The organism is Streptomyces sp. CBMA123, assembly GCF_014596465.1.
In the GTDB taxonomy this organism is placed as follows: domain Bacteria; phylum Actinomycetota; class Actinomycetes; order Streptomycetales; family Streptomycetaceae; genus Kitasatospora.
In genome coordinates this window covers 1-55,281 of the sequence record NZ_MECK01000224.1, presented here as the reverse complement: position 1 = coordinate 55,281, position 55,281 = coordinate 1, and the positions used below count along the sequence as shown (strand labels likewise).

Sequence of the window (55,281 nt, the reverse complement as noted above, 5' to 3'; positions counted from 1 at the left end):
GCGTGCCGCAGGGCCCGGGCGGGCGCGACGCGGGGCCGCCGCCCGCCGCCGCCGGGCGGCCGCGCAGCAGGGCCCGGGTGGGCAGGCCGGTCGCGGCGAGGCAGAGCAGCACGGCGCCGGCGGCGAGCGGGAGCGCCAGGCCCGGCGGGACGTACGGCGAGGTGCCCGCGACGGCCCGGGTGACCGGCACGAGGGTGAGCCAGGAGATGACCGCGCCGATCGCCAGGCCGGTGGCGGCGACCAGCAGGGCCTCCCAGCGCATCATCGAGCGCACCTGGCGCCGGGTGGTGCCGGCCAGGCGCAGCAGCGCGACCTCGCGGCGCCGGTCGAGTGCGGTCATGACCAGGGTGTTGGCGGCGGTGATCGCGGCGAAGCCGCCGAGGACGGCGGCCATCACGGTGTTGGCCCAGGCGTTGAGTTCGGTCATCAGGTCCGCGTGGGCGATGAAGGCGGCCCGGTCGGTGACGGTGGCGCCGTCGGCCAGCGCGCGCAGCTGGGCGGCCACGGCGGCGCGGTCCGCGTCCGGGCGGTCGGTGACCAGGACCTGGCTGTCGTAGCCGGCGCTGACGTGGGCGGCCACGGCGGCCCGCGGCAGCAGGGCCCGGCCGAAGCCGAGCCCGCGCTCGTAGGTGGCGACCACGGTGGGGTGCGCGGTGGTGCCGTCGCCGAGCCAGATCGGCACCCGGTCGCCGACCTGGGCGTCCATCGCGTCGGCCAGGCCGGTGTCCAGCGCGACGGTGTCGGCGGTGCGGCCGAGGTCGGCGAGCGAGCCCTGCCGCACCCCGAGGTCGAGCACCTTGGACAGTGCCGCCGGGTCGCCGTCGACGCCCAGCGCGGTGGCGGTGCCGATGGCCTTGCTGCTGGTGTAGAGCACCGAGGTGCGCAGGACGCCCACCGCGGCGTCCACGCCCGCTACGCCGGCCGCCCGTCGGGCGGTGCCGGGGGGCAGGCCGGGGCTGTGGTCGGCGGGGGCGAGGACGTGCTCGGCGGTGATGCCGCTGCGCACGTTCTCGCCGCTGACGTGGCTGATCGTGCTCTGGATGAAGAGCAGGGTGCCGCAGAACGCGGTGACCAGGACGATCGGGGTGATCGCGGAGGCCAGGCGGCGGGCGTTGGCCCGAGTGTGGTCGGCGGCCAGGGAGCCGGGTGCGCCGCCGGTGCGCAGGGCCGGGCCCAGGGCGGCGGAGGCCAGGCGGGCCACCCAGGGGCCGAGCAGGGCGACGGCGATCATGAAGCAGATGACGGTGCCCTGGGCGCTGGCGGCGGCCTTCGAGCCGTCCAGGGCGGAGCTGAGGACGGCGGTGGTCACGCCGCCGGCGGCCAGGAGCAGGCCGAACGCGGTGCGCACCACGCCGGGCAGGCCGGGTTCGACGGCGGCCTGGCCCAGTGCCTGGCCCGGGCGCAGCCTGGAGGGGCGGCGGGCGGCCAGGAAGCCGGCGGTCAGTGCGGACAGGGTGCAGGTGAGGACGGCGGCGAGCATCGGCAGCGGGCCGATGTCGAGGTGGATGCCGGCCGGGATCGCGCCGCGTGAGACCAGTGCGTCGAACCACCAGCGGGCGAAGGCGAGTCCGGGCAGGATGCCGAGGGCGGCGGCGAGGGGGGCGACGAGCACGGCCTCGGTGGCGATGGTGCGGCGGATCTGTCGCGGGGTGGCGCCGATGGCGCGCAGCAGGGCGAACTCGCGGGCGCGCTGGCCGGTGGCGAGTGCGACGGTGCTCAGGACGACGAAGATCGCGGTCATGGCGGCGTAGGCGCCGAAGCTGCCGCCGACGGCGTAGAGGAGTTCGCGGGCCAGGCCGAGGGAGGGCTGTTCGGCGGCGGCGCGGTCGTCGCCGGTGAGGACGTCGGCGCCGGTTCCGACGGCCTGGCGGACCTGGGCGGCGAGGTCGGTGGTGCTGGTGCCGGGGCGCGGCTGTACGGCGATCGCGTCGATCAGGCCGGGGTGGCCGCCGAGGCGGTCGGCGGTGGGGGCGGCGAACCAGGCGGTGGGGCCGGTGGGTTGGGCGGCGGCCAGGCCGGCGAGGCGGTAGGTCGCGGTGGCGCCGGGGGCGGTGAGGGTGAGGCCGGCGCCGGGTGCGAGGTGGGCGGCGTGCGCGGTGTCGGTGTCCAGGACCACTTCGTCGGGGCCGGGCGGGTGGCCTTCGAGGAGGCGGTCGGCGGGGCCGGCGATGCCGAGGGCGGCGAAGTCGCGGCCGGTGAGGGCGGGGTGGCCGTCGGCGGCGGGGAGGGGGAAGGCGCTGTCCGGGCGGGCTGCGGCGACGCCGGGCAGGGCGGCGATCGCGGCGACGGTCGTGGCGTCCAGGCGGGCGCGTTCGGACAGCGGGGTGCTCTGGGCCTCGGAGGTCTCCCCGCCGGCCGTGAACGTGGTGCGGACGGTGGTGTCGCCGGCGACGAGGACGGGTGTGTTCGCGTACCGGGCGGGTGGGAGCTTGGCGGTCAGGCCGGTCTGCAGGAGCAGGCCGCAGGCGGTGATGACGGCGGAGCCGAGGAGCAGGGCGATCAGGGTGCCGGCGAAGGACGCGGGTCGGAACCGGATCGAGGCGCGGGCCAGGCCGTTGGTCATGCCGTGGCTCCCAGCGGGGCGGCCTGGCGGGCGGTCAGGGCCGTCGGGGCGGGCTGGGCGGTGCGGGCGGTCAGTGCGGCCAGGTGGTCGGCGACGGCCTGCGGGGTGGGGCGCTCCAGCCGGTCGGCGAGCGTGCCGTCGAGGAGGAAGAGGGTCTGGTCGGCGGCCGAGGCCGCCACCGGGTCGTGGGTCACCATGACGACGGTGGCGCCCAGGGCGTCCACCGCGTGCCGCAGCAGGCCGAGCACCTCGTGGGCGGTGCGGGTGTCCAGCGCGCCGGTGGGCTCGTCGGCGAAGACCACGTCGGGGCGGGTGATCAGCGCCCGGGCGATGGCCACGCGCTGCTGCTGGCCGCCGGAGAGCTGGCCGGGGCGCCGGGCGTGGTGCTCGCCCAGGCCGACCTGGGCGAGCAGTTCCCGGGCCTGCCGGGTGTCCTGGCGCCGGCCGGCCAGGCGCAGCGGCAGCAGCACGTTCTGCTCGACGGTGAGCGAGGGGAGCAGGTTGAAGGACTGGAAGACGAAGCCGATCCGGGTGCGGCGCAGCCTGGTGAGCTGGTTCTCGTTGAGGCCGGTGATGTCCTGGCCGCCGAGGCGGATCTCGCCGGAGTCCGGGCGCTCCAGGCCCGCGGCGCACTGGAGGAAGGTGGACTTGCCGGACCCGGAGGGGCCCATCACGGCGGTGAAGGTGCCGTGCGCGAGGGCGAGGTCGATGCCGCGCAGGGCGTGGACCGCGGTGCGTCCGCTGCGGTAGGTGCGGTGGACGCCGCGCAGGTGGATGGCGGGGGCCGCGGTCGGGTCGTTCGGGATCGTGCGGGGCTCGGGCGAGCGGCGTGCCATCGTGGGGCCTTCCTGCATGGAGTCGTCGGTGTGATCCACGCTAGGAGGTCGGGTGCAGGCGAACCATGGTGGCCGCTGGTGGGGTGGGGGTGGGGGTATCCCCACCGGTCGGAGCCCGGCGGTCGGGGTGTCGACGGGGACGGCGGTGTGCGTGAAGGCTTCGGCACCTGAGCGGACTTGACGGTGTACCGGCTCGCGGCCGGCGGGTGGAACGAGCGCGGTTCGGCCCCCGGGGCGGGGCGCGGCGGCGGTCGGCACCGCCGACGCCCGATCGACTTCGTTGCCGGAAAGCGGACTTGGCCCGGACCCCGCCGTCGAGGTCCTGGATGACGTGGTTGCCGTCCACGTTCTCGATGGTGGTTGGTGACGCTGTGCGGGGTCGGCCCCCGTCCGGCCATCGGGTGCACGAACCAGCTGCGCCACCGGAGGACGCCGTGGCGGTGAGGTGGCTCCGGGGGCGCGGCGCCCTGGTCGGCAGGAGGTGGCGGGCGGTGCGCGCGGGTCATCCACCCGGGCGGATCCACCTGCGGGCGAGTTCGGCGACCCAGGTGGCGGCCTCGCCGGGAGCCGCCGGGGGCGCGGCGACGACGACGAGTTCGGTGACGCCCGCCGCGGCGAGCCCGGGCAGGTCTTCCGGGGTGGCGTCGCTCGGCGCGACGGCGACCGTGAGGTCCCCGAGGACGCGGCCGCGGCGGGCGCACGCGTCGGCCAGGACGGCGACGCGTGCCGCGATGTCGGCCACGGGCACGTTGAAGCCGTACCAGCCGTCGGCGAGGGCCGCCGCACGGCGCAGCGCGGCGTCGCCGTTCCCGCCGACCAGGACCGGCAGCCGCGCGCCGCGCAGCGGCTTGGGGTTGACCCGGATCGCGTCGAAGCGGGTGAACTCCCCCGCGAAGGAGGCCGGGTCGTCGGCCCAGAGGGTGCGGATCGCGGCGAGGTACTCGTCGGTGCGGCGGCCGCGTGCGGCGAAGGGGACGCCGAGCGCGGCGAACTCCTCGGCCGACCAGCCGACTCCGACGCCGAGGCCGAAGCGGCCGGCGGACAGGACGTCGAGGGTGGCGGCCTGCTTGGCGACCACGACGGGGTTGTGCTCGGGCAGCAGGAGCACGCCGGTGGCGAGTTCGATCCGGCTGGTGACGGCCGCGGCGAAGCCCAGGGCGAGCAGCGGGTCCAGCCAGTCCGCGTCCGCGGGGACGGCGATCCGGCCGTCCGCGGAGTAGGGGTAGCGGGAGTCGGGCTCGTCGACGAGGACCACGTGCTCGCCGCACCACAGCCGCGCGAAGCCGTGTGCCTCGGCCGCCACCGCCACGGCCCGGATCACCTCCGGCCGGGCGCCGTCACCGATGCCGAGCGCGTGCAGGCCCACCCGCATGCTCCACCTCCTGGCGTCGACCCTAGGCGGCGGGGTGCGGGCGCGGGCGCCGCGGCGCGCCCGGGACCGGGGCGTCGACGCGGGGTGTCGAACCGGGTGTCGACGCGGGGTGACGAACCTGGGCGCCGGGCCCCTGCGGCCGTGGGAGCGCGGCGGGGGTCCTCACCCGGTCGTGGCGGGGTGGTGTCGGCGGGCGGTGCGCCAGGCGTCGGTGACGGCGCGGTGGGCGCTCTCCGTCGCCGTGGGGATGTCGCCGTCCAGGTGGAGCGGGGCGCCGAGGTGGACGTGCAGGGCGGGGCGGCGCAGCGGTGCGGTGGCCAGGCCCGCGAGTTGTTTGGCGGCGCTGCCCGAGCTGAGGCGGCGGGCGCCGTACTGGCCGAGGGGGACGACGGGGGCGCCGGTGGCGGCGGCCAGGCGGGCCAGACCGGTGCGGAAGGGGCGGGGTTCCCCGTCGTGGGGGCCGCGGTGCCGGGGCAGGCCGCCTTCGCCGTAGATGAGGACGACGCGGCCGTCGGCGAGGGCGGTGGCGGCCGCGTCGAGGGCGGTGGCGGCGTGCGCGCTCCCGCGGTGGACGGGGACGTGCCCGCCGCGGCGCAAAGCGGTGCCGAGCAGGGGGATGCGCCACAGGCCGGCGGTGGCCAGCACCACGGGCCGGGTGCCCAGGCGGTGCAGGGCGGCGAGGACGACGGCGGGGTCGGCGAGCGAGGTGTGGTTGGCGGCGACGATGCTGCCGGGGGCGACGGGGCCGGGTGTTTCGGAGGTGACGGTCAGGCGGCCCAGGAGGGGGACCAGGGCGTGGGCGGTGGAGCTGAGCATGGCGTTCCTCGGTGCCTGGGGCAGGTGGTGGCGCCATCTTCGGGGACCGGCGGGGGCGGGCGCCTGAGTAGGGGTACTCAGGCCGGCCCGGGAATCGGGGCGTCGCCGCGTCGAAGCCGTACGGGAACGTGCTCACACCCGTCTCCTACGAGGGTGATACGGGACACCGCTGTCTGCTGTTCGGGCTGGATCGGGCTGAGTTAACAGAGCGTGGAGTGGCGACGGCGGAGGAAGTCGGCCAGCTTGGCCAGACTCCAGGTCGAGCACGGCAGGCCGTGCTCAGCCGGCTTGGACTTGGCGATCTTCCTGATCTCGCGGCGCTCGGGCAGCGTGGACATGCTCGGCCGTCCGCCCTTGTATGTCGGGTAGAGCGAGTCGAAGCCGTCGGCGTTGAAGTTGTGCTCGCGGACCCGGTCCACGCTGGTGAACGTCACCTCGGCGATCTTCGCCACGGGCATGCGCGGGGCGAACAGCAGCACCATCTGGGCCCGCCGCCAGGTCACCACCGACCCAGTGCCACAGCGGACGATCCGCAGCAGCCGTCTTCCCTCGTCGTCATCGACCTCACGAACCTGCACGCGTTCAGTCACGTGATCACTCTGACGGTCCGCTACCGCCCGGCACAGCAACCGGGCGATACGTCACGACGGGGCAAACCTTGCCTGATGCGGCACTAGCCGGGGCGAGCGGGCCCGGCGCGGGCAAACTCACCAACGCCCCGGGGCGAAACTCACCGCCCCTTCCCCGAAACTCCCCGGCACAGGTCGCGAGGGTAGCCGAACTCTCCCGCGCGAATCAGAGGATTGCGCCAGGGGTGAAAGTCGGTTCAGGCCTGGCGCCAGCTCACGAGCTGTAGAAGTCGGCTCCTCCGCCCTCCGTCAGCTCAGCTCGTCTGATGAGTAGATCTCCTGCGCCTAGCGTCGCGTCCGGCGGCCAGGGCCCGTGTCTGCCGGATGAGCGCATCCGGTCAAGAGGCAGCTGGTTCCCTCACGACGTGGGAACACTGCGCGAGGACTACACACACATGTGGAAAGGCGCAGCATGAGCCAGCCAGGCGGAACATCACACAACGATCAGCACCTCGCTCGAGCGGCACAGGCCATCGGCAGTATGGGACTCGTATCGCCCCTGCCGGCGCCGCCCGTAGCCGCCGCGCCTGGGCCCGACGAGACCTGGGACCTCGACGGAGGTTGGGCGTGGGTCTACTACGGGGCGGGAAACGGTGGCCTGGTTCGGCCTCTGGTCCTTTCCGACGGGTTCGACAGCGGCCCCAGCCTGTTGGACCACATCTGGGACGGGTGGAACGGCCAGGGTTTCCCATTCTTCAGCGAGCTGCTGGCCCGCGGCAGGAGCCTGGTCATCATCGGCTACGCCGAGCGAAGTGCATCGATCCTGGACAATGCCGAGGTCGCGATCGAGGCGATCTTGAAGACCATCCGCAACCAGCCGGACAGGAATGGGGGTCTGGTGGTCGGGGGCTACAGCATGGGCGGCCTCATCACCCGGTACGCCCTGGCCAAGATGGAGTTCGAGGGCGAGGACCACCAGACGGCCACCTACTTCAGCTATGACACGCCTCACGGCGGTGCCTGGATTCCCATCTCGGTTCAGGCGTTCGCGCACTACAGCAAGGAATTGAACTCGGCGTTCTCCGACCAGGTCAACAGCCCTGCCGCACGCCAGATGCTGTGGCGCCATATCGAGACGGTCGAGGGCAAACCCGCCGAGGACCCGTTGCGCACCGAGTTCCTCGCCGAGCTGAGAAGAGTCGGGTCGTGGCCGAGCCGGCCGCGCAAGATCGGCGTGGCCAACGGAGCGGGCAACGGAACCGGCAACCAGGACGTCCCGGGCGACGCGGCGCTGCGCTGCACCGACGTCTTGTTCGACAACACGGCCCTCTACATCCAGGCAAGCAGCGCGCATCAGTTGGTGGCCGAGCTGAGGTCGATCCTGCTGGTCTCGAAGGACGTCTACACCGACGGGTTCCCCGAGGGCGACGGCGCGCCCGGAGGACAGTTGTCCACCTTCAAACTCATCGCTGACGCGCTGAACCAGGCGGTCAACGGCAACACCGAGCTCTTCTACCCCGACACCTGCTTCATTCCGACGGTCAGTGCCGTGGCGATCCGCGACATCGGCACCAACGACGGCCTGTACACCAACGTCGACAACCTGCCGCCGAGCGAGAGCGAGCTCGACGAGTTCCAGTGCGCCAGTACCAACGAGGGACACATCCACATGACCCCCGAACACGGCAAGTGGCTCCTGGAGCGGCTGTCTGCCTAGAAGACTCGTGAAGGCCTTGGATTCTGGCCCTGCGGCGTGCTTGGGTTCTAGGGATCGTTGCAACACCCCAGTTCCAGGGGTGCAATGTTCGAGATCCGGGTGCCTGTGTGCCGCTGCCTGCGACTCACCACCGCACTTGCCTTTCGGGGCCCCTGCCTGCCGGGTCGCCCGTTTGCTGCGTCGGTGAGTTCGTCGTTGGTGGTGGCGGTGGCACAGAAGACAACAGGTGGCAGGCGGGGGTTGGAGTCGAACGCCGAACCGAACTGCGGACCGACCCCCGCCCGGCAGCCTGCCGAAGCACGAACCGGACCCCGGCCGGGGCGCGGCGACTGCCACGCCCAGCGGTAGGCTGCCGCGGCCCTGGGAAAGCACGTGAGGCCGCCATCCCTGCGGGGGTGGCGGCCTCTTGGTATTGGCAGGCGGGGCGGCGGGTTAGTCGGGCGGCGTGATCAGGTGCCGGTCGGCGCCGGCCTCCCCGGCCCGTTCGAACCTCAGGGGCCGACCCGATCGAAGCGCAGCGACGTGTGGCCGGCGTTGTCGTCGTAGATCTGGGCGACGAGCGCTGTTCCGACCGCGTCGGTTCGGGTTCCTTGCAGCCGGATCGTGGTCGGCTTGTTCACCCGGATCAGCTCGCTGATCGGTGCGGTCGCGTTACCGCCGGCCTGCGCGTTGCCGGGGTTCAGGTCGATGACCTGGTAGACGAGCCGCTCGCTCTCCGCAACGGCGGTACCCGAGGTGACATCCCACAGCCGGGCGGTGATGAAGGTGTTGACCGGGGGAACGCCCGCCAGGCGACCGCGGACGTTCGCGTCGAGTTCGTGGGTCCCGGCCCGGGGAAGGGTGACCTCCAGCGGGGTGTCGGTCCACACACCGGGCGGCAGGTCGACCACCGTGTTGAGGTGGGCGATTCCCCGGGCCGGCGCAGGCGCCGCCTCAGCCGCGGTGACGCTGGTCTGGACCGCCACGGTCGTAGCGCCCATGAGCACGGCCGCGGTGAGAGCGGCAAAGCCGGTACGCAGAGCTGGCATGATGCCTCCACAAATGCCAGTGGGATGTGCCACCGCCAAGGCAGAGCCCCTACGCGCAACGGATATATACCTGAACGGGTGACGCCCGCGCGCGAACCGACCCACGTGAGCTGGCGTGCGCCGGGAACACCCCAACCCACCCACACGGCCACCGCCAGACGGGCCCAGGAAAGTAAGCGGAGGTGGCGAGTTCGGCCGTGTGATGCTCTGACCACTCCACCAGCCGCCGCGTTGTCGTGATCCACAGGCTGCCGGCAGCCGTATTCGCGACCGGCGTGCAGACAACGGCCCGCTGTCCGGCGCGCACCGGTGGCAGTGGACTCGGCGGGACGCCGGGCGGTGACGGGCCACGGCCCGGCTCGTTGAACCGGGTGCCTGTGAGGCGCAGGACGGTGGTGCCCGGGCCGAATCCCCCCAAGCGCGGGCACCACCGGCGGCGGTGTGCTCCGGAGCGAGGGCGCCGGCACGGCCATGGTCCGCGGCTGACGCCGCGCGTCGTTGAGACGCCGTCAGCTGGGTGGCGCGATGATGAGGGGATCGCCGGTCCCTGTCCGGCGCGGACGGGGAAGGGGCCGGTGCTCGTGTCAGTCCAGGACGGTCTCGGGGAAATCCTCGCCGACATGCTGGCCGCCTGTCACCGCCTTGCCCCCCGTGAGATCCCCGAGCTGGTGGAGGACGCCGGGCGCCGCCTGGGACTGTCCCAGGCACAGATCTACGTCGCGGACGTGCAGCAGCACCACCTGGTCGCCCTGCCCACCCCCGCTCAGGCACTGGAAATCGCCGCCGGCGTGCCGGTGGAGCTGGAGAAGCTGTCCGTTGACACCTCGCTCGCCGGGCGTGCATACCGCACGCAGGCGGTGCAGCTCGCCGCGGCCCGCGCCCGTGCCGACCGGGTGGGGTGGCTTCCCCTGGTGGACGGTGTCGGCCGCGTCGGTGTTCTGCGGGTGGCCGCGCCTGTCCTCGACGAGCCGCTGCTGAAGCGGTGCACCGCTCTCGCCTCACTGGCCGCCATGATCGTGGCGACCAAGCAGCCCTACAGCGACGTCCTGGCCCAGACGATGCGCACCCGGCCGATGACGCTGCAGGCGGAACTGCTGTGGGCGTTCGTACCACCTCGCACGATCGGGACCTCTGTGGTGACCTCCACCGCCTTGCTGGAGCCGGCCTACGAGGTCGCCGGTGACGCCTTCGACCACAGCCTGGCCGGCACCCGCCTGCACCTGACCCTGCTCGACGCCATGGGCCACGACCTGGCCTCCGGCGGCTGCAGCGCCGTGGCGCTGGCGGCATGCCGCTCCACCCGCCGCGCGGGCGCCAGCCTGACCGACATCGCCGACCAGATCGACCAGACCCTGGAGCGCTGGATCCCCGAACGCCTGCTGACCTGCGTCATCGCCGACCTCGACACCGCTACCGGCCGCCTCCACTGGATCAACTGCGGCCACCCGGCGCCGCTGCTGATCCGCGACCACCACGTCGTGCCCGGCGCGCTCCACCGCACCCCGCACCTGCCACTGGGCCTGGGCGGCTCCCACCCCCCACCGCAGATCCACACCCTGCAGCTCCAACCCCGAGACCGCGTGCTGCTGTTCACCGACGGAGTCACCGAGGCCCGCTCCGCCGGCGGCGAACTGTTCGGCGAAGAACGCCTGGCCCACACCATCGTGCGCGCCATGGCCGACGGCCTCCCCGCACCCGAGGCCCTACGCCGCCTGATCCAGCAGATCATCCAGCACCAGAACCAGCACCTACGCGACGACGCCGCCGTCCTCCTCACCGAATGGCACCCCAACCGCTGACCCCACCCGAACGGGCGCCGGCCACAAACCAGACCTCGGTCCGAGAGCGGCCGGGTGACGAAGAAGTGGGTGGACACCAACATCGACACGGCTTCATACCGCCTCACCGTCCTGCGGGAGAACACGCCAGCCCGCACCTACAAGGTCGATAGGTCGTTCTACGAGGCGGTGGACGTCGGCTCGACCGTGGAACTGCGTTCCTGGCGAGGGCGGGTAGCCGAAATCATCCAGCAGAAGCACCGGAGTGACCCGCCGTCCACCCCGTGGGCCGCGACGTTCCGGATCAGCCTGCTGGTCACAGCGGGCACGGCGCTGCTGGCCAGCGGCCTGGCCGGGGTGTTCCTGGAACTGTGGAGGATCCAGGCGGTGATCCTGACCCCGCTGTTCCTCCTCACCTGGGGCCTCGGTGCGCACCTACTGCTCTGGCACTGGCCGCAAGCCCTCACCGCGACAGCTGACCCGTCTCGGCGGAGTTTGACGGGTGCGAAACTAGACGAGTAGATCCGAAGTTCTGGCCCGCCAAAGGGCAGAGGGTGTCCAAGATCAGTTTGTGACGACCGACCTGAACACCCTCTTGACCGCACTTTACGTGAAGATCGACGACGAGATCGGAGGAACCCGTTGGATGGGACGACCGCCCCTGCTCAGCGACTCCGAACTCGTCTGTCTCGCGGTCGCCCAGGCCCTGCTCGGCTACCACTCCGAGGCCCGCTGGCTGCGCTATGCCCGCAAGAACCTGTCCGACATGTTCCCCTACCTGCCCCAACGAGCGGGCTACAGCAAGCGGTTGAAGTCAGCGTTGCCGCTGCTCAAGCGCATGATCCGCGAACTCGCCATGGACACCGACTTCTGGACCGACACCGTATGGATCGCCGACTCGACCCCGGTGCCCTGCGGAATGTCCCGCCCGACCGTCCAGCGGTCGAGCATGGCCGGCTGGGCCGGCTACGGCTACTGCGCCTCCCACTCCCGCTTCTTCTGGGGCCTGCGCCTGGGCCGACGAGCTGTTCACGGTGAAGGACTCGCTGTTCCGGCTGACCGAGGACATCGGTCTGACCTACTCGTCGCTGAAAAGCGCGCGGTGGACCTCGTCGAAGTGGCCGAAGGAGCGTCGGCAGGCCGGGGTGTCCCACACCGTCCAGGCTGGTCCAACACTCCGAGTCACTGATCACCTGGGCCGCGATCACCCTCATGACCAGGCGTATCACCCGCCGCCAGTCCCGCAGGGCCGGCCAGCCCGCGTCCCGCGAAGCCCAGCGAGACTGATCATTCTGGCGGTCACCATGGTGCCAGCCCCAGAAGCGGCCTCCGGGCCTGTGGGCGAGACCCGAAGCAGCTCACCACCGGCTGACCGCTCCCGCTACTGGTCGTCCCGGTCCTCAAGGGTCGAGACGACCCGTGCCCCCCAGCCACGGCACACGCCGCTGCGGCGCCCGACACCGGCCCGGCCAACCGGCGGTCATCAATCCTTGTTGTCGAACATGAAACAGATGGCTCCGCCGTCGTCCCAGATTCTGATGCACGCTTTGAGGCCTTGCGGATGCTCCATCCAGATCTGCGAGGTGCCGGCCCTGGTCTCCCGGATCTTCTGCAGCTGCTGGATCGTCTCATCCAAGGTCAGGATGCCCATCAGGTCGTTCGGCTTGTCGGCCATCACTGCACCGTCTCTCTGCTCGGGTGCTCGCGCAAGGCTGCTCGCCTTCCTTTCCCTGCGACTGTCTGTTACGTCTCATCTTCATCGCAGTTGACGCCGCTGCGAGGTGGGACCAACCGTTCGAGGGAGTGTGTGCGGGGGACGCCATAGCCGCAGTCGCGTTCGCCTCCGGAGGGCTGTCCGCCACGGTGGGGGTGAGCTACTGCTCTCCGTGGCTCCGCGCGCGGCTCGGCGCCGGGCATCCGCCGCTTCCGCGCGGGCCTGCTTGGCTGCCCGCTCGGCCAGGCGCACGGGGCAGAACTCCTCCTGCGTCCGGTTCACCGCCTGACGCAGCTTGCGGCCGGCGGGCCAGCGGGAGCCGCGGGCGTGGCGGTGTACGGCTCTGGGCGGCACGTTCAGGAGGGCCGCAGCAGGCGGATCGCCCTTGATTTCCCCGTGGCCGATCGCCCTGGCCTCCGCCCCCATCACCAGGCGTCGCTGACGCACATTCAGGTGTGGGAGGAGCGCACCGAACTTCACCGCCAACGACCCCTCAGGCCCCTCCGTCGCACTCCTAGCACAATGATGGCCTCAAGAATGGGAAGCGATGGATTACTTCTCTGCAAGCCCTAAGTTGCGGTCTCCAATAAAGGGGCCCCTACCGTCGAAGTCAGGAAGCCAAAACACCCCGGTGCTTCAACCGAAGGGGCCGCTGCCGCCCCTCGCACAGAGCCTTCTCGGGCCTGCCAGGCAACCACCACCCGGCCGCAGACACCTGTGCTGAGCCCTGCCTACGCCTGAGGGAAGGAGCCAGCGTGAAAGCCAAGATCCGCGCCGTGCTCGCAGCCACAATCCTCGCTGCCAGTCTCACCGCCACGCCCGCCGCCCAGGCCACCCCGAAGTCCGAGAAGACGGCGCCGAGCAACTGCCCCGTCCTCATGTTGTGCTTTTACTCAGGCCCGAACTACACCGGTAAGGTCACCACCTATTACGACCAGGCCATACAGGGCCTGTACCAAGATGCGCAATCGGTGTATAACAACATGTTCCTATGCGGGCGGCCGTCCCGGCCTGCTGGGCCGGGACGGCTGGGTCTTGCGGGGCGGGTCAGCCGGTGACGGTCTCGGCGTGCCGGGTGAGCGCGTCCAGAAGCGCGGCCTGGTAGTCGGTCAGCTTGCCGTCGGTGCGGGCCTTTTCCTGCTTGCGCAGCCAGGTGCCGGGGCGGAAGGTGGGGTCAGCCTCGCCGCCGGTGCGGTTGGCTGCGTCGGTCAGGGTGCCGCCGGCGGTGAGGTAGGCGAGCAGACGGCGGTAGGAGCGGTTCCAGTCCGGCTCCAGGCGCCGGAGCTCGTCCAGCGCGTCCAGCTTGGCGACCTGGTCCGCGGTGAGGCCTGCGGCCTTGCGCTGGCGGCGCATCCACGCCCCCACCGCGTAGTCGTCGAGCTTCGCGGTGGCTGGGATCGCGAGGTGGCCGTGCTGGTGGTGGAAGGCGGCGGCGTAGGCGTGGCCGCGTTCCCAGGCGTTGGCGTGCTTGGACCAGATCATGCCGAGCGCGTCCAGCTCGGAGATCCGCGCGGGGTCGAGCAGGTGTTGGCCGTGGAGGTGGCGCTGGCGGGTGAGCCAGGAGATCAGCTCGGCGTGCTTGGTCTTGTCGGTGGGGTCGAGGTGGCCGTGTTGGAGGTGGAAGACCGCCGCGACGGCGTGCATGCGCTGCCACTCGACCGCGCGCAGGTTGAACGCGCGGAGCTTGACGGTCTGGAGGATCCGGGCGGCGTGCTGCTTCGCGTTGATCCGCAGCCACTCGATCGGCGACTCGACCGGGGCCGGCTGCTGCTCGCCCTCACCGGCCTCGGCGGCCTCACCCCATCCGCCGCCGATGCCTCTCCCGAGGCGGCCTCCGCCCTCACCCACCAACGCGGCCGGGACCAGCCGGACACAGAGAAAAAGGCACAGTGCAGCGACCGGACACACCGACCAACGCCCCGCCCACCCCCACCACAACCACCACCAGGCAGGGACCCAGGAAGGTAAGCCGGCCTGGTGAGACGCTGTCTCGGCGCGCCCCACCAGCGCAAACAGCCGAGCAAGCGGGACCGGAGCCGGGCGCCGAACCGAACCCCGAACCGAACCCCCGACCGAACAGCCTGGGCCCCTGTACGCGGGCAACCACTCGGTCGGGCAGGCGGCATCACGCCCGGCGGCGGCGACATCGCTCGTGAACGTGCCGCAGGCCGGACACGCTCCCGGCGCCGCCGACACCCCCAGCCCGGCCAGCAGGCGGAACATCAGCAACGTCCGCGCGCACTCCTCGCAGCCGAGCAAACCGGCACCCAGCTTCGGGCACACCTCCACCCCGGCCGAACCCGAACTCATCCATGCCCGGGTCCAACGACGCACCACCCAGCCAAACCCGGGGCCGGGCCGTCACCCGCCCACCCAGCCGGGGCCACAAAGGCCGCCAGCTAGCACATGCATGCGCAAACACCTGTCACGACCAAGATCACTGTTTGGTGGGAGCTCCGTGGAACGGCGTTGGATCCAGCTCAGAGCCGGGTAGAGCCGTACTCGCGCTCAGGCCGAGCGGATCACTACATGCCGTGACTGAGGCTGACTTTTTTTCGGATCAACGGAGCGGGGCTATCAGGTGCCTCTATACGATCACGGAACTGCCCTCTGCTACGTGATCTCGGAGAAATCTCATGCGCATACGTAAGACCCTGGCCGCAGGCCTCGTGACCGTCGCGAGCGCCGCCGCGATGACCGTCGCGCCCGCGGCGCACGCCGGATACCCATTCCCGTACCAGTGCCAGTACACCAACTACAACGACGACTGGACCTTCAACGGGGGCTTCGGAACCGCCCCCGGCGAGACCATCTGCGTCACCAACTACGAGCTTGCCATGCAGAACGACGGCAACCTCGTCATCTACAACAACACCGCCACCCCGATCTGGTCCTCGGGCACCTGGAACCACTCCGGCGCGACCGCCAAGTTCCAGCCCGACGGCAACCTCGTCATCTACGGGTACGGCGGCAGCCCGGCGCTGTGGGCCTCGGGCACCTACGGCAACTCGGGCGCGACCCTCAAGTTCCAGCAGGACGGCAACCTCGTCATCTACGGCGCCGGCCACCAGCCCCTGTGGAACACCGGCACCTGAGACGGGCCTCAGGGCTCCGCGCCGCCGCTCAGCGACAGCGCGGAGCGCTGAACTCGCGGCTCGGCTCGGCGATTTTCGTAAAGAAGCCAATACCACCACCCCCCCGGGTCGGTAGTCGGGGTCGCCAGCCGCAGATGCCGGCCAGCACCGCCACGACCCACTGCGGTCCAAGCGAATCCTGTAGGTATGGGGCAGACCCCGTGCGATGTACCGGACGTCCACCAGCCCGGCCCGCCGCCCATCACGCCTACACCGCCGGCACCGGAGACCAGCAGACCGCGGCGCAGCTGGCGGCCTGCGCCCGGGTCTGCGAGCAGACGGGCGAGGACGGCTCGGCTCGGGCGTGGGGGCGGCGATGGAGGGCGTTCCCGCGCCTGCTGGCGGTCCTGGTCGGCACAGCGCGGAGTGCGCTCGGCGGTGACGGACCTACGGCTGGCCGCCGAGGAGAACCCCGCCGTCGCCGAGATGCTCGCCGCCATCCCCGCCGGCGCCACCCGCATCGAGGACCTCGTCCAGCGCGGCCATCAGCTCCCGCTTGGTCGGGGCGGGCAGCACCAGCGGACCCAGGTTCTTCTCGGTGTGGGTCTGCTCGCACTGCGGGCACTCCAGCCGGTTCGGGTCAGCCTGCTCGGTCAGCTCCAGCACCGAACCCTCCCGGCCACCATCCGAAGATGGTATGCCCTGGCCGGGATGCTCGACGCGGGCTGGGACCCGTGGCGGGCCGAGGGCATGGTCGAGCTCTATGGCCTTTACGCGGCCGGCCACGCCTTCGCTGTCAGCCCCGACGTGGAGAAGCTGAGCGGCTGGCGGTTCGGCGGGGCGCATCGCTGCACCGCGCTGCACGGGTAGCAGCGTGCAGCGCTGCACGGGTAGCAGCCGGTTGCAGCGCCACCATCGTGCAGCGCTGCAACCGGCCGGCCGTTCTGCAGGACGGCCGGACAGGACGGGCTCGCAGGGTGCGACGGGGATCGCACAGGCTCTGACCTGTGACGGGGAGTATCGGCGAGGCGAAACTCACCAGCCGTGCGGGGCGGAACTCACCGGCAGCCAGCGGGCCACAACCCCTACAACCCGCACAGGCATGACCCAGGCCGGCAGGACCCGTCGGCGAAAGGTTTGGCGGGGCGAAAGCGGTACCTTGAGGGGGCGAAACTCACCGAGCGTACGTGACCTTGATGGTGCTGGCGAGTTCACCGGGCATGACGAACGTGACCGTCCTGCCGGTGGTGGGCGAGCCAGTGGCCGAGGACCAGGAGCAGCGGGAGCGGGAGTACGCGGTGAACGTGTTGCTCGCTGAGGCGGGCGAGGTGGGCCGTGTGGCGGCGGGGTGGGTGCGCGAGCTGGCGGCCCGGCAGGCGCAGGAGCGGCACCGCATGGTGCTGGAGCGGGCCGCCGCCGTCGAGCAGGCCGCCGGCCGGGACAAGACCTTCACCGGCCCCGCTCTGCGCGGCCATCGCCGACCGGCTGACCTTCCGCTTCACCCTGATCGAGACCGGCACCGAGTCCTTCCGCCTCCAGGCCACCGAGGCCGAGCACAATGCCGCCCGCTGACCAGCGCGCCCGGGCCGGGGCCCGCATGCTCGACGCTGTCGAGACGGCCGCCGCCCGCCTCGACAGCGTGCCGGGCCCACTGTTCGCCGAGGAACGGACCGCGCTGGCGGCCTACGAATGGGTCGCCGGCCACTGCTCCCACAGCCCCATCACCGGCGTCGCCGCCCTGGCGCGACCGGACGACATCCTCATCAGGGCCGAGGAACGCGCCGCGCGCACGATGGCCATCCACGAGAAGCGCCACGGCGGCGTCCGCCGCTTCGCCACCGGTGGCGCCCACGCTCTCGCCTGGGTCCTCGGTGAAAGCGACGACCAGCCCTGAGGACTCGCCAGGGGTGTAGTCGATCTGGAGGACGGCCAGGTGCTCGTCGGCCAGGAGGCGGGCGGCGGTCTCGGCGACGTCCTGGGCCGCGGCGCGGATCTCGGCCTGACGGATGCGCAGGCGGGTGATGTGGGCGCAGGTGCCGCACAGGGCCCGGCCGTCGGCGCCCGGGGTGGTGGGGGTTTCGGGGTGGGCGCCGCAGTCCTCGCAGGTCCGGGTGTTTGTGGTACGGCGCGCGCCGGCCGCGAGGAGCTGCGCGGCGGTGGCCGCGGTCGGGACGGACTCGCGCACGTCGTACAGGTCGAATTCGCCCTTCCGTCCGGTGCCGGGGTTGCGGGTCTCGATGGTGGCGCGGACCGGGCCGGCCGCCTGGCGCGGCAGGTCCAGCGCGGCGAGCTGGGTCCTGGTTCGCAGATGGTCGGGTACCTCGCCCCACCGGGCGTAGGACGGGACCGGCCTCACGGATTCCGGCATGTTGGTGCCTCCCCTTTTCTCGGCTGTGCGGTTCAACGGCGGCCGCCACCGGATGGTGGCGGCCTGGCCAGGCCACGCTGAGGTGCGGTGAAGAACGGGTGCCGATCGCTGCGGGCGGCAGTCGGATTTCGAGGTCGGAACCGTGGACAGTGCTTTCGCCGTCTCGGAGCCTGCGGCGACGAGAGCGGGGGATTGATGTCTTTGGACCATGCTGGTGAGGCGAAGACTGGGCTGGTTGAGGGCATCGGGCTCGGTTGCCTGCCCGTTGTCGTGGGGCTGGCCGCTGGACTGGCCGCCCTGTACACGGTCCACATCCAGATCCCGGACACCCTGTGCCCCCCGCCCGGACCCGGAGAGTACGATCCCGGACCCGATCCGGACTTCATCACCCCGCTGTTCACCGGCCTCTTCTACCTGGTGGTCTACAGCGGCGTGTTCGTGGGCGGCTTCTGGCTGCCGCGGTTCTTCCTCCGGCAGCGCTGCTGGGCCCCGATCGTTGCCGGAAGCCTGCTCGCCTCGGTCCTCCTCCTGGGAGCCTCCACCGCAGACCTGCTGTTCAGTGTCGCCCCAGCGCACGGGCTGCGGTTCCACGTCGCACTGACGGACGGCATCCGGTTCTCAGGGCCTTGCCCGCCCAGCCCTCACTGGTAGGGCTCAACTCACCTTAGAGGCCGTTGTCTTTCCGAGAGTCATGGGTGCGTTTTCGCTGGTCAGGCATAGTGCCGGTGCCTCGGCGGGCAGAGACGGGGTGTTGTGTCGTCTCTTCGGTGGAGGTGCTGGATGCCGTCGGTGATGGGGCTGCTGGAGGAGCGCGAGCGTGTCGCTCGGCAGCGGGTGGAGGCTCTGAAGGCCGAGCTGCGGGAGGCGGAAGCCGCGTGGGAGCGGTTCGTGATCGCCCGGGAGACGGTGGCCGAAGTCCTGGCGGAACCCCGCGCAGGTGAGGAGGCGCCGCCGGTCGTGGTTGCGGGTGAACGGCTGGCGCGCGTCGCCGCAGCGGTGCCCGGATCGGTCGTGCCCGCGTGGAGGGAAGGCCTCGCTCTCGATTCGCTGGCGCCGGACTACCAGCGACTCGTGGAGGTCCTGGCCGGCGGCCGGGAGGTGATGGACTGCCGGCAACTCGCAGCGACACTCGGGCTGGAGGTCGTTGCGGCGAAGGTCGGGGGTGTGCGGTCGAAGGTGAAGCGCCTGGCCGCGCGGGGCTGGCTGGCCGAGGAACGTCCGGGGATGTTCAGCGTGCTTGCCGGGCGAGTCGGCGGCTCATGACCATGCTCATCGACCAGCGGATCATCGCTTCCGAGGTGTCGGTTCGGCCTTCGTAGTCGCGGGCGAGGCGGCGTGAGTGCATCAGCCACGCGAACGTCCGTTCCACCAGCCACCTCTTGGGCAGCACCACGAAGCCGGTGGTGTCGTCGGTGCGTTTGACCACCGCCAGTGCGATCCGCAGGATGTCGCGGGCGATGTCGACCAGGCGTCCGGTGTAGCCGCCGCCGGCCCACACCAGCGTGATGCGCCAGTACCGTTCGCGCAGCCGTTCCAGCAGCGTCCGGCCGGCCTCGCGGTCGGTGACTGATGCGGCGGTGACCATCACGACCAGCAGCAGGCCCAGGGTGTCCACCACGATGTGCCTCTTGCGGCCGTTCACCTTCTTGCAGCCGTCGAATCCCCGGCTCGCGGCCGGCACCGACGCGGCCCCTTTCACCGACTGGGAGTCGATGATCCCGGCGGTCGGCTCCGGATCACGGCCGGCGGCCTCGCGGACCCGGTCCCGCAGCCGGTCGTGGAACTCGGCGACCAGGCCCCTGTCGCGCCAGCGCCGGAAGAAGGCGTAGACCCGGTCCCACGCGGGGAAGTCCGCGGGCACAGCCCTCCAGGCGATACCGCCCGCGACCAGGTAGCGCACAGCATCGACCAGCTGCCGGCGGCAGTAGCCCTCCGGCCTCCCGCCCCTTCCCTCCAACCAGGCGGGCACCGGCATCGCGTCACGCACGACGGCCCACTCCGCGTCGCTCATGTCGGAGGGGTACCTCGGACACCTGTGCGGCCGGTCCCCGGCGTTCCCGAACCGATGAGCGAGGCAATCACACGACGGAGCAGAGGAGTTGGACGACAACGACGCGGGCACGGAAGACTGCAGCACCAGGGGCCTCCTGTTGCTCGATTGGATTCGACACCCACGAGCTGTGCGGGAGGCCCCACTTTCATGCCCAGCCAACCAGAAGATCACCCAACCGAGTCGACAGCCTCGAACTCACGCCCACCAAGATCGATAGAGCAACGGCCGCTCAGGCCTGGGTACCGTGCCGGTTCGGCGCACTGGCGGCACTGCCCGGTGTTGTGCTGGCCTCCTGGACTGCACCGGTCAGCCCGCCCGGCGCACCGCTACAGCGGACGTCCTCACGGTTTCACCGATCTGCGACAGCACTCTTCGGCGCGAAGGCGCCACCACTCTTCAGCGAGACCAAGCCCTGACCAGCACGAAACCGGAACCAATCACTGAAAACACGTGACGCCCGGACACTGCAACCCAAACGTCGTTCATCATCCGCCTTGTGGTTGCTGGGATGTTGGCCCATCCGACGCCCTTGGAGAGGGGCCTGCGGCCCTCGGGAGGCGCCTCGGGGCCACCTGCCCGGCTCGGGGCTCCCCGGCCCCGGTGGCGGGCCCTCGCGAACGGCCCGCACGGCGGTCCCTGACGGGCCCTCAACCGAGAAACAAAACCGGCTATCCGGAGCTATTCCGGCAGTTCTTCCAGGGCGTTTTCGGAGTTACGTACAGCTCTATGCCACCGGTCCGCAAACGAGCGCCGGACAGGGACAAACAACCTCGCGGCAACCGTCCGCCCCGGCCCTATCCGGCGACACTCACGGCGGGAATACGAGTTCCCTTCCCCTGTCTTTCAGGCCGCAATCTACAATCACCGCTCGGCGCGGCGGGCAGAAAGCCCATTCAGATAAGCCGGAAATGGGCCTACGGCCCTCACCACCGACACCACGACCGCCAATCCAGGGCGCCCGCAAAATCCCGCACGACGTCAACAAACGCGATTCCCGCGGCAGCACCAACAAACCGAACACCAAGCCAGGGACGACGGGGCCTGGACGGCGGCCCGGATAGACCAGGACGGGGCGCAGCCCCGCGGGAGGCGGGCAGGACGCACCCCGGAGACGGCCGGACAGCCCAAGGGACCGGGACAGCCAGGACGGCGGCCGGGACGACGGCCAGGACCGGCCCCCAGGGCCTCCAAGGGCACGGGCCTGGACGGCGGCCCACCGGGCCTACCGGACGCAGCGGGACGGCCTGGCGGCCGACCAGGGCGCAGCAACGCGGTGCGGCGGGGCGCGGCACAGGGCGGCGCGGGCGAGCAGCGGGACCCGCCGAGGCCGGCGGAGCGGGCAGCCGGTGCAACACGGCACCGCAACACGCCCGAGCGGGCGCAGCCCTACATCGGTTGACTCCGCACTCAGGGGCTGCCGCCCATCCGGCTGATGAGCCCGTCTCTGGTTATTCCGTGCTCCTGGCCCCAGGCCACGAGGCGGTCCAGATCGACGGGGTCGGGCAGCTCGTGCAGCGCTTCCTCCGCCTCCTCCGAGTATCCGGCTCTCTGCAGTGTGGCAATGACTTCGCTCCGGCTGTATTCCATGATGATCATCTCGCTCGCCGAAACCCCCACACCTCTACTTTCGGCCTTGCCGCTGACAAAGTCACGAGGGCCCACCCGCCCCCGCTCCCGGCCACATAACGCCTGGTCAGACCCGCGACACAGCCCCGTACACCCCAGCGTTGCACCGCGTTGCACCCCCGCCACCCCGCCGCCGAGCACCACCACCAGCACAAGCCCGGCCCGACAACAGCCGACGCCCCGCCGCACCGGGCCACCCCGGACAGCGCCCCCCGGGACGCCGGCCAGGACCACCGGCACCCGGCGGTCGGCAACCCCGGCAAGCGGCCGACCCCCGGCAGTTCGGCGCCCCCCGGACGGCACCCGCCCCGCGGCCCGGCTAACGCCCTTCCGCTCCGTGCCTTTCCTGTGCTGCCATACCGGGCTCCCGCGGCAGCCGCGGGGCGGGCTGCCGTCCGGGGGCTGCCGGACCGCCAGGCGTCGGCCGCGGCCGGTGCCGCCGACCGCTGGGTACCGGCCGCTCCGGGCCCGCCTGCTGCGACAGCCACACCGGACGGGACGAGGCCCAGACGACGGCCCCGGGACGGCGGCGGCCGAGCAGGGCGCAGCAGGCCCGGACGACACTGGGCCCGACCCACAGCAAACCGAACACCAACCCCCAGCCACCGCAATTCCGACCCGAGTTCAGACCACCCCCGACAACCAATCCGCCAAAACAACCAAACTGAATTACCGGCGGAATTCACCCCCGAAAACAACCCGCAACACCGAGCCCACCCCCCAGCAACCCCACCCAGCCACCACACACAGTCGCCAAACCCCGCCAGCGCAAACCCTGGCCCGCACCCCAGCAGGTCCAACCAAAGGTCCAGACAATCAGCCATCCAAGGCCATTCCACGCCCGCCACAACCAACAGGTCACACCTGGAGCTACATCAGGAGCCACAGCGAGAGCTGCATCAGGAGCCCGGGAAGGGCCGTTCCCGGACCCCGGACGGCGCCAGCACCCCGGCAGTCCCTTGGGCCGGTGAACGAAGCGCGGGGGCCTGCCAGGGTGTCAGCGCCGGCGGCGGCCTCCCGGCGGCTGGTGGGAGGTCAGCGCATCCACTGCTCGGTGGTCGGCGTGGGCGGCTTCGCCGGGGTGAGGGACTGGTCGGCGCAGCGGGTGACTGGAAGTCGCGGACGCCGCACTCGGGGCCGCGGTCGAACGCCACGACGTACGGGAACGGGCTCGGGCGGCGCCGGACTCGTGTGAGAGGGCGGTACGTGACGTGATGTCCGTTTCGGTGCCGCCAGATCGTGTGACTGTGGAACCTTGCGTCACTTGAGGATCTCCAGCATCCGGTTCCCGAGGACCGCGGCCGAGGCCGGGTTCTGTCCGGTCACCAGGTTTCGGTCCTCGACCATGTAGGGCTCCCAGACCGGACCACGACTGAACTTGACCCCGACCTTCGCCTTCACGTCGGTCTCCAGCAGCCATGGTGCCTTGGCGGCCAGTCCGACGCCATCCTCCTCCTCGTCGGTGAAGCAGGTGATGTTGTGGCCCTTGAACGGCGATTCACCGTGGATCCTGGTGGCCAGCATCGCGGCGGGACCGTGACAGACGATGAACAGCGGGTTGCCCGAGGCCAACTGCTGGGTCAGCAGCCGCCCCACGTCGGCGTCCCACGCCAGGTCTGCCATCGGACCGTGACCGCCCGGCAGGTAGACCGCGTCGTAGTCCTCCAGGCGCACGTCTGACAGCTGCAGCGGTCGACGCATCACCTCCGCGGAACGGATGACGGCCTCCAGCTCCAGGGCGCTGTCGTTTCCGCCGACCATCTCGGGACGCAGGCTCATCATGTCGACGGTCGGAGTCACACCGTTCGGCGTCGCGACGACGACGTCGTGACCGGCGTCCGTGAGGATCTTGTACGGGTTCGCGAATTCCTCGGCCCAGTAGCCGGTCGCGTGCCGCGTGCCGTCCTTCAACACCCAGTAGGTGGCTCCGCTGACGATGAAGAGCACCTTTGCCATGGCAGAAATCCCCTTTCGGGCGCATGCCAGGAGTGGTTTCGGCGGGATGCCCCACGCAACCGACTCGCCCCGCCGGTGATCTCTCTCCCCACCACAACCACGCTAGGCAGCTGCGCCGACCGCACGCAACCCGCGGCTCCGTCGGCGGACTCGGACTCGTCTCGCGCCGTCGGCGGTGGTACCCTCGGCCGCGGACGCATCCGGTCACACGTCCAGGACCACGTCGGTCGGCTCGGCCGGCCGGGCCGCGGCCGGGGGCGTCGAACAGCAGATGAGCGCGCTTCCTCCAGCGGGGGTCCCGGGACTGCGGGGCGTACTCGACGTGGCCGCAGGTAGAGCAGCGCGTCGATCTCCGCGACGGTCATCTCCTCAGACCCGAGGAGAGTTCACGATCTTGTCCCCGGCCCGCACCCGCCCTTCGGTCAGCACCCGCATGGAGAGGGCCCGGGTGCCGATGGGACAGCAGCAGGGCGGCCATCTGTGGCTCGCCGAGCCGCAACCCCACGCGGTAGCACGTCAACCGGGGTTGGTTGACTTCGACGACCGCACCGCCGATCTGGTGGCGGTCACCGATGCACACCTCGTCGTCGGCGAGTCGGTCCACGGTGAGGTTCTCGCCGAACTGGCCGTACGTGAAGTCGTTCCGTTCCAGGGAGTCCTGCCAATGGCGGTAGGAGCTCAACTGGTGGACCAGCACGGCACGCTACTCGCCGGCGTGCCCGGCAAGGTCACCTTGGCCGTCGCCGTCCGGGTCGACCCGGCGCGCCATCACGGGCCCGGCGACGGGGTGCTTCCAGATGCCGCTGCGGGTGGTTCTGCCGTGCCAGGGGACGCCCCTCGGCGTGCCGACGTTCACGGCGATCAGAGCGGCCATGACCTGTGCTCCTCCCACGCTCGGCAGGGCGGTGCGTCCAGCGTCGTGCGGTCGGCCGCCGGCCGTACCCGATGAGCTCCACGCGGGCGCCGGGGCTCGGCCGGACGTAGGGTGAGAGCCGGTGGGCGCAGTCGTCGTGCGTGGCCCGCCGTGAGCCGGAGACTTCCAGCGTGAGCACCTCAGCTTGGACATGCCGATGAGCTCGGAGAAGAAGGTGGCAATCGTCACCGGTGCGTCACAAGGCATCGGTGCGGCCCTCGCTGACGCGTACCGCGGGCGTGGGTACGCCGTCGTCGCGACCGCGCGGTCCATCCCCTCGTCGCACGATGCGGACGTGCTCGCCGTGCCCGGCGACCTGAGCCGGCCCGGTACCGGTGCACAGATCGTCGAGCAGGCGCTGGATCGCTTCGGTCGGATCGACACGCTGGTGAACAACGCCGGCGTCTACATGGAGAAACCGTTCACCGACTACACCGACGCCGACTACGACCTGGTGACCGGCGTCAACCTGCGCGGCTTCTTCGACGTCACGCGCAGCGCCATCCCTGCGATGATCGCCGGCGGCGATGGCGGGCACGTCCTGTGCGTGTCGACGTCGCTGGTCGACCGCGCCAACGCCCGCATACCCGCGGCGCTCACCTCGCTGACCAAAGGCGGCCTGGCCGCAGCGACGAAGGAACTGGCCATCGAATACGCGGCGCGCCGGATCCGCGCCAACGCCGTCTCACTCGGCGTCATCCGCACTCCGCTGCACCCGGACGACCCGGGCGGCACGCTCGCCGCGCTGCACCCGCTCGGGCGGATGGGCGAGATCGAGGACGTCGTCGAGGCGGTCATGTACCTCGAACAGGCCTCGTTCGTCACCGGCGAGATCCTGCACGTCGACGGCGGCCAGAGCGCCGGCTTCTGAAAGAACCGGGATCGGGAGTGATCGACTCATGCGCACGCGCAAGCAGCTGACTCCGCTCGGCGCCGTCGGTGCGGGTCTGGCGGCGGGAGTGATCGGCACCGTCTGCATGGACACCGTGCGGTTCCTGCGCCAGCGACGAGCCGGCGGCGAACACAACGCCCTGCATTGGGAGTTCGCCCCGGTTCGCAGCTGGCAGGAGGCGCCGGATCCCGGCCAGGTCGCCAAGCGCCTGGCCGAGGCCTTCACCCAGAGCGAGCTGCCGGACGGCGCGGCGTTCCCCGTCAGCACGTTCATGCACTGGGCCTACGGAGTAGGCAACGCTGCCTTCTACGGCATTGTCAGCGCCTCGCTGCGCAAGCCCCACGTCCTCTACGGGCTCCCGTACGGCGCGCTCGTGTGGCTCAGCGGATACGTGGTACTTCCGATCGCGGGACTCTACAAACCCATCTGGACCTACGATGCGAAGACGCTGGGTGATGATCTGACCGCCCACCTCGCCTACGGCGTCGGCACGAGCAGCGCTTTCTGGTTGCTGAGCAGGGCTTCCGTGTTCTCGCGGCAACTGTAGTCCGCGATCCGCGGTGACGGCGTGCCGATCGTCACCGCCGAGATGACTTACCGATAGGGCCCGGACTGGACCGGACCTCGGTGCCCGAATGCCGCTCGCCCGGTACAACCTTGCCGCCGGACCGACCTTCCTCGTCCGCGAGGGACCGGCCGCCCGCAGCCACGACGGGTGCGCGAGGTCCGCCAGTCGTTACCCATCTCCTGACGGCGCCTCACAACGCGATTCTGGCCGAGCGGCCCAGGCCAGTGCCGGCGTTCGGTGACTTGCGGCGACAGCCCGCGAATCTGTCAGGAGGGTGATGCCGTGAATACCTCGTCGCGGGCGTCGGCCGCCGCCGCCCGTACCCGGGCGTCCAGCCGCAGGTACTCCTGATAGAACGCCTCGTACGCGGCCACCGGGTCGGTGTCCACGGCGGTGAAGAAGGCCCGGGTTGTGCTCTCCATGGCGGCGAGGTGGCCCAGCATCGCGGCCCGGACGCCCTCCGGCGCCGGTGCCGGCTGCTCCGGGACCGTGCGGCCCGCCGCCTCGGCGGCGGCCTGGCCTTGGCCTTGGCGCGGGCCGTCTTCGACTTGCACGAGCGGGAGCAGTGGAGGGTGGGCCGGCCCCGGCCAGACTCGGCAACCGGCACCGGCTTCCCGCAGCCCGGCCGCACGCACACCGGCGCGGCCGGCGTCTCCGGCAGCACGTGTTACTTCAACGGATAGTTTGCGAGTCCGGCTTCTGCGACCTGGGGTTGTGACTTGTAGTTTGCGAGCTGTTGCGAGCGTTAACTTGCGAGGAGTTGTTCGGCGGTGGTGGCTCTCGGTGACTGTGATGCAGTGCGGTAGTAGTCGACAGCAGTTCCGCTCGACGGCCGGTTGCCCGGTCCGGTCAGCACGACAACTGTCGCTCGCTGGACCGGCGAGGAGTCTGACGGCTGGTGCCCAGTTGTCGGCGTACACGGGTAGGTCCCGTGTACGCCGACACCAGTCAGCACGCAAGCGGTCGTCAACTCGGCGCCTCGTGTCGCCGCCGACTGGCGAGTACGAAGTCGCGGTACTCGTCCTGGGCATGATTGACCCAGCGGCCACGAACGGCTCCAGCCACGGAGCCGGGCCCGCAGCCGCCACAGCACACCGTTGAACGCCTGGCGGCGGTCACGCCACGGACGGCCACGTCGCCCCTCTGCGGCAACAGGGTCCCATCCGCTCCCATGCGGCGTCCGCCAACTCGCCTCGCCCTGCCGCACGACCAAAATCAGGTACGCCTGCGGGGGCTCGGTGCGGGCAGGAGCCTGCGCAGTGCCTTCGGGTCGCGTGCGGTGCGCTGGACGGTGCCATCGGGGCGGACCAGCGCCGCTACGGTGCGGCCCCGGCGGAGCCAGCGGTGCAGGGCGGTGCCGGGTGAGGCGGTGATCAGGACACCGCCGCGGTCCTGGACCTCGGCCCGCAGCGCCGGGGTGACGGCTGCGGAGGTGACCAGCGCGAAGCGGCCGGCGGCCAGGTCGTCGAAGCGCCGGCCGTCCGGCAGCTGGGCGTTGGGGCACAGACGTCCCGCGAGGCCGCGCCCGAGCCGCCTGCGGTCCACCAGGGTCGAACGGCGCAGGGCCGGGGTCCGGCTGTCGAGGATGCGGTTGCTCAGACCGGGAACCAGGTGCAGGTGGGGTGCGAGCATGCGGCGCAGCGCGCTGCCGGTGTCCCCGCCTGCGGTCATGGCGGTGCCGACCAGCTTCGCCAGGGTGATCATCGCTCGGGTGTGGGGCTTGCGTTCGGCCTCGTAGCTGTCCAGTACCCGTTCCGGGAGACGGCCGTCGAGGACGGCGGCGAGCTTCCACGTGAGGTTGGCGGCGTCGCGCAGGCCCGCGCCCATGCCCTGGCCGATAAAGGGCGGGGTGAGGTGGGCGGCGTCGCCGAGCAGGACGACGCGCCGCTCGCGCCAGTGGTCGGCGATCTGGGCGCGGAAGGTGTACTCCGCCGTGCGCATGATCTCCAGCTCGTCCGCGGGGACGTCGCCGGTCCAGGGCCGGATGAGGGGGTGCAGACGGGTCATGTCGCGGTAGTCGTCGGCGCTTTCGCCGGGCAGGAGCTGGAACTCCCAGCGGTAGCGGCGTTCGCTGATGCGCATGTAGGTGGCCGCACGTACCGGGTCGCAGACCTGGTGCACGCCTTCCCACTGGTGCAGGTCGGCGTCGGTGGCGGCGTCGACGACCAGCCAGCGTTGTGCGAAGGCCAGGTCGTGCATGGTGGCGCCGATCGTCGAGCGGGTCAGGCTGTTGGCGCCGTCGCAGCCGAGCACGTACCGGGCCGTCACGGTGCTGGTCTCGCTGGTGCTCCGGTCGGTGAGCCGTACCCGCACCGGGCCGCCGCCGGACTGCTCGACCGCGGTGACGTCCACGTTGCCGCGCAGGGTGACGGTCGGGTGCCGTTCGAGGTTGGCGCGCAACAGCGCCTCCAGTTGGGGCTGGTCGAACATGTTGGCCTCGGGGTGGCCGTGTCGCCCGAGGTCGGCGCCGCGCCGGAACTCGGCCAGTACCCGCAGGTCGCGGTCCAGGAGCCGCAGGCCGTGGGCGGGGCGGGAGATGGCGGCGAACTGCCTGGCGATGCCGAGTCGGGCGAGCAGCCGGTAGATCTCGTCGTCGAGGTGGACCGCCCGCGGCAGCGGATAGACCGACTCCCAGCGGTCCAGCACGAGGGTCTCGATGCCGTACTGGCCCAGCAGGGTCGCCGCGGTCAGCCCGGTGGGGCCGGCGCCGATCACGGCCACCGGGATGGTGTCGGCGGTCATGACGCCACCGGTCCGGGCGTCACCGGGGACCACGTCCAACGCAGGGCGTACTGGTCGAGGACCGCACTGATGGCCTCACGGTCACCAGTGCCGGGGTCGACGGACACGACGACAGACCCGTCCTCGACCGCCGCGTCGACCTCCACGTCGTGGCCATGACCGGCCAGGGCCTCTGCGACGGCGAGCCGGGCGGCGTCGGACCGCAGGGCGAGCTTGTAGGGCTTGCCGACGTCGGTCACCGGCAGCGCGGCGAGGACGGTGACGGACTTCGGTGCGGCCGCGCGTTCCGGGACGCGCTCGGCGGCCCACTGGCGGAGCTCGTCCTCGCTCACGTCCGTCTCCGGGGCGAGGGTCACGTACGCCACCGGGACCTCGCCCGCGTGCGGGTCCGGGCGTCCGACCGCGCCCGCGCCAGTGACGTGCGGGTGGGCGAGCAGCGTGTCCTCGATGACGGCCGGGTCGATGTTGTGGCCGCCGCGGATGATCAGGTCCTTGGCACGTCCGGCCAGGCGGACGAACCCGTCGGCGTCGAGTCGGGCCAGGTCGCCAGTGTCGAGCCAGCCGTCCACGAGCTTGCCGAGGCCGTCGAGGACCGGACGGCCCTGGGCGTCGCGGCCGGTGACGTAACCGGCGAACACGGTCGGGCCGGCGATCGCCAGCAGGCCGGTCTGCCCGGCGGGCAGCTCCGCCCCCGAATCCGGGTGGACGACCTTCACCCGCTGGTAGGGCATCCGCTGCCCGACCGCGCCGGGGCGCGGCGCGTCGGGGAAACTGCGGGCGCTGGCACAGGTGGCCTCGGTCAGGCCGTAGCCCTCGATCAGCGTCACCCCGGTGTGGGCCTCGAACGCGGTGCGGACGGCGTCGGGCAGCGGCGACGCGCCGACCATGGCGTACCGCAGGCTGCTGATGTCCGCCGCGCCGACCGGGCACTGTGCGAGTACCTGGTAGACGGTCGGCACGGCGCTCATGGCGGTGATGCCGTAGTGCTCGACGATCGACCAGAACTCCCCGTACAGGGCGGGTTCGCGGTAGCCGAGCGGCCCTGCCCACACCACCTGCTGGCCCTTGAACAGCGGCGCGAGCAAGGTCACCACGAGGGCGTTGACGTGGAACAGGGGCAGGGCGGCGAAGACCACCGCGTCGCTGTCGAGCATCGAGTTGGCGGCGATCATCCAGGCGTTGACGACTTCGCTTTCGTGGGTGTGGGCGGCGAGCTTCGGGGTGCCGGTGGTGCCGCCGGTGTGGAAGAACGCGGCCAGGTCAGTCGGCCGGGGCGGTTCTCCCGTGAATGCGGACGCGTCCTCGGCCTGGGCCAGGTCGGCGAGGTAGGCGATGAGTACCCCGTCGATCCGGGGCAGCGGCGCGGGATCGCCGACTGCCGTCGTGGGCCGAAGCACCAGGACCGCGTCGAGCGCTTCGGCCAACGCGGGCAGCTTCGCCCAGACGTCCGGGGCCAGCTCCGGGCCCGCGGCGACGAGGACCCGGGCGCCGGAGCACTGCAGCAGCTCGGCCAGGTGCGCGGGGGCGAGAGCGGCGTTGAGCGGCGCGGCGATGCCGGCGAGCTGCGCGGCGAGTGTCGCGGGGATGAGTTCGGCGCAGTTGGGCGCCATCAGCGCGATCGGGGCGCCGCGGCGGACCCCGAACCGGTGCAGGACGTTGGCATAGCGGTGCACTCCGGCCAGCAGGTCCGCGAAGGTGTACCGCAGCGGCCCGCGCCACCGCTCGGCGTCGGGGAGCACCGTCAGGGCGGTGCGGTCGGGCCAGAGCCGCGCGGCCCGGGCCAGCAGGTCGTAGGTGGAGGCAGGAAGGTCACGGGCCTCAAGCGGCACCGCCTCGATCGTGGCCAGGTCGGAAGGGGCGGCGTACTGGGGCCACAGCAGTTCGCTCACCGGGCGTACCTCACCGTCGTGCGCTGGCGGCCCAGGTCGAGCGTGCCGTCGTCGGTGGCGACGGCGGCCTCCACCAGGTCGCCGTCCCGCAGGTACTTGGGATTCTTGGCCTGGGACTTGAAAAACAGCCGCCACTTGGTCGCGGCCGGCAGCAGCGAGCCCAGGATCTCGACCGGCTTGGGCGGCGCGCTGAGCGCGGTGCCGACCGGGGTGCCCGTGAGCAGCAGGTCGCCGGGGTCCAGCCGTTGGAAGCCGGTGAGCGCCTGGAGGGCCTTGAGCGGCCGGTGGATCATGTCGGAGGCGGGCATGTCCTGCCGTAGCTCGCCGTTGACCCACAGGCGCAAACGCAGTTCGGCGAACCGGCCGAGGTCGCCCTCCTCCAGCAGCACCAGCGCCGGCCCGGTGGGGGTGAAGGTGGGGTAGGACTTCGCCTCGTAGAACTGGGTCTTGGGCAGTTGCAGGTCCCGGGCGGAGACGTCGTTGGTGACCACGAGGGCGGCGACGTAGTCGGCGAGGTTCGCGGGTGAGACCCCGGTGCCGACCGGGAGCGGTGCGCCGAGGACAAGGCCGATCTCCACCTCGTAGTCGAGCAGCCGCACGTGAGCGGGCTTGACGATGTCCTGGTAGGGGCCGCTGATCGACCCGGACGCCTTGCGGAAGAACGCGAGGGGGACGCTCTTCGGATCAAGGCCCGCATCGGCCGCGTGCGAGACGAAGTTCGCCATCTGGGCCACGACCCGGCAGCCCGGGGTGATCGGGGAGAGCACCGCGAGATCGGCGACCGGCACGCCGGGGTCGGCGCTCTGCGCAGCGGCGGTGACGGCGTCCCGGTCCGCCAGCAGTTCGGCGGTTGTGGCGGCCGCGGTCCGGACTCGGACGGCGCGCTGGTCGCGGACGGCGTACCAGCCGTCGGCGGTGCGCAGGACGTTGACGCTCATCGGTTCATCGCTTTCATCAGTCCCAGCAGGCGGCCGGGGTCGATCTCGTTGTCGGCGCGCAGGGCGCGCACGACCTCGCGGATCAGGGCGGGGGTGGGGTTGGCGCCGAGGAAGTCGCGGGTGGCGGGCGGGCCCCACTGGGCCAGGCCGCCGGCGGACATCGGAGCCCAGCCGGGTTCCAGGTCGCAGTCGAACAGGTCACCGTCAGCGAAGTGCTCGACCATCAGCCTGTCCGGGTCTCGCCAGTAGTCGAAGAGCTGGCTTCCCTGGATGTGCCGGCCGATGCCCCAGCTGCGCTTGTAGCCGCGCTCGGCGAGGTACTGCCCGCCGGCGGCGATCGCGTCGAGGTCGGTGACCTGGTAGGCGGAGTGGACGTAGCCGGTGCGCGGGCCCAGGTGCATCGCGAGGGTGTGGTGGTCGACCGGCGTGCTGCCCTGGTCGCAGCGGATGAACGCCATGGTGGGCCCGCGTCCGCGCTGGCCGTCCAGGAACAGGAAGTCACTGACGATCAGGCCGAGAGTCTCCAGGTACCAGTCCAGGGCCCGGCTGAACCTCGGCGTCTCCAGCACGACGTGGCCCAGCCGCTGGATGCGGGCCGGTTCGCGCGGCGGGCGCTGGGTGGCATTGGTCCGGGCCCGTTCCCCGCCGAAGTTGAGCAAGAGCGGGGGCTGTTCGGGCAGGGCCGGGAGCTGCTCGGTGCCGTGGACGACGCGGACCGGGAAGCCGGACGGGTCGACCAGGTCCACGACCTGCCCGCCGCCGAACTCCCCGAGGTCGCGGACCGGACGGCCGGTGGCTCGCGCCAGGCGGTCCAGATCCGCGCGCTCGGCGGCCCGAAACACCGGCCCGAGGAACCGCGAGGTGCGGCCGCACCGCAGAACCACGCACGCCGAGCCGGGCAGCGTGCCGCGCAGGTACAACGCCTGGCCGGTACGCGCGGCGACGGCGAAGCCGAAGTCGCGGGCGAACACCTCGGCGCGGGCCAGGTCGGGCTTCTCGAACTCCAGCCAGGCCAGGTCCGCCACCTTGATCACGGGCTGCCGGGCGCGGCCGGGGTGCTCCCCGCGCAGCGCCCCGTGCTCGCTGTGCAGGTCCTGGTGGGCGGTGGTGTGCCCGGGCGGGCGGGCACGGTCCTTCGACATGGGGGCTCCGTCAGGGGTGGCTCACACGGACACGCTTCTGATGAGAAGCTCTGAACTGATAGAAGAATCAGTCTTGCCGGAGCAATCGTCAAGGGCCAGAGTGATGGAGTCATCAGATCTGAATGCCACCTAGACTGGCGGTATGCCGAACCAGCTCGACACCACCGCCGGCCCCGCGAGTGCCAACCGCTTCGAGCGCCGCCGTGCGCGCACCCGCCAGGCGCTGATCGCCGCCGCACGGCAGATCCTCGCCGAGACCGGCGAGACCTCGGCGAGCATCCAGGAGATCGCCGAACGCGCCGACGTGGGTTTCGGCACGTTCTACAACCACTTCGAGACCAAGAACGACCTGTTCGACGCCGCGGTCGGCGACGCCCTGGAGGAGTACGGCCAGCTGCTCGACAGCGTCACCGAAGGCATCGACGACCCGGCCGCGGTCTTCGCCGCCAGCGTCCGCCTCACGCTGCGGCTGGCCGCCTCGCACCCCGAGATCACCCAGATCCTGCGCCTGCGCGGCCTGCCGCACATCAACGCCGCCACCGGGCTCGGGCCGCGCGCCCTGCGCGACCTGGAGGTCGGCAAGGCGTCCGGCCGCTTCACCTTCGAAGACCCGCTCGTGGCCCTGTCCGCGGTCGGCGGCGCGCTGATCGGCCTGCTCCAGCTCAACTCGGCGCGCGACCTCGGCGCGGCGGCTGGCGAGCAGATGGCCGAGATGATCCTGCGCATGCTCGGGCTCCCCGCGGACGAGGCCCGCGAGATTTCCGTCCGCCCCCTGCCCGACCTGCCCTGACCCCGTCGGCCCGCCGACCCCGCGCCTGTCCAGGCCCCCGCGCCGTTCCACGGTGCGGGGGCCTGCCGCATCCCCCAACCCCGCGGGGTCTCACCCGTGAGCCGTGGCTGATCGTCCGGTCGTAACTGATGAAATCATCATTTACGATGAGGGAATGAAGATGCTCGAGTGCAGCAACCCCCCTGCCCGAACAGGTCGTGGCGGCCAGAGCGGCGTGCTCTTCGCCATGTGCCTCTCCCTCGTGCTGGTCGTGGCCTCGGTCTCCGCGCTCAACCACAGTCAACCGCTGGCAGATCCAGGCAGCGCAGACCTACGTGCACTTCCGACCGGACTCCGCGCTGCCCCGATTCGTGCGCGAGGCCTGCTCCGCCGGCCACCGCCAGACCCGACACCGCGACGGCTATAGCCGAACTCCCTCCGCTGAGTAGGACCCCTCAGCGCGCGGCAGGCCGGCTTCACCGCCACCTGCTCCTGGCGCACAGGCACAGGGCGCGGCAGCAAGCCAAGGGCCAGGTGTGGCCGGGCCAGGCACGACGCAACCAATGCACGGTACGGTCGGCCGGCTCCTCGTCGGCCAGCTCCGGATCGGTGCTCTACACCTGGTGCGGAACAGCTCGCGGTAGGCAGGAAACTTCGCCACCACCCGATCCGGCGACATGGTGGAGCGATCGACCTCGACCATCAGCACCGGCACCGGCACCGGCACCCCAATCTCCGCGGCCTGCCACACACTATCCGGACGCACTGACGGGGAGACTCGACCGCACCGCGTGCCTGTGGATCCTGGGGAGCTCACGACAAACTCAGCCCCGCTCTGTCCTGGAAATCATCGCCAAGATATTTCAACCCGCTGATGGCAGGGCGGGCCGCAGAGACCGGTTCGCGACGGCCGTTACGGCTGCTGGGCCCGGCCAAGAAGTTTGGCCAGGGCCCGCACCAACCCGCTGCCCGAGGCGTAGACGACCTCGCTCTCGTAACGCAGCTTGCCGTCCTCGTCCAGCTCCAGCTTGGTCCGCTCCTCGGCCTTCCCTTTGCTGAGGACGAGGGCCAGGCCCGCGATCACCAGCGCGCCCACCGCGATGATCTCGGTGACACCGAAAACGAACGCCTTGCGCCCCACGGAGTCGAGCGCCTCCTCGGCCGCAGGCCGGCACTCCGGCGTGAGCGCCGCCGCCGACAGCATGATCCGGGCTAGGTCGTCGACATCGGCGAGGAGCCCGTACGGGCTCTGCTCGACCTGCGCCAGGAGCTCCCGGGCGGGCTCGTCCTGCGGGGTGTCGGCAGGCAACAGGTCGTCGAGTGCGAGGACGGCCTCGAATGCCTCCTCCCGACTGAGTCCGGAGATCCGGGTTGCGAGGTTGGTGGCATCAGGGGTCACGATGGTTCTCCTCGGGTCACAGCCAGCTGCCCTTCAGTGCGAAGGGAGCCCAGTGGAAGGGGTGTTCGAAGCGCTCTCTGGACTCCAGGAGCGCCGCACGGTAGTGCCGGGCGAGCGGCCGGCCCGGCGCGGCGGTCCAGTGCGCGTACAGGGCCTCGACGAAGGTCAGCGCGGAGGCTTGGTCGACGTCCCAGAGCGAGGCGACGAGGGCCCTGGTGCCGCCGGCAAACAGGGCGCGCTCCAGTCCGATGCGGGTACCGCCGGCTCCGGGGCGGCTGCGCCCGGACGAGCAGGCGATCGAGACGACCACGTCCGGACAGGCTGACGCGGTGACCAGGTCGGCTGCGTCGAGCAGGAACCGACGCAGCTCCGCCGCCTGTTCGACCGGCAGCGGGGCCGGCGGCAGCGTCGAGCCGTCCGAGACGCAGACTCCACGCCCGTGCGCAGGCAGGGAGTTGGCGCCGTGCGCCAGCAGGAGCAGGTGCCGAACGCCGGGGAGCAGCTCCAGGCAGGCCGCCTTGGTGACGTCTGTCCCGTCGAGCCGGGCGACCTCCGGTCCCAGCAGGTCGGCGAGGCGGCCTGCGGTGCCGCGCAGCCGGTCCCCGAAGTCCGGGCGGTCACGTTCCTTCGGCACGCTCAGCACCGCCGCCGGGCATCCGCCGGGCGCGGGCAGGGGGCCGGCGGCGAGGACGGACTCGACGACCGCGAGGTTGGGCCCGTAGCTCACGCTGTTGCGCTCGAGTAGCAGCCGGTTGCCGGACAGGGTCGCTGCGTGGAGCGGGAGGCCGAGTAGCTCTGAGCTGGGAAGCAGAACTACGTGCTCGCCCGCGCTGGTCTGCTCGGCGATCGTTTCCCCGAGCCGGCGCAGGAGGTCCTCCAGCGGTGCGAGGGCACGGCTCTGCTGGCGGGCGGTCACACAGCCCGGTCCGGCGCTGCGGTCGAAGGCGGCGCTCAGGGCCCGGAGTTCGGGCAACCCGACGACCAGGGGGACGGACCGTACCACTCCGTCGGGGCTGGCGGTCACCACCCGCAGCCCGTCGGGTGCCTCCACGAAGGCGGCCAGGGCGGCCGTCACTCCGGCCAGCCGGCTGCGCTCCAGCAGGGCTGCGGTCCGGTCGACGGTGGTGCGGCCGGGGCGCGCGGTCGGGGGTGGGGCGTGGCGGCTGCGGACCTCTCGGCCGTTCACGAACTCGAAGACCCGCAGGTACTCGCCCGGAGCGGCGACGCCGCGGGACTCGGCCTCAGTGATGCAGGCGACCAGTTCGCGCTGGGCCTCTTCCTTGTCGACAAGCCAGGAGCCGACCAGATCCGGATCGCCCGATGTCTGGACGATCCCGTCGTTCAAGGCGTCCAGCACCAGCCGGGCGGCGGACCACCGCTTCGCTGGGTCGCCGGGCTCCACCAGCAGGAACCGCTGCCACGGGAACTGCCAGGGAAGCCCGACGACGCCCATCAGCGGTTCGACGCGCGCCATCGCCGCCCGCGCCGCGTCGAGCTCGCCGCGCTCCCGGTGGTACTGGGACAGGCGCAGCACCCCCAGTAGGCTCACCGGGCCTGCACCGACCGGGTCGGTGAGGAACTCCTTGGCGGAGGTCACCAGCCGTTGGGCGACCGTGGCCCGGTTCGCGCAGTGCAGGATCGCCCCGCTGACCACCGCCCGGGGGCCACGAAGACCTGCGCTGAGCTCCCATGCCTCCTGGAGCTCGTCGAGTACCGGCTCCTCCTCCACGGCCGCGCGCAACTCGGCCAGCCTCGCCAAGATCGGCACCCGCTCGCCGACGCGGTCGCGGGAGAGCGGTACGGCGGCGGCTGTGCGTAGCACTGCCAGGGCGGCCTCGTGCCGGTTGAGCACGAGATGACACTCGGCGAGGCTCATCGAGTACATGACCCGGGCCACCGAATCGGGCGGCTCCTCCGCGAGCGCCCCGGTAAGCAGGGCGACCGCCACGTCCACTCGACCCAGGTCACGCAGCACGATGGCGCGGTTGATCCGCAGAGTCTGACGCTGGTCCGGAGTGATACCGTCCGGCGCCGTCGCGGCCGCGGCTTGCGAGCTCTCATAGGCGGCGAGGGCCTCCTCCAACCGTCCCTCGTACCGGAGCAGGTTGCCGCGCTCGTTCTCCAGCGCGGAGCGCAGCTCGGGCGAGGGGCCGGCGCGCAGGACCCGGGGGCGGAAGCGCTTTAGGAGACGGCGGACGAAGCGGTGTTCCCACACGACGGCGAAGGCAGAGACGATGTTGACCACCGTCCAGCCGAGTTCCTCGCCGCGCTCGGTCGTGACGAGGCGGTGGCAGAGCATCCAAGCGAACTGCTCGGCCGCGGCGACGCGTCCGGCGGCGAGCAGTGAGCGGCAGCACGCCCCGGCCAGCAGCCCGATGTCGGCGAAGGTGCCCGTCTCTTCACTCGTAAGCACTATGTCCAGCATCGTGGCGGTCAGCTTCGCGTCGTCCTGATCGATGTCGGCTAGGGAAACGGGCAGGCCGCCCGCCATCTCGTCCCGGAACCGCTCGCCAGCCCCAACGTGTTCGAACCAGGCCGCGAAGTGGCGGTGCATCTCGCTGTCGCGCCACCCGGATATGGCCACGTTCCAGGCCTCGGGGAAGGTGATCGTCCGTCGCAGGACCTCAGGGGTCAGCAGCATGGTCGGATCGACGATGATCCCGGGCGTACGCGACAAGACGAAGAGCGTGAAGCACAGTGCGGCCCAGATCTCCGCCCTCGGGTTAGGCTGGCCGGCAAGGGCATGGGCGCAACTGTTGAGGTACTCGTACCGGTGGATCCGGTCAACCTTCGAAGAATCCGTCAGGCTCTCTGGATCGACCGCCGGACAGCGCGCCGCCAGCGCAGCCAGGACCTCCGGTCGCAGGCACTCGACGGGGATGCGGTCCTCGAGGACCTGCGGCAGCGTGGCGACCCCGCCGTGGTGGAACGCATAGGTGAAGGACCGGTCGACGAGCTCGACGACACAGGTCGTGAACAGCCGGGTGGCCCGGGCGACCCGCTCGGCTGCCTCCTCGGCCACCTCGCCGGGCGCGATGATCCCAGACCTGATCTGGTACTCGGCGAGCAGCAGGGTCAGCGGTGTCAGCAGCAGCGGAAGCCGCTCGTCCCGGAAGCCGGGTAGGTCGCCGTCGACATACTCCCGCAACGCGCGGGCGAGCAGTTCGTCGGCCCGGCCACGGACGGCATCGGCCAGCTGCTCGACCGAGTCATAGCCAACGACCCGGGGGAGCGTGCCATCGGCCAGGCGGGCTTGCTCGGCGAAGCGCAACAGATAAGGCCGCGGGATCCCCCCGACGGCCAGCTCGGAACCGTCCCCGACCACCACGGCCACCGGCGTCCACACTCGGGTCCCGGCGCCGCACACCGGGCACCGGTGGATGTTGAGCCGGCCCGTGACCAGGTCAAGCACCGCCCGCGCATCGCCCGGAAAGTGGAGGAACCGGCGCAGGCACGCGGTGGTACGGACCGAGCACCTGCCGCAGACGATCTCCATCTCCTGCCATGACGTCGCCACCCCGTCCGTCCCCGGAATCGCCAAGCCCCCTCCCTGCGTCATCCCCGACCAGCCTATGACGCCCAGTGACGGCACGTCAGCCGATCCGCGCGCCACACGGTCCCAAGGCCGGTCCTCAGCCCTTGGTGCCATCGACAATCACCGAGACAGGGCCGGACGGGCATGCGTAGACCAGGTTCTTCCCGGCGGGACAGCGAGACCGTCGTTGCGGGCCTCGACGCGGGCCTGCTCGGCACGCTCCGCCAGGCGCGCCCCGGCGGCGTCGCAGGCGGCCATCCATCCCGTGTCGAAGTCCTCGGTGCGCCCTTCGGGGCAGCGCCAGTTGGTGCCTTCGGCGACGCTCACGCTCCAGTCGAGGACGTCGTACTCGGCCCGGGCGATGGCCGCGGCGGCCTGCTCGGGAGTGTGGCCGACGTCCGTCAGGAGCCGGGTCAGCAGGTTGTAGCCAGCGCCGCGCATCTGGGTCCTCCTCCGGAAAGCGGGCCATCCCGGCCTCGGTGGGCCGGGACGGCGGGTCGGATCGGTGCGGGACGGGGTCAGCCGGCGACGGTCTCGGCATGCCGGTGGAGCGCGTCCAGGAGCGCGGTCTGCTGCTCGGTCAGCTTCCCCTCGGTGCGGGCCTTGTCCTGCTTGCGCAGCCACGTACCGGGCCGGAAGGCCGGGTCCGCGTCGCCGCCGGTCCGGTTCGCCGGGCCGTCCAGGGTGCCGCCGGCGGCGAGGTAGGCCAGCAGGCGGCGGTAGGAGCGGTTCCAGTCCGGTTCCAGGCGCCACAGCTCGTCCAGCGCGTCGAGCTTGGCGACCTGCTCGGTGGTGAGGTTGTCGACCTTGCGCTGGCGGCGCATCCACGCGCCCACCGCGTAGTCGTCCAGCTTGGCGGTCGCGGGGATGGCGAGGTGGCCGTGCTGGTGGTGGAACGCGGCGGCGTAGGCGGCCCGCGTTCCCAGGCGTTGGCGTTCTTCGACCAGATCATGCCGAGCGCGTCCAACTCGCTGACCCGTGCCGGGTCGAGCAGGCCCTGGCCGTTCAGGTGGCGCTGGCGGGTGAGCCAGGAGATCAGCTCGGCGTGCTTGGTCTTGTCGGTGGGGTCGAGGTGGCCGTGCTGGAGGTGGAACACGGCGGCGACCGCGTGCATGCGCTGCCACTCGACCGCGCGCGGATTGAACGCCCGCAGCTTCACCGTCTGGAGGATCCGCGCCGCGTCCGGCGAGCGTCGATCCGCAGCCACTCCATGGCGCCGGCTGCTCACCCCGCCCGGTCTCGGCGGCCTCGCGCCCGGCGGTCGTCCGCAAGCGCGCACCAAGGCACTGAGGCCCCTCAGCGGCCTATCCCCGGATTCGTGCCTGGCTCGCAGCTCTGGACGCGCCGTCGGGAGGGACGCTAGTAGGGCTTGGTCAGGTTCGTATGGGTGTGGGTATGTCGCGGTGGCAGGTCGGGCAGTGGCCGGCCCAGGTGGCGAGGACCAACTGCAGCTCGCGGACGACCTGGTAGAGGCTCAGGCCGCTGCCGTTCCTTTTGGGGCCCGGGCCAGCCTCCGCAGGGTGCAGAAGGCGTGGGCGAGGGCGACAAGGGTGACGTGGTGGTGCCAGCCGGTGAAGGTGCGGCCCTCGAAGTGGGCCAGTCCCAGGGCCTGCTTCATCTCGCGGTAGTCGTGTTCGATGCGCCAACGGAGCTTGGCCAGGCGGACCAGGGTGGTCAGCGGGGTGTCGGCGGGCAGGTCGGAGAGCCAGAACTGCACCGGCTCGGGCTCTCTGGCCGGCCACTCGGCCAGCAGCCAGCACTCGGGCAGTTCGACGCCGTCGGTGGCGTCGCGGATCTCGCGTCCAGCAGGGCGGATCCGCAGTGCGACGAACCGCGAGTACATCCGCTTGAACCCGGTGCGGCCCTTGCCCGGACGGGAGCCTTCGCGCCAGGACACCGGCCTGGCCGCCTTCCGGCCCGCCTCCGTCACCAGGGCCTTCACGCTCTTCGCCGGATCGGGATACCGGGCGACCGGCGGGCGGCCGGTCCCGCCGTAGGGCGGGGTGAACGGCCGCGCGGAGCCCGGCTGGGCACTGAGGGTGGTGGAGATCCCCACCACGTAGTTCAGACCGCGTTCGCCCAGGCCCAGGCGAAACGCCACCGCGTCGCCGTAGCCGGCGTCCGCGACGACGAGTGGGACGTGAACGCCCCAGGAGCGGGTCTCATCGACCATGTCCAGGGCGAGTTGCCACTTCTCCACATGGCCCAGGTCCGCGGGGATCTGGCAGCGCTCGCGACGGGCCACCTTCGCGGGCTCGGCCTTCTCGGAGGTCGGGTCCCAGGACTTGGGGAGGAACAGCCGCCTGTCGATCGCGGTTGAGGCACGGTCGGTGGCCAGGTGCAGCGAGACGCCTACCTGGCAGTTGGTGACCTTGCCGGCGGTGCCGGTGTACTGCCTCGACACACACGCGGAAGCGTCGCCGTCCTTGAGGAATCCGGTGTCGTCGATGATCAACGCCGTCGGCTTCAACTCGGTCTGCATCCTCCACGCCAGCCGGGCCCGCACATGCGCCGGATCCCACGGACTACTGGTCACGAAATGCGCGAGCGCCTGCCGGTTGCCGTCCTCGCCCAGCCGGGCCGCCATCGGCTCCACCGACTTGCGCCCGCCGTCCAACAGCAGCCCACGCACATAGACCTGTCCCCAACGGCGCTGATCGTTGCGGGTAAACGCCTCGAACAGCTCCGCCGTGAACGCCTCCAGGTCCTCCCGGACCTCAGCCATCTCCCCAGGTGTCACACACCCTCAACGACGCAACCCGCCAACGGACACGCCATACCAAGACGAACCTGACCAAGCCCTACTAGGCGGCCATGGGGGCTTGCCCTACGGCCGGCAGACCAGGAGCATGCGAGCCATGGCGGACATGACGGCAGTGGTAGGGCTGATCAGCGGGTTAGGCGCCGCAGTGATTGGTGCGGCGGGTGGAAGCCTGCTGCAACGATCAAGGCACAAGCAGGAGAGTGCCGCGGTCGCTGCGGAGAGAGCCGAGACGGAGCGTGAACGAGAGCGGCTCGCCAAGCAAGTGGCGCTGGAAATTGCCACGTCCGCACGGACCGCCAACCACGCCATGCTGACGGCCATGGGGCGAATCCAGCAGGACGCCGAGGCGGGCAGGCCGGTGGATGCCAGCCGCTTCGACGAAGAGGTCGGAAGCCTTGAAGCGGTCCTGGTGGCCTCACTACACCGGCTCGCGGCAAGCGGGGCGGCCGTCGTTCCAACAACGTCATCTTCGGGCGATCAGAGACCGTACGCAGCGGTGATCGCAGAGGTCGCCGGAACCATGCGGAAACACCTCCTCTCAATTGCGGACGGCACTGGCTCCGGCGCTGGCGATCTAGCCTCCGCTCTCCAGGCAGCCCGCGTCGTGTCCGAAGATCTGAACCGCTTCCTGTTGGCACAGACGGAACTCATCATCGAGAAGCCCGTGGGCTTCAGGATGGCTGTCGACGTGATCTGAAGCGTCCTGCCCACCGAGGCGCTGCTCACTCAGGGTCCGATGAGACCGCCCAAGGTCGGCGAGCCCGGACAATCCTCATGAAAGGGTGCCCTGTGATTGTTGACGGGCTCGGGTTTTTGAAGGAGTTGTTGAAGGCTTCAGGGGGTCTGGGGCGACTTCGGGCCGGTGTCGTCATCAAACGATCGATAGTTGACGATCCGGCCCTGTTCGAACGGCTCCGGTGGGACCATGCGGAGCATGATCGACGCCTTCACCGGGGACGTGCCGCGCCCCGACGACTTCCTCCTCGCCTGGCCGCGCACGCTCAGCGAGATCCGGATCGGCTACGCCCGCATCAGCACCGGATCCCAGGTCCTCGACCGCCAGCTGGATGCGCTGAATGCCGCCGGATGCCGGCGCATCTTCGCCGACACCAAGTCCGGCCGGACCGACCAGCGCCCGGAGCTGAAGGCGTGCCACATCTTCCTGCAGCCCGGCGACACCCTGGTGGTGCCCGCGCTCGACCGGTACGTTCGCTCCCTCAAGGACCTGATGAACATGGTTGGCGAGCTGCGCCAGCGCGAGATCGGGTTTACCTCGCTGCGCGAGCCGCTCGACACCACCACCCCCGGCGGCCGGCTCGTGTTCCACGTCTTCGCCGCGCTCGCCGAGTTCATCCGGGAGCTGATCGTGCAGGACACCAACGAGGGCCTGGCCGCCGCCAAGGCGCGCGGTCGGACCGGCGGCCGGCCCACCGTCGCCACGGCAGAGATCATCCGCGCCGCCCGCGACATGTTGCCCAACCCGGAGAACAGCATCGAGTCGATCGCCAAGCTCCTCGGCGTCTCCGTGGGCACCCTCTACAACCACATCCCGGACCTGCGCGAGCTGCGCGCCTCCCGGATCCCCGCACAGCTTCCGGCCGCCACCGCGTGATCCCCGTGCCCGGGCGGCTCAGAACAAGCGGCCGAGGGTGTCCTGCCAGGTGGTCAGGGTCTGGGCGAGCTGGGCGGACGCGCCAGCCGCGCCGGTGATGGCGGCCATGGCCAGGCGGGCTCGGCTGAGCGCACGCGGACGGTCCGGTTCGGCAGCCGCCTCGGCGACGTCAGCAACGTGGTCGAGGAGCCGGGCGCGGTCGTCTGCGAGCGCGGGGTCCTGTTGGATGGCGTGGGTGAGTGCCCGCAGGGCGGCTGCGGTGTCGCCCTGTCCGTCGCGGTCGAGGGCACCGACGGTGACCTCGATGCCTCGGACCGTCTCGGCTACTACGAGGCTGCTGTTCGTCACCTCGCTGTTGATCGCGCCCACGTTGCCGTGGACGGTGACCGCCGCCCGCTGTGTGCCCTGGCCCGACGCTTCGATGTGGTCCGGCATCTGCTTCTCCACCTTTTCGAGATAGTCCAGGCCGAGCGTCAGATAGGCGCCGGCCAGTGCCACCGGGTGGGGTACGGCCCGCTTCTCGCAGTACCGGAGCCCCTTGGTCATCAGTCGAAGACCACCACCTACCTCGTCGTTGGTCAGACCACGATCGAGGACCGCAGCCGTCGCCGCGACCCATGCCCGGATCGCGGGCACCACCTGCTGCCCAGCAGCGGCGGAGCGGCGGAGCGCCTGCCCGTCCGTGAGCTGCTCCGCGATCTCCTCGCACAGCGCGCGGCCGACGATGCCGTCCCTCAGGCGCCCGTGCCGCGGCGGGGCCTGTTCCGTGGGCATATCGAGGACCGGCTGCACGATCGTAAGTTCGGAGTACAACTGCGCCAGCCACTGGGCGCGGTAACGGGCTGTCGTCAGTGCGGTCTCGAAGTCCCGGCGGGAGATGGTACGCGCCTCCACCAAGCGGAGACGCTGGTAATCCAGGGACGGCACGGCGAAAACGTTCTGGCCGGGCGCCGAGCCCCGGAACGTGCACGTGTAGAGGATGCTCCCGACGACGGGGAGGCCGTGACCGTCGAGAGCCCACCGGCAGGCGCGCCGGAGCGCGTTTAGGGCGTCCGGCCTCGGTCTCCCCAGAAGGTCGGTGCCGTTCTCACGCAGCGGACTGAGACTGTCGAGGACCTGCCGGGCCTCGTGCCCATAGCCCGCCAGCATCCCGTACAACCGTTGGCAGACAAGCTGGTCCTCCTGCTCGATGATCCGCCTGGCCGCTTCGCCCGCCCCCGCCTCCATGCCCGTCATGGTGCATTGATCCGTCCGCGGCTGACAATAGCCTCGCGATGGTCTGAAACATGGACCCACCGGTGAGTGGCGCGCACTGCGCGGCCTCGACCAGCCCAGGGCCTCCTGCTCCTTCCTGTCCGGGCAGGCGCGGGACAGCCAGCCGAGCGGGGGGCAGGCGGCTTCGGGATCGCTCGCGGACGGCCCCTCGACCTCGTCGGCGGCCAGGACGACAGGTGCTCCTGAGATGACAGCGCTGAACCACTGTCAGCTGCTCACCGTGGTTGTGCCACGGGGACGACCGGACAGACGACCGCCAGGAGCACGACGTCACTGGCACCGGTCACCGGAAACTGCACTGACACTTTCACCGGAGCCCACAGGCGGCCCCTCAGAGGGGCGGCGGGGGTGTCGCCTGCGGCGCCACCGAGAAAAAGGCGCCGCCGGACGCGTACAGGGTGCGGGAACAGGGTGCGGGAAAACGAGGCGGGGGGCGGGGCCTGGCGGCCCCTCAGAGAGGCTGCGGGAGGCGTCGCCTGCGGCGCCGGCTGTCAGCAGTGCTCTTCCAGGTAGAGCATGCGGCGGTCGGCATCCGCACGGAACTCGTGTGCGAGGTAGCGTCCTGTCGTCCGGCTTCCGCCGGGCCCCTTGTAGTCGTCCTTGACCTTGTCCCAGAGCGTCGGGCGCTCGCCATCGGCGACGGGCCGGGGGCGAGTCCCGCCGTTCTCTCCGAGTACGACGATCGAGGCGCGGTCCTTCATCAGTCGACGTACAGCGCGGAGATCGACTCGCTTCCTCCGGAGCTGCCACGCGGTGCCGGCGTCGTCCAGCAGCTGCACGGGCGCTTCGAGTCGATCCGGGTTCATGGGGAAGGCCTGCATAGTGCGAGTATTCGACATCGCAGCGGGCGGGGTCATCCTGGTTTGCGCGGAACCGCGGTCAGCGGCGGTTTCAGCGAGTGTCACCGGAGGCCGCAGTCAGACTCCGGTGAGACAGACCCCTGCCCGTCAAACCCCGCTGAGACTGGTGAAACCTCGCTGCGATGGGTCACAGGGGCAGGGCAGGACACAGGAGCAGAGCCCTCCAGGCCGGTCCCGTCACCAGGACGAACAGCACCCCCATGATCAACCCCCGCAGGCAATACAGCTCCCGCGCAGGCCCACGACCCCGGGGCGGCGGCGGGGCCGGCCAGCGGCCGAGCAGCGTGGCCAGGGCACACGGCAGCCTCCCCCGCCGGGTCCAGCGCGGGGGAGGCTGTCGTCGGCCTCAGCACGGGAAGCTGTCACATGGTGCTGTCGTACCCAGGCCCCACACGGGGATCCAGCCCATCCCCGCAGATCACAGCACGCGACAGCGCCGCTCGCGACAGCAGGACGTGACAGGCCACGCGACCCGCCACGCCGGTCGTAGCCGGCACCGACCCCGGCAGCCGGGGGGGCAGCAGCGACCGAGACGGCCGGGGCGGGGCGCAGCAGCCACGGGGGACAACGGGCTCCTGGTCGACGTCGGCGGCCGGGACAGCGACGCGGGCGGGGATGGCGGGCAATACGGTGACTGATCGAACCGCCACCCCACGGAGGAGACACCGCCTTGGTCCACCCGGCCATCACCCGCCTCTCGGCCCTGCTCGGGGAGCCCCGCACCCCGGGCGACACCATCGACTGGGACGGACTCGCACAGACCACGGGCCTGCGCCTGCCCGCCGACTACCGCGACTTCGTCACGCTCTACGGCGGCGGCGAGGTGGACGAGTACCTCGGCATCAGCACGCCGCCGGTGGACGGCTCCCCGTACGGCGACCTCGTCGACGGACTGGACTTCGACCCGAGGGAGGAGCCGACGGCCCTCACTGGCACCGCCCCGGAGGACCTGGAGGAGAGGAGGCTTCTCCCCTTCGCGAAGAGCTCCAACGGCGACGTGGTCTTCTGGCTCTGCGACACCCGGGACCCGGACAGCTGGGACGTCGTCGTCTTCAAGCGCCAGCCCCTCTACGGGGAGGAACGCTGGGTCCGCTTCGATGCGGGCTTCGGCGGCTTCCTCCTCGGCACCCTCGGCGGCACGCTGCCGAACCCGTTCAGCGACAGCGGCTTCGCCGAACCCCCGCATACCTACCGCAACTGGCGCCAGCCGCTGTGACTCGCACGGCGTTCACGCGCGGCTGCCAGCGCAGGTCGGCCGGTCGTCGGACACAGGGTGGTTCTCCGATCCGAACACCGGCCCTCCAACGGTATTTCTGACATGGATTGATGAGATTGCACGGCTGCGATTCCTCTCCTCCTTTTTTCTCGAGTTCTCCGGTCGGCTATTTTCGGTATTCTGGCCGGCTCGGTGGACAGGCCGGGGCCCCGGCGAGGTCTCAGCCAGCCGTATGCACCCACAGTTACCATCCGGCGCAGCGTCGCCGCCCGCCCGGTCTCACGCGACGGTCAGGGCAAGTGGTCCAGACAAATCGGTGATCAAGGCCATTTTGCGTTCTCGATCAGAAGCAGGTCATGCCCCCGCAGGAGGCCTACGCGCTGCGGTTGGGGAGCTCGCCGGCGGGCCGGTGTCGGCCACGCGAGAGCTACCGTGCCCGTTCGGCGCATGGGCGGCACGCTCCGGTGTTCTGACGGCCTGGACCGCGCCGGTCGGCCCGGGACGCCTGCGCTGCCACGGCTCGACCGTCACGGTGGCGCCGGCGGCGCGCAATCGGTCGGCCTGCCGATGCGCGGCCCGTTCCTCAACACACTCGAAGAGCAGCACGGGCGGCGGGCCGGTCACGGCCTGCTTGGCGCGCCAGAGCCCGGCGCCCGTCTCCGCACGGAGGATCTTCGCGACCTCCAGCAGTCTCGGGCCGGCCTCGTGGAGCACCACGTTCTGCGGGACGTCGTCGCAGACGAGCGTGACGTACCGGACCTGCTCGGCCATCTTGCCCTCCCGGCCGTCCTCGTACCAGAGACCCGCTCGCGCCGGGCCGTCACGAAGGCGGGCTTGCGCCTTGTCGCCTGCGGGCCGCGGGTACGCGAGCACCGCCGCCCAGGAGCATAGGCTCCCACTCCCGCGGACATCGGATCACGCGCGGGGACGGTTCGGCGAACGGTTTACCGCGTTGTCCCCGCCCCCGCCGTCGGCTTCGGCCGGGCGGGGCATGCCGGTCGACTGGCTCGAAGGTAACCGCGCCTTCCCCGACGCTCCGGCGGTGGAAGGCTGCCCCGACTGCTGACACGTCCTGAGCTTTCACGGAACTCGCGCCAGAGCCCCCGGGGTACCGCTTGGCTCCTGCTCTACGTCAACCGGTACCCTCAATCGATCAAACGTTCTGTCAGCCAATCGTTAAAAGAAGAAGCATGCGCTTCGACCCCCGCGTCGAGCTCGTCCTCCTGTCCGCCGGCTGGGTCCCCGATCGCTGGTCCGGCCTGGCACTGGCCAAGGCGGCCGCGGAATTCGAATCCTCTGGTGACGCACTCCCCGGGTACGCGTTGAAGTTCTTCGCCGAGTTCGCCGGTCTCTCGCTCCGGTTCCCGAACCCGCGTGATCCGCATCGCCTCACCGGTGTGAACTTCGGCTGCGGCACCAGTGGCCTGCACCCCGGCTCCCTCTCCAGCTTCTGCCGCGAAGCCGGTGAGGACCTCTGCGTCGTCGGGCTGGGCCGGTCGGGCAGCACCGGGTTCTACCTGCTCGGCGCATCCGGCGCGTTCTACTCCGCGTGGGAGGACATCCACTTCCTCGGCCGGGACTTCGCCGAGGGGGTGCTCCGCATGGTGACGGTCAGATATCCCGGCCGTCCCCTGTCAGGGTCCGCAGCCCGGCCTCGCCTCCCGGTCACCCCGCCGCGCCCGTCGAGGCTCCACCGCCTACCGGCCCGTCGCCGGTGGAGTGCTCGTCCTCGACTGACTTCGGACGCAACAACTCTGGGCGAACCCGTTCACGTGCGAATATCCGTGACTGGAGGCGAGGCCACCGCGGAGGCCGAATCACTCGCCGATGAGCTTCGGGCCCATCCGGCGATGCTCGACGTGCGCCTCACCAGCCGGACCCCGGGCCCTGAGGAACAGATACCGGTACAGAACTCCATCTCCGTGGTAGTAGGCGAAGTCGGCGGCATCTCGGCCCTGGCCCGGGCCTTGAACTTCTGGCTCCGCGGACCGCGACCCCGTGCAGTCCGACTGACGGTCCACCGTGCCGGGACGATGCCGGTGGAGATCAACCCCCGCAAGGCCTGGGAGGAGGACATCGAGCTGTTGTTGTGCAGCCGAACTGACAGCGCGAAGTCCGACTGAGCCGGAGGGTCTCGACCATTCACCCGTGGTCGGAGGCGGGCCGCAGCGGCTGCACCGTCGTCACATCCAACGGTCCGACCCGCAAAGCCACCCTCAGACCCCGCGCATACAGGGCTCTCAATAGAACTGCGGAAAACCCCACTACGTCTCATGCCATCTGGCACTTCTCAACCAACCAGACAAACACGCAGGCCACACAGCCCGAATGTCCAGCCGCCGACACCAGCAGAACCGGCAGCTACACCCGAACACGAGCCCAGCCTCACCCAGTAGTTCTCAACCAACCTGCAAAACCCCAGCCCAAAAACAAGATCAACCAGCGATTCACCGACCTGCCACAACAACCAACAGGTCACACTTGGCGGTGGAGGATGAGCTACTTCTCTCCATGGCTCGCCCGCGCGGCCCGGCGTCGGGCATCCGCCGCTTCCGCGCGGGCCTGCTTCGCTGCGCGCTCGGCAAGGCGCACGAGGCAGAACTCCTGCTCCGTGCGGTGGTTCACCGCCTCGCGTAGCTTGCGGCCGGCAGGCCAGCGGGAGCCGCGGGCGTGCCGGCGTACGGCCCTGGCGGGAACGTCCATGAGGGCCGCGAGCAGGCGGATCGCCCGCCGGGTAGTCTCGTCCGGGCTGAACCGGTAGTCCATGCTCAGCGGGCCGTCGGCGTACCGCTCCAGCAGCGCCAGGAGCCGTGTCTGGACGATACGCAGTTCTGCCACCGGGCAGTTGCCCCAGCTGTCGGCGGCGTGGGCCTGGCAGGGCGCTGCGGCGGTTCAGCGACGTCGCCCTGGCCGGGGTTGTCGTCGGACATGGCGCGGCTCTGACGCTGGCGCGCTGCCACCGAAGCTACGTGGGACGACGCAGATAGCGACAGATCACCCCAGGAGCGATCATGGACAAGCCTGTCGTGGGATTGGCGGCAGCGATCGAAGCCCTTCGCGCCGAGTTGACCGCTGCCCTGGACAAGGGCCAGGACAAGCCAATGCAGTTCCGGCTGGAGCCGATCGAGCTGACGGTGCAGGCATCGGTGACCAAAGACGGCGGCGGCAAGATCGGGTGGTCTGTTCTTGGTATCGGGGCCTCCGCAGAGGCCGCGAACACGCAGACCCTGACACTACGCCTAGCGCCTATGTGGAAGACCCCCGAAGGCACGCTGACCACCGACTTCACAATTACCTCAATCACGGCTGGCGGGGACACCTTCGGCCCTCCGCCCAAGCCCGAGCCGAACAGTGAAATAGACCAGACCCGCACCGGCGAGTGACGTCGAATGCGAGGTGCGGATCCGATGATCTCGGCCGACACCGGTATTCCCCGGGCCCGGATAGTGGCGGTCGTCGCGGCGCTGCCCGGTGGACTGGAGCAGGTCGGCTCCGGCTATCTACTCGACGGCCAGCGGGTACTGACCGCAGCACACTGCACGCATGACAAGAAGACCGGAGCGGGCTCGCAGAAGCTGCGGGTCGTCCGGGCCAGTGACGGCGCATCGGCCGAGGTAAGCCTGGTCAACGGGGTCGTCGCGGCGCCGTCGCTGGACGTGGCGGTACTACGCCTCACGAACGCACCGTGGAGGGCCGACCTTCCGGCCCTGGTGTTCGCCCGGGTTGACCGGACCCGCAGTGGTGCTCTGCGCGATTGCGCCGCGATCGGCTACCCACTGTTCCAACGCGACCCCGCCAAGAGGAGCCGGCACACCGCCGAACTGCACGGCACCATCAACCAGACCGATGAGGCCGAATCGGGACGGCTCCTGATGCGCGAGCCACTGATGACCTCGGTCGGAGAAACAGACCCAGCCGCCAACGCCGAGGCCGATCGGGGGAAAAGGTCGCCATGGGGTGGGTTGTCGGGCGCCCTCGTCTTCCACGCCGACCGGGCCATCGGAGTGATCACCGAGCACCACCCGCGGCAGGGGGACGCTGCAGTGCAACTGATGGCCTTCGACACCATCCGCAAGCGCGCCGCCACCGACAACGCCGCACAGCAGGTTTGCGACGAGCTCAAGCTCCCCCCGGTCGAGCAGTTGGTCTGGACGACTGCGGAGCCGATGGAACCGCTCGTCGGGCTCGTCGATGTCATCGACCACACCAGCGGCGACCTCCCCCGCGTCCGCAAACTGGACCCCTACCGGCTCGGGACGACCCCGTCCGACTATGGCAACCGCAACAACTACGGCGACCACGACCCCTACGTACCCCGCACCCACCACGACATCGACACCCGGCTGAGGGCCGCTCTGCAGCCCTCCCGGATGGTGCTCCTGGTCGGCCCGTCCAAGGTCGGAAAGACCCGCACCGCCTTCGAGGCCGTCCGTACCGGCTGGGAAGACGCCCACCTCGCCGCCCCCACCCCCAGGCACTGGCCAAACTCGCATCCCATCCACGACTGCGCAGCAGCAGCGACCCGCTGGTGGTATGGCTCGACGACCTCGACCGGTTCCTCACCACCGCCGAGCCGCTAACCCCCGCAGTATTGAACCTGTTCTTTGCCCGCGACGGACGCACTGTCGTGGTGGCCACGCTTCGGCGAGAGGCCCGCAACCGGCTCCGGGCAGCCACCGGCGAACTCACCCGCGACTCTCGGCACTTACTGGAAGCTGCCACCACCGCCGAGCTGGGCAGCACTGCAGAAGACCCCGACGAGCAATCCGCGGCACAAGCCGCCTACCCCGACCGGCCCCTCGAGGACGCAGGCCTGGCCGAACGCCTCGGCTACGCCCCGGAGCTTCTGTCGATCTACCAAGACAGCAAAAAACATGGGACCCGACGAGGACCTCGCCTACGACATCTACCACGACCGGTAACGGATGCGGGCCTGAGGCCCTACATTCCTGTGATGGAAGAGAACAAGCTTGCCGGGGTCCTCCACTCAGTGGCCAAGCGGATGCGGGCTGACTTCGAACAGAGCCGAGGGTTCAAGCACAACGCGAGCGCGGGCGGCAGCCGCGAGCTCATCGCCCACGGCTTCGTCGACCGGCAGCTGCCCGGCCACATCAAGGCGATCTGCGGCGCCGAGATCGCCACGGCCGCGGGCGATGTCTCACCTCAGTGCGACATCCTCCTTGCCGACCGCAGCACGCCACCGCTCACGCACCTGGAGGGCTACCAGGTCGTTCCCAATGAGTGCGTCTACGGCGTCATCGAGGTGAAGACCACTCTGGACGGCAACGAACTCGCCGACGCCTGCGAGAAGATCCGCAAGGTCAAGGCCATGCCGAAGACGGCCTACTTCCCCTACCCCACCTCGGGCTTTCCTCCGCACATACGGCGCTACGGCAAGATCTACCCCTACATGCCCACCGTCGGCATGATCTTCGCCTTCGACAGCATCAACCTCGACACCCTCGGTGATCACTTCCACAAGTGGTGCGCAGGTCGAGAGCCGCACGAGCGCCCCGACAGCGTCTGGGTCCTGGGCAAGGGCTCCCTCATCTGGGCGGACCCGGTCAACGGACTCATCAACGTGACGCCCGAGCAGGGTTCGTCCCTGCTGGCCTCGGACCCGCCTCCAAACGGAGACATCCTGCTGTCGCTTGCCCTGAACCTCAACGCGCTTCTCGCCGGCGCCTGGATACCGCCACTGCGGCTTCTCGACTACGCACGCCAACATCCACTCGGGGTGAACAGGCGGACCTGGACGGATGCTTGACCGGCCCAGGCGGAGAGCGAGGACACCACCGGCCCGAATGAAGAGAAGATCAGCTGACTGCGGGGCTGCGGCGCTCGACGAGGACGGCGTCGCGCCACATGCCGTGGTGGGGGCCGATGCGCTCACGGGTTCCGATGATCCGAACTTCCTGCGTGCCGAGCTCGGCACGGTGCGGCTCGGCCGCAAGCGAACGGACCCGGTCCGGTGGCGGATCGAGCTGATGGCGGAGCTGTGCGACCGCGAGACTTTCCAGGCCGTCATGTCCTGGCTCGCCTCCGGCAAGCGCCAGTCGCAGAACACCCGCCGGGCGTACTGCGACGACATCCGGTTCTGGGCCGCCTTCGCCGCCGAGCTCGGCGTTGCCCCCTTCTCCCTGGGCTGCCTGCGCTACGAGGACGTCACCGCCTGGCGGCTGCTGCAGGAGGCCCGCGGCGGCTCCGACCGCTCGGTGGCCGGCTGGCTCTCCTCCCTGTCCTCGCTGCACGCCTACGCCGCCCGGCGTGGCATCGCCTGCGTCAACCCGGTCGACTCCGAGGACCACCGGCCCACCATCGCCCGGCGCGACACCTCCACCGCCAACCCCGTCCTCGAGGTCGACGAGCTGCAGGCCGTGGTGGAGGCCAGCGACGACGAGCGCGACGCCCTGGTCGTCACCCAGCTCTACACCCTCAGCTCTACACCCTGGCCGGCCGGGTCACCGAGATGTGCACCCTGAACGTCGACAAGCGGATCGTGCGCGGCCGCCGCGCCTTCCTCGACCTCAACCGCAAGGGCTCCAAGGACCGACTGCTGCCGCTGTCCCCGACCGTCGACGAGCTCCTGGAGCTCCACGTCCGCGACCGCACCGCCGGCCCGCTGCTGCTCGACGCATCCGGTCAACGCCTTGACCGGCACGACGTCGACCGGATGCTCACCCGGCTCGGCAAGCGCGCCGGCGTCCTGCCCGGCCGCGACCTCACCCCGCACGTCCTGCGCGCGAGCCGGATCACGCACATGATCGACGCGAAGGAGCCGCTCGCGGAGATCCAGGCCTTCGCCGACCACGCCGACCCGGCCACCACGATCGGCTACTTCACCCGCCGCAATGCCGGCGAACGCAACGCCCGCCTCGTCGACGACACCGAAGCCCTGTTCACGCAGATCACCGCCCGCTGGACCCGGCACTGAACGTCTGTTGGACCGTCCAACAGACCTTCAGCACACCGGTACACGGCTCAACCCGCACCCAAGCGAACCGGACGACGAACGGCTCAACGCGGCGCTGGGCGGCCTCAATCTCGACGAGGCCACGGCCGGGACCGGACTGCCGGAGGCGTACGGCGAGCGGGCGCGCCGCAAGCTCACGCGCCTCGGTGCCCGACACACCGAGCGCGCCATCGCCGTCACGAGGCACTGGGACGAGGCTTGCGGCGCTCGGTTGAGGGGAGGCCCACCTCATCCACCACTTGGCGGCTGCCAGTTGGCGTAGTAGTAGAGGGCGAGGTCGTCTGGGTGGTGGACGCGTTCCTCGGTGCCGCCGATCTCCTTGAGGATGAGGTGGGTCTTGTCGAGCGGGTGCTGGGTGAGGAGCCAGGGGTTGTTCTCGCTCTCCTGCCAGACCCGGGCCCACACCTTGTCTCCGACGCGGACTTCGCCGCCGTCCTTCGTGCGGAATTTCGATGCCATGGACCGTACGTACCCTCATTCCACGCACCCGGACCGCCGGGCCTGCTGCCATCAGATCACCGCCCGCTGGATCCAACACTGAAGGTCTGTTGGACCCGACACGTCCAACAGACCTTCAGCACACCGGTACACGGCTCAACCCGGATTGTCTGCCCGGTCCGAACGCCACCGCCGTCCCGAGTGCATCCGGGACGGCACTGCGGCAGTGGGTCAGCCCTGCTCGGCGATGATCTTGTCTGCGATCTTGTTATCCCGCTCGCGGTGCAGGGCCGAGAGGAAGGGGTTGGTCTCCACCCGGCGCCAGCGCGCCCCGTCGTAGCCGGGGTGCTCGGCCCACTTGCTGGGCAGTCGACACCAGCTGCCCCCAGGCACGTCGGATGGCGTGCAGGTTCTCCAGCCCGGCGAACTCGTCGTCGTCCGGCGTGGCGGTTCGGGCGTCCCGCATCGCGATGTGTGAGTTGGCAGCGTCCACCACGTCGTCAACGAGGGCGTGCAGGGCGAAGTGCGAGGCGGTTCGCCGGAGTGCCGGCGGGGGCGTTCCGCAGCTCGGCGCCGAGGACGGCCTTCAGCCAGCCGGACAGCTCTGCGACGTCGGCCTGGGTGAGGTCGGCGGCGTACCGCTCGCTGGCGGGCGCGGTGGCGTTGCGGACGGACGGCGCTGGTCGCGTGGCGGCCGCCGGAACCGGCGACCGCCGGGAGCGCCGGAGATCAGAAGTGGTGGGTGGTGTCCCGCTCGGCCGCTTCGATCTGGTTGATCCGGCGCTGCAGCGCGTCGGCCTGGGCACGGGTCTTGCGCGCCGCGTCGTGCTGGCCCGCGCGGTCCAGTCGGTCGGCCTTCTGACGCAGTTCGGCGACCTGCTGGCGCATCTTGTTGAGGTCGACCTTGATCGAGGCGGCAGCCGCTGGCTGGGCGGAGGCGACCTGGGCAACCGTCGCCAGGGCGCCGCCGGCCAAGGCTGCAGTCAGGACGAGGGCGGTCATGCGTCGACGCATGGGTGACTCCTTACGGTATTACACGGATCACTGACTGGACATCATCCGATTACCAGTCAGTAACCATGATGGCACGATCTTGTGCCGCCCCTGCGCCCGAACCGTCCTACCCTGCGCACCGCTACAACCCACCCTTCCCCCCTCCACATCGCTCCGCTCCGGCACCCGTGAGGGCCTGGCCGCCGCCCGCGCCCGCGGCAGGCCCAGCGGGCGACCCACCGTGGTCAACGCGGACATCATCCGGGCCGCCCGCGACATGCCCCCCAACCCCGAGCACTCGATCACCTAGATCGCCAAGCTGCTCGGGGTCAGCCCCGGCACCCTCTACAACCACACCCCCGACCTCCAGGGACTGCGTGCGGGCACCGTCCCCCACCAGCTCGAAGCGCCCGCGGAGTAGGCGTTCCCGAGCAAGATCAACCCGGCCCGGGGCGACGATCAAGTCCGTCGCCGCGGACCGCGGCCGTCGCCGACGACGCCGCCGAGCACGTCACCTTCGCGCCGTTGTCCCCCGCCACGATCACCCCGAGTCGCCCTGCGGGTTCGCCACCGCTGGGCCGCCGCTGTCGCCCTGCGCCCCGACACTGCCGATAGCAGGGAAACACCACGAGGGCCTGTGCCCGCACGAACGTGCGGGCACAGGCCCTCGTGGTCACCTCGGTGGCCCCTGTCCGACCCCGAGGCACGGGGGAGGAGACGAATGTGGTCGGCTCAGTACCAGTGGTGGTTCTGCCAGAAGTTCCAGGCGGCGTTCGGGCTGCCGTAGCGGGTGTTCATGTAGTCCAGCGTCCACTTGATCTGGGTGGCCGGGTTGGTCTTCCAGTCCGCGCCCGCCGAGGCCATCTTCGAGGCCGGCAGCGCCTGGCCCAGAC

At 70.7% G+C, this 55,281-nt stretch carries 51 protein-coding genes and 6 pseudogenes; 23 read left to right on the top strand and 34 right to left on the bottom strand.

Annotated elements, in window-relative coordinates; all coding sequences use genetic code 11:
- The 5 genes and pseudogenes from BG452_RS24230 to BG452_RS24210 form a co-directional block, all read right to left on the bottom strand.
- On the bottom strand, nucleotides 1-2,563 hold a 2,563-nt coding region (locus BG452_RS24230), incomplete at its 3' end, for an FtsX-like permease family protein (protein ID WP_188306471.1).
- Entirely contained in the window at nucleotides 2,560-3,399 is an 840-nt protein-coding gene (locus tag BG452_RS24225; protein ID WP_188306470.1) for an ABC transporter ATP-binding protein, read from the bottom strand. The genes BG452_RS24225 and BG452_RS24230, both read right to left, overlap by 4 nt.
- Nucleotides 3,400-3,901: 502 nt before the next feature.
- On the bottom strand, nucleotides 3,902-4,771 hold the full coding sequence (locus tag BG452_RS24220) for an LLM class F420-dependent oxidoreductase (RefSeq protein ID WP_188306469.1): 870 nt from the start codon (nucleotides 4,769-4,771) through the stop codon (nucleotides 3,902-3,904).
- 162 nt (nucleotides 4,772-4,933) lie between these two features.
- Complete coding sequence (locus tag BG452_RS24215) at nucleotides 4,934-5,587, bottom strand: lysophospholipid acyltransferase family protein (protein WP_188306468.1); 654 nt, start codon at nucleotides 5,585-5,587, stop codon at nucleotides 4,934-4,936.
- A gap of 227 nt (nucleotides 5,588-5,814) precedes the next feature.
- Nucleotides 5,815-6,177 (bottom strand): annotated as a pseudogene (locus tag BG452_RS24210) (hypothetical protein); the annotation flags it as partial.
- Nucleotides 6,178-6,628: 451 nt separating this feature from the next.
- Here BG452_RS24210 and BG452_RS24205 point away from each other — a divergent pair.
- Entirely contained in the window at nucleotides 6,629-7,873 is a 1,245-nt protein-coding gene (locus tag BG452_RS24205) for a hypothetical protein (protein ID WP_223242658.1), read from the top strand.
- A gap of 491 nt (nucleotides 7,874-8,364) precedes the next feature.
- On the opposite strand, the gene BG452_RS24200 is transcribed toward BG452_RS24205, so the two are convergent.
- The gene (locus BG452_RS24200) at nucleotides 8,365-8,940 is read right to left on the bottom strand and encodes a hypothetical protein (protein WP_223242657.1); all 576 of its coding nucleotides are present in this window, start codon (nucleotides 8,938-8,940) and stop codon (nucleotides 8,365-8,367) included.
- Between the two features lie 542 nt (nucleotides 8,941-9,482).
- On the opposite strand from BG452_RS24200, the gene BG452_RS24195 reads away from it, so the two are divergent.
- The 3 genes and pseudogenes from BG452_RS24195 to BG452_RS24185 all read left to right on the top strand — a co-directional run.
- Nucleotides 9,483-10,700 (top strand): PP2C family protein-serine/threonine phosphatase, encoded by a 1,218-nt coding sequence (locus BG452_RS24195; RefSeq protein WP_317621200.1) that lies wholly within the window; start codon nucleotides 9,483-9,485, stop codon nucleotides 10,698-10,700.
- A 54-nt stretch (nucleotides 10,701-10,754) separates the two neighbouring features.
- Nucleotides 10,755-11,201 (top strand): hypothetical protein, encoded by a 447-nt coding sequence (locus BG452_RS24190; protein ID WP_188306467.1) that lies wholly within the window; start codon nucleotides 10,755-10,757, stop codon nucleotides 11,199-11,201.
- Between the two features lie 49 nt (nucleotides 11,202-11,250).
- A pseudogene (locus BG452_RS24185) lies at nucleotides 11,251-11,694 on the top strand (IS982 family transposase); the annotation flags it as partial.
- 468 nt (nucleotides 11,695-12,162) lie between these two features.
- Here BG452_RS24185 and BG452_RS24180 read toward each other — a convergent pair.
- The gene (locus tag BG452_RS24180; protein WP_188306466.1) at nucleotides 12,163-12,354 is read right to left on the bottom strand and encodes a hypothetical protein; all 192 of its coding nucleotides are present in this window, start codon (nucleotides 12,352-12,354) and stop codon (nucleotides 12,163-12,165) included.
- A 794-nt stretch (nucleotides 12,355-13,148) separates the two neighbouring features.
- Here BG452_RS24180 and BG452_RS24175 point away from each other — a divergent pair.
- Nucleotides 13,149-13,451 carry a peptidase inhibitor family I36 protein gene (locus tag BG452_RS24175; RefSeq protein ID WP_188306465.1) on the top strand — a complete coding sequence of 101 codons (303 nt, stop codon included), beginning with the start codon at nucleotides 13,149-13,151 and terminating at the stop codon, nucleotides 13,449-13,451.
- On the opposite strand, the gene BG452_RS47230 is transcribed toward BG452_RS24175, so the two are convergent.
- Nucleotides 13,441-14,241 carry a helicase associated domain-containing protein gene (locus tag BG452_RS47230; protein ID WP_188306464.1) on the bottom strand — a complete coding sequence of 267 codons (801 nt, stop codon included), beginning with the start codon at nucleotides 14,239-14,241 and terminating at the stop codon, nucleotides 13,441-13,443. The two genes, BG452_RS24175 and BG452_RS47230, sit on opposite strands and share 11 nt — an antisense overlap.
- Before the next feature lie 788 nt (nucleotides 14,242-15,029).
- Here BG452_RS47230 and BG452_RS24165 point away from each other — a divergent pair.
- The 6 genes and pseudogenes from BG452_RS24165 (at nucleotide 15,030) to BG452_RS24140 (ending at nucleotide 19,098) form a co-directional block, all read left to right on the top strand.
- Complete coding sequence (locus BG452_RS24165; RefSeq protein WP_188306463.1) at nucleotides 15,030-15,488, top strand: hypothetical protein; 459 nt, start codon at nucleotides 15,030-15,032, stop codon at nucleotides 15,486-15,488.
- A 417-nt stretch (nucleotides 15,489-15,905) separates the two neighbouring features.
- Nucleotides 15,906-16,337 carry a hypothetical protein gene (locus BG452_RS24160; protein WP_188306462.1) on the top strand — a complete coding sequence of 144 codons (432 nt, stop codon included), beginning with the start codon at nucleotides 15,906-15,908 and terminating at the stop codon, nucleotides 16,335-16,337.
- Nucleotides 16,338-16,900: 563 nt separating this feature from the next.
- Nucleotides 16,901-17,039, top strand: a pseudogene (locus BG452_RS45920) (AAA family ATPase); the annotation flags it as partial.
- Nucleotides 17,040-17,064: 25 nt separating this feature from the next.
- Entirely contained in the window at nucleotides 17,065-17,361 is a 297-nt protein-coding gene (locus tag BG452_RS24150; RefSeq protein ID WP_188306460.1) for a hypothetical protein, read from the top strand.
- A 744-nt stretch (nucleotides 17,362-18,105) separates the two neighbouring features.
- The gene (locus BG452_RS24145) at nucleotides 18,106-18,486 is read left to right on the top strand and encodes a hypothetical protein (RefSeq protein ID WP_188306459.1); all 381 of its coding nucleotides are present in this window, start codon (nucleotides 18,106-18,108) and stop codon (nucleotides 18,484-18,486) included.
- A gap of 129 nt (nucleotides 18,487-18,615) precedes the next feature.
- On the top strand, nucleotides 18,616-19,098 hold the full coding sequence (locus BG452_RS24140) for a hypothetical protein (protein WP_188306458.1): 483 nt from the start codon (nucleotides 18,616-18,618) through the stop codon (nucleotides 19,096-19,098).
- Here the strand turns inward: BG452_RS24140 and BG452_RS24135 are convergent.
- The 5 genes from BG452_RS24135 to BG452_RS45910 all read right to left on the bottom strand — a co-directional run bounded on the left by BG452_RS24135 (nucleotide 19,064) and on the right by BG452_RS45910 (nucleotide 24,344).
- Nucleotides 19,064-19,846 (bottom strand): IS5 family transposase, encoded by a 783-nt coding sequence (locus BG452_RS24135; RefSeq protein WP_188306457.1) that lies wholly within the window; start codon nucleotides 19,844-19,846, stop codon nucleotides 19,064-19,066. The two genes, BG452_RS24140 and BG452_RS24135, sit on opposite strands and share 35 nt — an antisense overlap.
- 1,449 nt (nucleotides 19,847-21,295) lie before the next feature.
- Nucleotides 21,296-21,484, bottom strand: coding sequence for a hypothetical protein (locus BG452_RS24130; RefSeq protein WP_188306456.1), 189 nt, complete (start codon nucleotides 21,482-21,484; stop codon nucleotides 21,296-21,298).
- 1,290 nt (nucleotides 21,485-22,774) lie between these two features.
- Nucleotides 22,775-23,470, bottom strand: coding sequence for a type 1 glutamine amidotransferase domain-containing protein (locus tag BG452_RS24125; protein WP_188306455.1), 696 nt, complete (start codon nucleotides 23,468-23,470; stop codon nucleotides 22,775-22,777).
- A 361-nt stretch (nucleotides 23,471-23,831) separates the two neighbouring features.
- Nucleotides 23,832-24,167 carry an MOSC domain-containing protein gene (locus BG452_RS45915; RefSeq protein ID WP_317621199.1) on the bottom strand — a complete coding sequence of 112 codons (336 nt, stop codon included), beginning with the start codon at nucleotides 24,165-24,167 and terminating at the stop codon, nucleotides 23,832-23,834.
- 6 nt (nucleotides 24,168-24,173) lie between these two features.
- Nucleotides 24,174-24,344: a hypothetical protein gene (locus BG452_RS45910; RefSeq protein WP_223242656.1), complete on the bottom strand. Its 171-nt coding sequence runs from the start codon at nucleotides 24,342-24,344 to the stop codon at nucleotides 24,174-24,176.
- A 196-nt stretch (nucleotides 24,345-24,540) separates the two neighbouring features.
- On the opposite strand from BG452_RS45910, the gene BG452_RS24115 reads away from it, so the two are divergent.
- Together BG452_RS24115 and BG452_RS24110 are read left to right on the top strand one after the other, a co-directional pair.
- On the top strand, nucleotides 24,541-25,254 hold the full coding sequence (locus BG452_RS24115; protein WP_188306454.1) for an SDR family NAD(P)-dependent oxidoreductase: 714 nt from the start codon (nucleotides 24,541-24,543) through the stop codon (nucleotides 25,252-25,254).
- A gap of 28 nt (nucleotides 25,255-25,282) precedes the next feature.
- Nucleotides 25,283-25,822 (top strand): hypothetical protein, encoded by a 540-nt coding sequence (locus BG452_RS24110; protein ID WP_188306453.1) that lies wholly within the window; start codon nucleotides 25,283-25,285, stop codon nucleotides 25,820-25,822.
- Between the two features lie 287 nt (nucleotides 25,823-26,109).
- Here BG452_RS24110 and BG452_RS24105 read toward each other — a convergent pair whose 3' ends face one another.
- The 5 genes from BG452_RS24105 to BG452_RS24085 form a co-directional block, all read right to left on the bottom strand.
- Nucleotides 26,110-26,397 carry a hypothetical protein gene (locus BG452_RS24105; RefSeq protein WP_188306452.1) on the bottom strand — a complete coding sequence of 96 codons (288 nt, stop codon included), beginning with the start codon at nucleotides 26,395-26,397 and terminating at the stop codon, nucleotides 26,110-26,112.
- A 661-nt stretch (nucleotides 26,398-27,058) separates the two neighbouring features.
- Nucleotides 27,059-28,585, bottom strand: coding sequence for a bifunctional 3-(3-hydroxy-phenyl)propionate/3-hydroxycinnamic acid hydroxylase (locus BG452_RS24100; RefSeq protein ID WP_188306451.1), 1,527 nt, complete (start codon nucleotides 28,583-28,585; stop codon nucleotides 27,059-27,061).
- Complete coding sequence (locus BG452_RS24095; protein ID WP_188306450.1) at nucleotides 28,582-30,474, bottom strand: acyl-CoA synthetase; 1,893 nt, start codon at nucleotides 30,472-30,474, stop codon at nucleotides 28,582-28,584. Before BG452_RS24095 ends, BG452_RS24100 begins: the two co-directional genes overlap by 4 nt.
- A complete protein-coding gene (locus BG452_RS24090; protein ID WP_188306449.1) occupies nucleotides 30,471-31,412 on the bottom strand; it encodes a fumarylacetoacetate hydrolase family protein in 942 nt (313 codons plus the stop codon). The genes BG452_RS24095 and BG452_RS24090 overlap by 4 nt, the downstream gene beginning before the upstream one ends.
- Nucleotides 31,409-32,554, bottom strand: a complete 1,146-nt coding sequence (locus BG452_RS24085; RefSeq protein WP_188306448.1) for a VOC family protein — start codon at nucleotides 32,552-32,554, stop codon at nucleotides 31,409-31,411. Before BG452_RS24085 ends, BG452_RS24090 begins: the two co-directional genes overlap by 4 nt.
- 142 nt (nucleotides 32,555-32,696) lie before the next feature.
- Between BG452_RS24085 and BG452_RS24080 the strand changes: the two genes are divergently transcribed.
- The gene (locus BG452_RS24080; RefSeq protein ID WP_188306447.1) at nucleotides 32,697-33,344 is read left to right on the top strand and encodes a TetR/AcrR family transcriptional regulator; all 648 of its coding nucleotides are present in this window, start codon (nucleotides 32,697-32,699) and stop codon (nucleotides 33,342-33,344) included.
- Between the two features lie 400 nt (nucleotides 33,345-33,744).
- Here the strand turns inward: BG452_RS24080 and BG452_RS48150 are convergent, their stop codons facing one another.
- From BG452_RS48150 to BG452_RS24045, 7 genes and pseudogenes are all read right to left on the bottom strand, one after another.
- Nucleotides 33,745-34,089 (bottom strand): hypothetical protein, encoded by a 345-nt coding sequence (locus tag BG452_RS48150; protein WP_411293002.1) that lies wholly within the window; start codon nucleotides 34,087-34,089, stop codon nucleotides 33,745-33,747.
- 147 nt (nucleotides 34,090-34,236) lie between these two features.
- Nucleotides 34,237-34,722 (bottom strand): hypothetical protein, encoded by a 486-nt coding sequence (locus BG452_RS24070; RefSeq protein WP_188306445.1) that lies wholly within the window; start codon nucleotides 34,720-34,722, stop codon nucleotides 34,237-34,239.
- Nucleotides 34,723-34,738: 16 nt separating this feature from the next.
- A complete protein-coding gene (locus tag BG452_RS24065; protein WP_188306444.1) occupies nucleotides 34,739-38,263 on the bottom strand; it encodes a CHAT domain-containing protein in 3,525 nt (1,174 codons plus the stop codon).
- A 114-nt stretch (nucleotides 38,264-38,377) separates the two neighbouring features.
- Nucleotides 38,378-38,698: a hypothetical protein gene (locus BG452_RS24060; protein ID WP_188306443.1), complete on the bottom strand. Its 321-nt coding sequence runs from the start codon at nucleotides 38,696-38,698 to the stop codon at nucleotides 38,378-38,380.
- Nucleotides 38,699-38,775: 77 nt separating this feature from the next.
- The gene (locus tag BG452_RS47225) at nucleotides 38,776-39,183 is read right to left on the bottom strand and encodes a helicase associated domain-containing protein (RefSeq protein ID WP_223242661.1); all 408 of its coding nucleotides are present in this window, start codon (nucleotides 39,181-39,183) and stop codon (nucleotides 38,776-38,778) included.
- Between the two features lie 35 nt (nucleotides 39,184-39,218).
- Nucleotides 39,219-39,416, bottom strand: a pseudogene (locus tag BG452_RS48145) (helicase associated domain-containing protein); the annotation flags it as partial.
- A gap of 315 nt (nucleotides 39,417-39,731) precedes the next feature.
- Complete coding sequence (locus tag BG452_RS24045) at nucleotides 39,732-40,982, bottom strand: IS701 family transposase (RefSeq protein ID WP_188306442.1); 1,251 nt, start codon at nucleotides 40,980-40,982, stop codon at nucleotides 39,732-39,734.
- Nucleotides 40,983-41,115: 133 nt separating this feature from the next.
- Between BG452_RS24045 and BG452_RS24040 the strand changes: the two genes are divergently transcribed.
- Both BG452_RS24040 and BG452_RS24035 read left to right on the top strand, forming a co-directional pair.
- Nucleotides 41,116-41,718, top strand: a complete 603-nt coding sequence (locus tag BG452_RS24040; protein WP_188306441.1) for a hypothetical protein — start codon at nucleotides 41,116-41,118, stop codon at nucleotides 41,716-41,718.
- A 237-nt stretch (nucleotides 41,719-41,955) separates the two neighbouring features.
- A complete protein-coding gene (locus BG452_RS24035; protein WP_188306440.1) occupies nucleotides 41,956-42,633 on the top strand; it encodes a recombinase family protein in 678 nt (225 codons plus the stop codon).
- Nucleotides 42,634-42,651: 18 nt separating this feature from the next.
- Here BG452_RS24035 and BG452_RS24030 read toward each other — a convergent pair whose 3' ends face one another.
- Together BG452_RS24030 and BG452_RS24025 are read right to left on the bottom strand one after the other, a co-directional pair.
- On the bottom strand, nucleotides 42,652-43,869 hold the full coding sequence (locus BG452_RS24030) for a hypothetical protein (protein WP_188306439.1): 1,218 nt from the start codon (nucleotides 43,867-43,869) through the stop codon (nucleotides 42,652-42,654).
- Nucleotides 43,870-44,399: 530 nt separating this feature from the next.
- Entirely contained in the window at nucleotides 44,400-44,729 is a 330-nt protein-coding gene (locus tag BG452_RS24025) for a hypothetical protein (protein WP_188306438.1), read from the bottom strand.
- A gap of 709 nt (nucleotides 44,730-45,438) precedes the next feature.
- Here BG452_RS24025 and BG452_RS24020 point away from each other — a divergent pair.
- On the top strand, nucleotides 45,439-45,984 hold the full coding sequence (locus BG452_RS24020) for an SMI1/KNR4 family protein (protein ID WP_188306437.1): 546 nt from the start codon (nucleotides 45,439-45,441) through the stop codon (nucleotides 45,982-45,984).
- Nucleotides 45,985-46,338: 354 nt separating this feature from the next.
- Here BG452_RS24020 and BG452_RS24015 read toward each other — a convergent pair whose 3' ends face one another.
- The gene (locus BG452_RS24015; RefSeq protein WP_188306436.1) at nucleotides 46,339-46,755 is read right to left on the bottom strand and encodes a ribosomal protein L7/L12; all 417 of its coding nucleotides are present in this window, start codon (nucleotides 46,753-46,755) and stop codon (nucleotides 46,339-46,341) included.
- Between the two features lie 419 nt (nucleotides 46,756-47,174).
- Here BG452_RS24015 and BG452_RS24010 point away from each other — a divergent pair, with 419 nt between their 5' ends.
- Nucleotides 47,175-48,107 carry an effector-associated constant component EACC1 gene (locus BG452_RS24010; RefSeq protein ID WP_188306435.1) on the top strand — a complete coding sequence of 311 codons (933 nt, stop codon included), beginning with the start codon at nucleotides 47,175-47,177 and terminating at the stop codon, nucleotides 48,105-48,107.
- Between the two features lie 376 nt (nucleotides 48,108-48,483).
- On the opposite strand, the gene BG452_RS24005 is transcribed toward BG452_RS24010, so the two are convergent.
- Nucleotides 48,484-48,822, bottom strand: a complete 339-nt coding sequence (locus BG452_RS24005) for a hypothetical protein (protein WP_188306434.1) — start codon at nucleotides 48,820-48,822, stop codon at nucleotides 48,484-48,486.
- Between the two features lie 173 nt (nucleotides 48,823-48,995).
- Here BG452_RS24005 and BG452_RS24000 point away from each other — a divergent pair, with 173 nt between their 5' ends.
- From BG452_RS24000 to BG452_RS23990, 3 genes are read left to right on the top strand one after another with little or no spacing between them, the layout of a single operon-like run.
- Entirely contained in the window at nucleotides 48,996-49,367 is a 372-nt protein-coding gene (locus BG452_RS24000; RefSeq protein ID WP_188306433.1) for a trypco2 family protein, read from the top strand.
- A 24-nt stretch (nucleotides 49,368-49,391) separates the two neighbouring features.
- Complete coding sequence (locus BG452_RS23995; protein WP_188306432.1) at nucleotides 49,392-50,564, top strand: trypsin-like serine peptidase; 1,173 nt, start codon at nucleotides 49,392-49,394, stop codon at nucleotides 50,562-50,564.
- Nucleotides 50,513-51,751, top strand: a complete 1,239-nt coding sequence (locus tag BG452_RS23990) for a DUF6602 domain-containing protein (protein ID WP_188306431.1) — start codon at nucleotides 50,513-50,515, stop codon at nucleotides 51,749-51,751. Before BG452_RS23995 ends, BG452_RS23990 begins: the two co-directional genes overlap by 52 nt.
- A 49-nt stretch (nucleotides 51,752-51,800) precedes the next feature.
- Here BG452_RS23990 and BG452_RS45905 read toward each other — a convergent pair.
- Nucleotides 51,801-51,893: pseudogene (locus tag BG452_RS45905) on the bottom strand (N-acetyltransferase); the annotation flags it as partial.
- A 78-nt stretch (nucleotides 51,894-51,971) separates the two neighbouring features.
- Here BG452_RS45905 and BG452_RS23985 point away from each other — a divergent pair.
- Both BG452_RS23985 and BG452_RS23980 read left to right on the top strand, forming a co-directional pair.
- Nucleotides 51,972-52,466, top strand: coding sequence for a site-specific integrase (locus BG452_RS23985; RefSeq protein WP_317621201.1), 495 nt, complete (start codon nucleotides 51,972-51,974; stop codon nucleotides 52,464-52,466).
- Nucleotides 52,454-52,918, top strand: coding sequence for a tyrosine-type recombinase/integrase (locus tag BG452_RS23980; protein WP_188306429.1), 465 nt, complete (start codon nucleotides 52,454-52,456; stop codon nucleotides 52,916-52,918). Before BG452_RS23985 ends, BG452_RS23980 begins: the two co-directional genes overlap by 13 nt.
- Nucleotides 52,919-53,185: 267 nt before the next feature.
- Here BG452_RS23980 and BG452_RS23975 read toward each other — a convergent pair whose 3' ends face one another.
- The 4 genes and pseudogenes from BG452_RS23975 to BG452_RS23960 form a co-directional block, all read right to left on the bottom strand.
- Complete coding sequence (locus tag BG452_RS23975; RefSeq protein WP_188306428.1) at nucleotides 53,186-53,416, bottom strand: hypothetical protein; 231 nt, start codon at nucleotides 53,414-53,416, stop codon at nucleotides 53,186-53,188.
- 210 nt (nucleotides 53,417-53,626) lie between these two features.
- On the bottom strand, nucleotides 53,627-53,788 hold the full coding sequence (locus tag BG452_RS23970; protein WP_188306427.1) for a hypothetical protein: 162 nt from the start codon (nucleotides 53,786-53,788) through the stop codon (nucleotides 53,627-53,629).
- 336 nt (nucleotides 53,789-54,124) lie between these two features.
- Nucleotides 54,125-54,409: a hypothetical protein gene (locus tag BG452_RS23965; RefSeq protein ID WP_046385941.1), complete on the bottom strand. Its 285-nt coding sequence runs from the start codon at nucleotides 54,407-54,409 to the stop codon at nucleotides 54,125-54,127.
- 711 nt (nucleotides 54,410-55,120) lie between these two features.
- Nucleotides 55,121-55,281 (bottom strand): annotated as a pseudogene (locus BG452_RS23960) (lytic transglycosylase domain-containing protein); the annotation flags it as partial.

What these genes read in the sequence shown, in the direction of transcription:
- BG452_RS24225 (WP_188306470.1), bottom strand. Translation starts at nt 3,399, where the DNA reads ATGGCACGCCGCTCGCCCGAGCCCCGCACGATCCCGAACGACCCGACC.
- BG452_RS24220 (WP_188306469.1), bottom strand. Translation starts at nt 4,771, where the DNA reads ATGCGGGTGGGCCTGCACGCGCTCGGCATCGGTGACGGCGCCCGGCCG.
- BG452_RS24215 (WP_188306468.1), bottom strand. Translation starts at nt 5,587, where the DNA reads ATGCTCAGCTCCACCGCCCACGCCCTGGTCCCCCTCCTGGGCCGCCTG.
- BG452_RS24205 (WP_223242658.1), top strand. Translation starts at nt 6,629, where the DNA reads ATGAGCCAGCCAGGCGGAACATCACACAACGATCAGCACCTCGCTCGA.
- BG452_RS24180 (WP_188306466.1), bottom strand. Translation starts at nt 12,354, where the DNA reads ATGGCCGACAAGCCGAACGACCTGATGGGCATCCTGACCTTGGATGAG.
- BG452_RS24165 (WP_188306463.1), top strand. Translation starts at nt 15,030, where the DNA reads ATGCGCATACGTAAGACCCTGGCCGCAGGCCTCGTGACCGTCGCGAGC.
- BG452_RS24150 (WP_188306460.1), top strand. Translation starts at nt 17,065, where the DNA reads ATGCTCGACGCTGTCGAGACGGCCGCCGCCCGCCTCGACAGCGTGCCG.
- BG452_RS24140 (WP_188306458.1), top strand. Translation starts at nt 18,616, where the DNA reads ATGCCGTCGGTGATGGGGCTGCTGGAGGAGCGCGAGCGTGTCGCTCGG.
- BG452_RS24135 (WP_188306457.1), bottom strand. Translation starts at nt 19,846, where the DNA reads ATGAGCGACGCGGAGTGGGCCGTCGTGCGTGACGCGATGCCGGTGCCC.
- BG452_RS24130 (WP_188306456.1), bottom strand. Translation starts at nt 21,484, where the DNA reads ATGATCATCATGGAATACAGCCGGAGCGAAGTCATTGCCACACTGCAG.
- BG452_RS24125 (WP_188306455.1), bottom strand. Translation starts at nt 23,470, where the DNA reads ATGGCAAAGGTGCTCTTCATCGTCAGCGGAGCCACCTACTGGGTGTTG.
- BG452_RS45910 (WP_223242656.1), bottom strand. Translation starts at nt 24,344, where the DNA reads ATGGCCGCTCTGATCGCCGTGAACGTCGGCACGCCGAGGGGCGTCCCC.
- BG452_RS24115 (WP_188306454.1), top strand. Translation starts at nt 24,541, where the DNA reads ATGAGCTCGGAGAAGAAGGTGGCAATCGTCACCGGTGCGTCACAAGGC.
- BG452_RS24110 (WP_188306453.1), top strand. Translation starts at nt 25,283, where the DNA reads ATGCGCACGCGCAAGCAGCTGACTCCGCTCGGCGCCGTCGGTGCGGGT.
- BG452_RS24100 (WP_188306451.1), bottom strand. Translation starts at nt 28,585, where the DNA reads ATGACCGCCGACACCATCCCGGTGGCCGTGATCGGCGCCGGCCCCACC.
- BG452_RS24090 (WP_188306449.1), bottom strand. Translation starts at nt 31,412, where the DNA reads ATGAGCGTCAACGTCCTGCGCACCGCCGACGGCTGGTACGCCGTCCGC.
- BG452_RS24085 (WP_188306448.1), bottom strand. Translation starts at nt 32,554, where the DNA reads ATGTCGAAGGACCGTGCCCGCCCGCCCGGGCACACCACCGCCCACCAG.
- BG452_RS24080 (WP_188306447.1), top strand. Translation starts at nt 32,697, where the DNA reads ATGCCGAACCAGCTCGACACCACCGCCGGCCCCGCGAGTGCCAACCGC.
- BG452_RS24060 (WP_188306443.1), bottom strand. Translation starts at nt 38,698, where the DNA reads ATGCGCGGCGCTGGCTACAACCTGCTGACCCGGCTCCTGACGGACGTC.
- BG452_RS24045 (WP_188306442.1), bottom strand. Translation starts at nt 40,982, where the DNA reads ATGGCTGAGGTCCGGGAGGACCTGGAGGCGTTCACGGCGGAGCTGTTC.
- BG452_RS24040 (WP_188306441.1), top strand. Translation starts at nt 41,116, where the DNA reads ATGGCGGACATGACGGCAGTGGTAGGGCTGATCAGCGGGTTAGGCGCC.
- BG452_RS24035 (WP_188306440.1), top strand. Translation starts at nt 41,956, where the DNA reads ATGATCGACGCCTTCACCGGGGACGTGCCGCGCCCCGACGACTTCCTC.
- BG452_RS24030 (WP_188306439.1), bottom strand. Translation starts at nt 43,869, where the DNA reads ATGACGGGCATGGAGGCGGGGGCGGGCGAAGCGGCCAGGCGGATCATC.
- BG452_RS24025 (WP_188306438.1), bottom strand. Translation starts at nt 44,729, where the DNA reads ATGCAGGCCTTCCCCATGAACCCGGATCGACTCGAAGCGCCCGTGCAG.
- BG452_RS24015 (WP_188306436.1), bottom strand. Translation starts at nt 46,755, where the DNA reads ATGGCCGAGCAGGTCCGGTACGTCACGCTCGTCTGCGACGACGTCCCG.
- BG452_RS24010 (WP_188306435.1), top strand. Translation starts at nt 47,175, where the DNA reads ATGCGCTTCGACCCCCGCGTCGAGCTCGTCCTCCTGTCCGCCGGCTGG.
- BG452_RS24000 (WP_188306433.1), top strand. Translation starts at nt 48,996, where the DNA reads ATGGACAAGCCTGTCGTGGGATTGGCGGCAGCGATCGAAGCCCTTCGC.
- BG452_RS23995 (WP_188306432.1), top strand. Translation starts at nt 49,392, where the DNA reads ATGATCTCGGCCGACACCGGTATTCCCCGGGCCCGGATAGTGGCGGTC.
- BG452_RS23985 (WP_317621201.1), top strand. Translation starts at nt 51,972, where the DNA reads ATGGCGGAGCTGTGCGACCGCGAGACTTTCCAGGCCGTCATGTCCTGG.
- BG452_RS23980 (WP_188306429.1), top strand. Translation starts at nt 52,454, where the DNA reads ATGTGCACCCTGAACGTCGACAAGCGGATCGTGCGCGGCCGCCGCGCC.
- BG452_RS23975 (WP_188306428.1), bottom strand. Translation starts at nt 53,416, where the DNA reads ATGGCATCGAAATTCCGCACGAAGGACGGCGGCGAAGTCCGCGTCGGA.
- BG452_RS23965 (WP_046385941.1), bottom strand. Translation starts at nt 54,409, where the DNA reads ATGCGTCGACGCATGACCGCCCTCGTCCTGACTGCAGCCTTGGCCGGC.